Source organism: Hymenobacter sp. M1-2, from assembly GCF_057808495.1.
In genome coordinates this window covers 55338-111846 of the sequence record NZ_JBTYZO010000009.1, presented here as the reverse complement: position 1 = coordinate 111846, position 56509 = coordinate 55338, and the positions used below count along the sequence as shown (strand labels likewise).

52 protein-coding genes (2 of these 52 only partly in view) are annotated in these 56509 nt (G+C 59.9%); 14 read left to right on the top strand and 38 right to left on the bottom strand.

The annotated features are described in order from the left end of the window. The 3 genes from ACYSMN_RS10735 to ACYSMN_RS10725 all read left to right on the top strand — a co-directional run. Window positions 1-1168 carry the 3' portion of a RagB/SusD family nutrient uptake outer membrane protein gene (locus ACYSMN_RS10735; protein WP_488923875.1) on the top strand. The gene continues 323 nt to the left of window position 1, outside the view, so 1168 of the gene's 1491 nt are visible here — the last part of the coding sequence; its start codon lies beyond the left edge, outside the window; its stop codon occupies window positions 1166-1168. A 148-nt stretch (window positions 1169-1316) separates the two neighbouring features. Continuing rightward, window positions 1317-2570 (top strand): PKD domain-containing protein, encoded by a 1254-nt coding sequence (locus ACYSMN_RS10730; protein WP_488923874.1) that lies wholly within the window; start codon window positions 1317-1319, stop codon window positions 2568-2570. A 33-nt stretch (window positions 2571-2603) separates the two neighbouring features. Continuing rightward, complete coding sequence (locus tag ACYSMN_RS10725; RefSeq protein WP_488923873.1) at window positions 2604-3485, top strand: glycoside hydrolase family 16 protein; 882 nt, start codon at window positions 2604-2606, stop codon at window positions 3483-3485. Window positions 3486-3719: 234 nt separating this feature from the next. On the opposite strand, the gene ACYSMN_RS10720 is transcribed toward ACYSMN_RS10725, so the two are convergent. The 21 genes from ACYSMN_RS10720 to ACYSMN_RS10620 all read right to left on the bottom strand — a co-directional run bounded on the left by ACYSMN_RS10720 (window position 3720) and on the right by ACYSMN_RS10620 (window position 29258). Continuing rightward, window positions 3720-4343 carry an FMN-dependent NADH-azoreductase gene (locus tag ACYSMN_RS10720; RefSeq protein WP_488923872.1) on the bottom strand — a complete coding sequence of 208 codons (624 nt, stop codon included), beginning with the start codon at window positions 4341-4343 and terminating at the stop codon, window positions 3720-3722. Window positions 4344-4377: 34 nt separating this feature from the next. Next, complete coding sequence (locus tag ACYSMN_RS10715; protein ID WP_488923950.1) at window positions 4378-4677, bottom strand: zinc-binding dehydrogenase; 300 nt, start codon at window positions 4675-4677, stop codon at window positions 4378-4380. Between the two features lie 58 nt (window positions 4678-4735). After that, complete coding sequence (locus tag ACYSMN_RS10710) at window positions 4736-5602, bottom strand: MBL fold metallo-hydrolase (protein ID WP_488923871.1); 867 nt, start codon at window positions 5600-5602, stop codon at window positions 4736-4738. Between the two features lie 40 nt (window positions 5603-5642). Further along, entirely contained in the window at window positions 5643-6389 is a 747-nt protein-coding gene (locus ACYSMN_RS10705) for a 3-oxoacyl-ACP reductase family protein (RefSeq protein ID WP_488923870.1), read from the bottom strand. A gap of 105 nt (window positions 6390-6494) precedes the next feature. After that, window positions 6495-6935: a MarR family winged helix-turn-helix transcriptional regulator gene (locus tag ACYSMN_RS10700; RefSeq protein WP_488923869.1), complete on the bottom strand. Its 441-nt coding sequence runs from the start codon at window positions 6933-6935 to the stop codon at window positions 6495-6497. Window positions 6936-7391: 456 nt separating this feature from the next. Beyond that, complete coding sequence (locus tag ACYSMN_RS10695; RefSeq protein WP_488923868.1) at window positions 7392-9761, bottom strand: glycoside hydrolase family 3 N-terminal domain-containing protein; 2370 nt, start codon at window positions 9759-9761, stop codon at window positions 7392-7394. A 243-nt stretch (window positions 9762-10004) separates the two neighbouring features. After that, window positions 10005-11486 (bottom strand): glycoside hydrolase family 30 protein, encoded by a 1482-nt coding sequence (locus ACYSMN_RS10690; protein ID WP_488923867.1) that lies wholly within the window; start codon window positions 11484-11486, stop codon window positions 10005-10007. Window positions 11487-11518: 32 nt separating this feature from the next. Next, complete coding sequence (locus ACYSMN_RS10685; RefSeq protein WP_488923866.1) at window positions 11519-12982, bottom strand: glycoside hydrolase family 30 protein; 1464 nt, start codon at window positions 12980-12982, stop codon at window positions 11519-11521. 45 nt (window positions 12983-13027) lie between these two features. Beyond that, window positions 13028-14341 carry a sugar MFS transporter gene (locus tag ACYSMN_RS10680; RefSeq protein WP_488923865.1) on the bottom strand — a complete coding sequence of 438 codons (1314 nt, stop codon included), beginning with the start codon at window positions 14339-14341 and terminating at the stop codon, window positions 13028-13030. A gap of 582 nt (window positions 14342-14923) precedes the next feature. After that, the gene (locus ACYSMN_RS10675) at window positions 14924-16795 is read right to left on the bottom strand and encodes a glycosyl hydrolase family 18 protein (RefSeq protein ID WP_488923864.1); all 1872 of its coding nucleotides are present in this window, start codon (window positions 16793-16795) and stop codon (window positions 14924-14926) included. 103 nt (window positions 16796-16898) lie between these two features. Further along, on the bottom strand, window positions 16899-18335 hold the full coding sequence (locus ACYSMN_RS10670) for a carbohydrate-binding protein (RefSeq protein WP_488923863.1): 1437 nt from the start codon (window positions 18333-18335) through the stop codon (window positions 16899-16901). Window positions 18336-18490: 155 nt separating this feature from the next. Continuing rightward, a complete protein-coding gene (locus ACYSMN_RS10665; protein ID WP_488923862.1) occupies window positions 18491-20725 on the bottom strand; it encodes a beta-1,3-glucanase family protein in 2235 nt (744 codons plus the stop codon). Window positions 20726-21175: 450 nt separating this feature from the next. Then, window positions 21176-21352: a hypothetical protein gene (locus ACYSMN_RS10660; RefSeq protein WP_488923861.1), complete on the bottom strand. Its 177-nt coding sequence runs from the start codon at window positions 21350-21352 to the stop codon at window positions 21176-21178. 304 nt (window positions 21353-21656) lie between these two features. After that, on the bottom strand, window positions 21657-22766 hold the full coding sequence (locus ACYSMN_RS10655) for a Fic family protein (RefSeq protein WP_488923860.1): 1110 nt from the start codon (window positions 22764-22766) through the stop codon (window positions 21657-21659). 284 nt (window positions 22767-23050) lie between these two features. Further along, complete coding sequence (locus tag ACYSMN_RS10650; RefSeq protein WP_488923859.1) at window positions 23051-23992, bottom strand: helix-turn-helix domain-containing protein; 942 nt, start codon at window positions 23990-23992, stop codon at window positions 23051-23053. Window positions 23993-24056: 64 nt separating this feature from the next. Further along, window positions 24057-25049, bottom strand: a complete 993-nt coding sequence (locus tag ACYSMN_RS10645) for an aldo/keto reductase (protein ID WP_488923858.1) — start codon at window positions 25047-25049, stop codon at window positions 24057-24059. Between the two features lie 123 nt (window positions 25050-25172). Beyond that, window positions 25173-26222, bottom strand: a complete 1050-nt coding sequence (locus ACYSMN_RS10640; RefSeq protein ID WP_488923857.1) for an aldo/keto reductase — start codon at window positions 26220-26222, stop codon at window positions 25173-25175. Between the two features lie 162 nt (window positions 26223-26384). After that, window positions 26385-27260, bottom strand: coding sequence for an NAD(P)H-binding protein (locus ACYSMN_RS10635; protein ID WP_488923856.1), 876 nt, complete (start codon window positions 27258-27260; stop codon window positions 26385-26387). 74 nt (window positions 27261-27334) lie between these two features. Continuing rightward, the gene (locus tag ACYSMN_RS10630) at window positions 27335-27757 is read right to left on the bottom strand and encodes a luciferase domain-containing protein (RefSeq protein ID WP_488923855.1); all 423 of its coding nucleotides are present in this window, start codon (window positions 27755-27757) and stop codon (window positions 27335-27337) included. Window positions 27758-27766: 9 nt separating this feature from the next. Beyond that, window positions 27767-28681, bottom strand: coding sequence for a helix-turn-helix domain-containing protein (locus ACYSMN_RS10625; protein ID WP_488923854.1), 915 nt, complete (start codon window positions 28679-28681; stop codon window positions 27767-27769). 205 nt (window positions 28682-28886) lie between these two features. Then, window positions 28887-29258, bottom strand: coding sequence for a nuclear transport factor 2 family protein (locus ACYSMN_RS10620; RefSeq protein ID WP_488923853.1), 372 nt, complete (start codon window positions 29256-29258; stop codon window positions 28887-28889). Between the two features lie 461 nt (window positions 29259-29719). Here ACYSMN_RS10620 and map point away from each other — a divergent pair, with 461 nt between their 5' ends. After that, window positions 29720-30484, top strand: a complete 765-nt coding sequence (gene map / locus ACYSMN_RS10615) for a type I methionyl aminopeptidase (RefSeq protein WP_488923852.1) — start codon at window positions 29720-29722, stop codon at window positions 30482-30484. 438 nt (window positions 30485-30922) lie between these two features. Here map and ACYSMN_RS10610 read toward each other — a convergent pair whose 3' ends face one another. After that, window positions 30923-31930 (bottom strand): hypothetical protein, encoded by a 1008-nt coding sequence (locus tag ACYSMN_RS10610; RefSeq protein ID WP_488923851.1) that lies wholly within the window; start codon window positions 31928-31930, stop codon window positions 30923-30925. A gap of 147 nt (window positions 31931-32077) precedes the next feature. On the opposite strand from ACYSMN_RS10610, the gene ACYSMN_RS10605 reads away from it, so the two are divergent. Continuing rightward, on the top strand, window positions 32078-32701 hold the full coding sequence (locus ACYSMN_RS10605; protein WP_488923850.1) for a TetR/AcrR family transcriptional regulator: 624 nt from the start codon (window positions 32078-32080) through the stop codon (window positions 32699-32701). A 30-nt stretch (window positions 32702-32731) separates the two neighbouring features. Continuing rightward, entirely contained in the window at window positions 32732-32938 is a 207-nt protein-coding gene (locus tag ACYSMN_RS10600) for a hypothetical protein (protein ID WP_488923849.1), read from the top strand. A 45-nt stretch (window positions 32939-32983) separates the two neighbouring features. Here ACYSMN_RS10600 and ACYSMN_RS10595 read toward each other — a convergent pair whose 3' ends face one another. From ACYSMN_RS10595 to ACYSMN_RS10580, 4 genes are all read right to left on the bottom strand, one after another. After that, the gene (locus ACYSMN_RS10595) at window positions 32984-33817 is read right to left on the bottom strand and encodes an aldo/keto reductase (RefSeq protein WP_488923848.1); all 834 of its coding nucleotides are present in this window, start codon (window positions 33815-33817) and stop codon (window positions 32984-32986) included. 73 nt (window positions 33818-33890) lie between these two features. Next, window positions 33891-34802 (bottom strand): helix-turn-helix transcriptional regulator, encoded by a 912-nt coding sequence (locus ACYSMN_RS10590; protein ID WP_488923847.1) that lies wholly within the window; start codon window positions 34800-34802, stop codon window positions 33891-33893. A gap of 155 nt (window positions 34803-34957) precedes the next feature. Continuing rightward, a complete protein-coding gene (locus ACYSMN_RS10585) occupies window positions 34958-35080 on the bottom strand; it encodes a hypothetical protein (protein WP_488923846.1) in 123 nt (40 codons plus the stop codon). Between the two features lie 58 nt (window positions 35081-35138). Beyond that, window positions 35139-36332, bottom strand: coding sequence for a hypothetical protein (locus tag ACYSMN_RS10580; RefSeq protein WP_488923845.1), 1194 nt, complete (start codon window positions 36330-36332; stop codon window positions 35139-35141). A gap of 91 nt (window positions 36333-36423) precedes the next feature. On the opposite strand from ACYSMN_RS10580, the gene ACYSMN_RS10575 reads away from it, so the two are divergent. Further along, entirely contained in the window at window positions 36424-39159 is a 2736-nt protein-coding gene (locus tag ACYSMN_RS10575; RefSeq protein WP_488923844.1) for a TonB-dependent receptor, read from the top strand. A 48-nt stretch (window positions 39160-39207) separates the two neighbouring features. Here ACYSMN_RS10575 and ACYSMN_RS10570 read toward each other — a convergent pair whose 3' ends face one another. Then, window positions 39208-40116, bottom strand: coding sequence for an arginase family protein (locus tag ACYSMN_RS10570; RefSeq protein WP_488923843.1), 909 nt, complete (start codon window positions 40114-40116; stop codon window positions 39208-39210). 435 nt (window positions 40117-40551) lie between these two features. On the opposite strand from ACYSMN_RS10570, the gene ACYSMN_RS10565 reads away from it, so the two are divergent. Together ACYSMN_RS10565 and ACYSMN_RS10560 are read left to right on the top strand one after the other, a co-directional pair. Continuing rightward, complete coding sequence (locus tag ACYSMN_RS10565; protein ID WP_488923842.1) at window positions 40552-41508, top strand: DUF5996 family protein; 957 nt, start codon at window positions 40552-40554, stop codon at window positions 41506-41508. 161 nt (window positions 41509-41669) lie between these two features. Continuing rightward, a complete protein-coding gene (locus ACYSMN_RS10560) occupies window positions 41670-41840 on the top strand; it encodes a hypothetical protein (RefSeq protein WP_488923841.1) in 171 nt (56 codons plus the stop codon). Window positions 41841-42276: 436 nt separating this feature from the next. Here the strand turns inward: ACYSMN_RS10560 and ACYSMN_RS10555 are convergent, their stop codons facing one another. The 5 genes from ACYSMN_RS10555 to ACYSMN_RS10535 all read right to left on the bottom strand — a co-directional run bounded on the left by ACYSMN_RS10555 (window position 42277) and on the right by ACYSMN_RS10535 (window position 48106). Next, window positions 42277-43221, bottom strand: a complete 945-nt coding sequence (locus tag ACYSMN_RS10555; RefSeq protein ID WP_488923840.1) for an ABC transporter permease — start codon at window positions 43219-43221, stop codon at window positions 42277-42279. Window positions 43222-43304: 83 nt separating this feature from the next. Further along, window positions 43305-44306, bottom strand: coding sequence for an ABC transporter permease (locus ACYSMN_RS10550; protein WP_488923839.1), 1002 nt, complete (start codon window positions 44304-44306; stop codon window positions 43305-43307). Next, the gene (locus ACYSMN_RS10545) at window positions 44296-45828 is read right to left on the bottom strand and encodes a sugar ABC transporter ATP-binding protein (protein WP_488923838.1); all 1533 of its coding nucleotides are present in this window, start codon (window positions 45826-45828) and stop codon (window positions 44296-44298) included. The genes ACYSMN_RS10550 and ACYSMN_RS10545 overlap by 11 nt, the downstream gene beginning before the upstream one ends. Window positions 45829-45886: 58 nt before the next feature. Continuing rightward, on the bottom strand, window positions 45887-46882 hold the full coding sequence (locus tag ACYSMN_RS10540) for an ABC transporter substrate-binding protein (protein ID WP_488923837.1): 996 nt from the start codon (window positions 46880-46882) through the stop codon (window positions 45887-45889). A 243-nt stretch (window positions 46883-47125) separates the two neighbouring features. Beyond that, window positions 47126-48106, bottom strand: a complete 981-nt coding sequence (locus tag ACYSMN_RS10535) for a tyrosine-type recombinase/integrase (RefSeq protein ID WP_488923836.1) — start codon at window positions 48104-48106, stop codon at window positions 47126-47128. Between the two features lie 497 nt (window positions 48107-48603). Between ACYSMN_RS10535 and ACYSMN_RS10530 the strand changes: the two genes are divergently transcribed. Continuing rightward, window positions 48604-48777 (top strand): hypothetical protein, encoded by a 174-nt coding sequence (locus ACYSMN_RS10530; RefSeq protein ID WP_488923835.1) that lies wholly within the window; start codon window positions 48604-48606, stop codon window positions 48775-48777. Between the two features lie 86 nt (window positions 48778-48863). Here the strand turns inward: ACYSMN_RS10530 and budC are convergent, their stop codons facing one another. The 3 genes from budC to ACYSMN_RS10515 all read right to left on the bottom strand — a co-directional run bounded on the left by budC (window position 48864) and on the right by ACYSMN_RS10515 (window position 51199). Then, window positions 48864-49664: a meso-2,3-butanediol dehydrogenase gene (budC, locus tag ACYSMN_RS10525; protein ID WP_488923834.1), complete on the bottom strand. Its 801-nt coding sequence runs from the start codon at window positions 49662-49664 to the stop codon at window positions 48864-48866. 281 nt (window positions 49665-49945) lie between these two features. Beyond that, on the bottom strand, window positions 49946-50416 hold the full coding sequence (locus ACYSMN_RS10520) for a nuclear transport factor 2 family protein (protein WP_488923833.1): 471 nt from the start codon (window positions 50414-50416) through the stop codon (window positions 49946-49948). Between the two features lie 114 nt (window positions 50417-50530). Continuing rightward, a complete protein-coding gene (locus ACYSMN_RS10515; RefSeq protein WP_488923832.1) occupies window positions 50531-51199 on the bottom strand; it encodes an NAD(P)H-dependent oxidoreductase in 669 nt (222 codons plus the stop codon). Between the two features lie 93 nt (window positions 51200-51292). Between ACYSMN_RS10515 and ACYSMN_RS10510 the strand changes: the two genes are divergently transcribed. Beyond that, a complete protein-coding gene (locus ACYSMN_RS10510) occupies window positions 51293-51661 on the top strand; it encodes a winged helix-turn-helix transcriptional regulator (RefSeq protein WP_488923831.1) in 369 nt (122 codons plus the stop codon). A gap of 86 nt (window positions 51662-51747) precedes the next feature. Continuing rightward, on the top strand, window positions 51748-52113 hold the full coding sequence (locus tag ACYSMN_RS10505) for a Crp/Fnr family transcriptional regulator (RefSeq protein ID WP_488923830.1): 366 nt from the start codon (window positions 51748-51750) through the stop codon (window positions 52111-52113). A gap of 254 nt (window positions 52114-52367) precedes the next feature. On the opposite strand, the gene ACYSMN_RS10500 is transcribed toward ACYSMN_RS10505, so the two are convergent. From ACYSMN_RS10500 to ACYSMN_RS10490, 3 genes are all read right to left on the bottom strand, one after another. Further along, the gene (locus ACYSMN_RS10500) at window positions 52368-53618 is read right to left on the bottom strand and encodes an RNA polymerase sigma factor (protein ID WP_488923829.1); all 1251 of its coding nucleotides are present in this window, start codon (window positions 53616-53618) and stop codon (window positions 52368-52370) included. A gap of 79 nt (window positions 53619-53697) precedes the next feature. Further along, complete coding sequence (locus tag ACYSMN_RS10495; protein ID WP_488923828.1) at window positions 53698-54039, bottom strand: YciI family protein; 342 nt, start codon at window positions 54037-54039, stop codon at window positions 53698-53700. A 418-nt stretch (window positions 54040-54457) separates the two neighbouring features. Further along, window positions 54458-55036: a Crp/Fnr family transcriptional regulator gene (locus ACYSMN_RS10490; protein ID WP_488923827.1), complete on the bottom strand. Its 579-nt coding sequence runs from the start codon at window positions 55034-55036 to the stop codon at window positions 54458-54460. A 465-nt stretch (window positions 55037-55501) separates the two neighbouring features. Between ACYSMN_RS10490 and ACYSMN_RS10485 the strand changes: the two genes are divergently transcribed. Continuing rightward, window positions 55502-56257: an SDR family NAD(P)-dependent oxidoreductase gene (locus ACYSMN_RS10485; protein ID WP_488923826.1), complete on the top strand. Its 756-nt coding sequence runs from the start codon at window positions 55502-55504 to the stop codon at window positions 56255-56257. A gap of 23 nt (window positions 56258-56280) precedes the next feature. Then, on the top strand, window positions 56281-56509 hold the start of the coding sequence (locus ACYSMN_RS10480; protein ID WP_488923825.1) for an SDR family NAD(P)-dependent oxidoreductase. Its footprint extends 770 nt past the window's final position; only the first 229 of its 999 coding nucleotides appear in the window; its start codon is at window positions 56281-56283; its stop codon lies beyond the right edge, outside the window.

The following is a 56509-nucleotide window of genomic DNA, read 5'->3' as shown; positions in this document are numbered from 1 at the left end:
GCGCCTGTGGGGCGGCAGCTATATTGGCATCGGCCGCGCCAACGTCGTGCTCCAGAAAGTGCCGGCCATGAGCATCGACCCGGCCATTCAACAGCGCAGCATCGGGGAGGCCGAGTTTCTGCGGGCCAAGTACTACTTCGATTTAGTACGAGCCTTCGGCGACGTGCCGCTGATAACTACGCCGCCCGCCACGCTGGAGCAGGTGAACATTCCGCGCACGCCAGCCGCGCAGGTTTACGAGCAAATCGTGGCTGACCTGACCGATGCCATCACCAAGCTGCCGCCCTCGTACAGCGGCGACGACATTGGGCGGGCTACCAAGTGGTCGGCGACGGGGCTACTGGCCAAGGTGTATCTCACGCAGGACAACATGGCCGGCGCAGCCCAACGCGCCCGCGAGGTGATTTCGCAGAGCGGCAAGTCCCTGTGGGCTGATTACGCCGATAACTTTAAAGTATCCACCGAAAACGGCAAGGAGTCGCTGTTCGAGGTGCAGTACATCTCGGGCCGCAACCAGTACATCTTCGACGGGCTTGGTTTCGTCGGCAACGAATTCTTCGGGCCGCGAGGCCAGGGCGTCGTGCCGCAGGGTGGCTACGGGTTCAACATCCCCGAGGCCGACTTCGTGGCCGGTTACGAAGCCGGCGACAAGCGCCGCGACGTGACCATCTGGAAGCCCGGCGACGCATATCCCGACGGTCGTACGCAGCCGGCGTCGTTGCCCGGCTCACCCAACGGCTACGGCGTAAAGAAGTGGTTTGTGGGCAAGGTGAACACCAACATCTGGGACTCGGAGCTGAACATTCCGGTGCTGCGCCTGGCCGAGATGTACCTGATCCTGGCGGAAGCCGTGGGTCCGACCACCGAAGGCCTGGAAGCCATCAACAAGGTGCGCCGCCGCGCGTTCGGCCTGCCCATCGACGCGCCCAGCGCCCGCGACATTGCGCCCGGCATCAGCGCGGCGGCCTTCAAGACGGCCGTCATCCGGGAGCGGAAGTACGAGCTGGCCTTCGAGATGGACCGGTGGTTTGACATGAAGCGCACGGGCGAGCTGCTGACCTCGCCGCAACTCATCGCCAAGGGCGTGAAGCCCTTCAACGTGCTGCTGCCCATTCCGCAAACGGAGCGCGACGTGAACTCCAATCTGACGCAAAATCCCGGCTACTAACCAGAAGTGAGAGGAGCGGCACGAAAAGGCAAGCCGCGGCGGGCTTGGGACTGTGGGAAAATGCTCTTATCGTCCGCCGCAAAGTTTTGACTGCGCGTGTCGCTCCTCTCGTTTCTCGCTCCCGACTTTTCCTCCTCCCTGCATTCTCATGAAAAACCTCATACGCTTCGCTTGCCTGGGTCTGCTGACCACCGCGCTGCTGCCGTCGTGCGACATCGAAGACGACGACAACAAGCTGGAAGGGCCCGTGCCGCAAGCCAATTTCACCTTCCAAGCCAATACCACGCAGTTTCCGACAGTGGTGCGCTTCACGAGCACCAGCCAGAATGGCTTCCTGAACCAGTGGATTTTTGGCGACAACTCCCTGGGCTCCGGCGATACCACGCGGCACACCTACACGCGGCCCGGCGCTTACCAAGTGGAGCTGATTACGGCTGGCCGCGGTGGTACTGGCATTTCGGCCAAGCAAACGGTGAATGTGCCCGATGCCTGCTCCAACGCGGCTTTCGGCAAGCTGGTAGACTGTGCCGGCAGCGGCACGCGAGTGTGGTCGTTGGCCAACGCGCCGGGCTCCATCGTGCGCGAAACGGCCACCGGTACGCAGCTCTCGTCCTCGACCACGCTGCAGCCCTGCCAGCTCGACGACCAGTTTTCGTTCAGCAACGGCTTTACGCTCAACTATGAAAGCGCGGGCCAGACGTTCCAAAACGGCACCTGCGGCGCCCCGCGCAACCATTCCGGCAACTTTGTATTTCGGCCCAACAGCGGCGGCAATCCGCAGATTGTGCTCAAGGGCAAGGGCGCCTTCATCGGCGTGCCCGATTCGGTGGTGAACAAAACCTACGACATTCTGGAAGCCACCGACACCCGCCTGCGCCTGCGCGGCACCAACCCCGACGGCACGCGCACCATCGTCACGCTGGCGCCCTTCGATGCTACGGCGCCGATCAAGCTGCTACTGACGGGCGGCTCGTCGCGCACCTGGGTGCTGGATAATGCCGCCGACGCGCCGATTACGGTGGGCACCGAGGCCAACCCCAAGGAGTACTTTGCGGGTGCGGCCCCTAACTCCCTGCCGGGCTGCCAGGCCGATGACGAATACACGTTTACGACGGCCAACGTTTTCACCTACGATGCCAAAGCCGAAACGCTGGTAGCGCCCGCTCAAACCTGCCAGGCTCCCCGTTCGGGCACTTCGCCCTTTGTGTTCGGGCCGGCGGCCGGCGCGGGGTTGGCGCAGTTTACCCTCACACAGGCCAGCGCCTTCATCGGTGCCACCGATGCCTCGCCCACCGAGCGGGTGTACCGCATCCTGTCCATTGACAACCGGAAGATGACCATCCGGGCGGGCAGCGGCCAGAATAACGGGACGGTATTTGACATCAAGCTGGTGGTGAAGTAGATCACCTCATTCATTTAGCTTACTTGCCTGTTGATGAAAAGCAAACTTGCAGCCGGCGTGCGCAACAACTGGTTCGGGGTCGGCTTGCTGCTGACCCTGGGCCTGGCCTCGTCGTGCACCGAAGAGAAAAAGAAGGACATTCCCGCCCCGACGCCCCCACCACCCACGGCACCGGTGGTGAACGAAGAAGCGCGCGACTTCAGCCAGTACACCACCGAGGTGTGGGCCGACGAATTCAACAGCGGCACCCTAGACCAAACCAAGTGGACGTACGAGCAGGGCGGCGGCGGCTGGGGCAACAACGAGCTGCAGGCTTACACCAACTCCACCGACAACGCCTTCCTGAGCGGCGGCAACCTCGTGATTCAGGCCCGGCGCCAGCAGTCCGGCAACAACGCCTACACCTCGGCGCGCCTCATCACCAAGGGCAAGCAGAGCTTCCGCTACGGCCGCATCGATGTGCGCGCCAAAGTACCCAAGGGCAAGGGCGTGTGGCCCGCCATCTGGATGCTGGGCGCCGACATCGACCAGCGCAACTGGCCCATCTGCGGCGAAATCGACATCATGGAGCTACGCGGCAGCCGCCCCAAGGAGTTGATATCGACCATGCACTTCGGCAACAGCACCGCCGATCATCGGTACAAAGGCACTACGGAAGTGCTTAGCGAGGACCTGTCGAACGACTTCCACGTCTTCACCATCATTCGTAGCAAGGACCTGCTGCGCTTCTACCTCGATGGCCGGCAATACTACGCCTTAACCGGCAGCGACGCCAATCCGTTTCCGTTCAACAACCCATTTTTCATCATCCTGAACGTGGCCGTGGGCGGTGATTTCGACGGCGACCCGGACGCCTCCACCGTGTTTCCGCAGCAGATGCAAGTGGATTACGTGCGGCACTACGAGTACCGGTAAATGAGCTTGCTGCCCGCGCACGAGGGGATGGGAACCTAAATAAATGCGAAGGCAGATTTTCCGCGCTGCCGTTCGGTTGTTGCGGAACACACAAGGGCTGGTTTGCCGGTTGGGGGCGGGCCGGCTCTTCGTGGCTTTGGGCGAAGCGGTTTCCGCATCGCATCCATACAGGGTCACGTAGGGTCACGCTCGGTTTGTCGAGTTGGTCATCAATGCGTCTGGGGCCATGAGAAATCAGGCAAACACAGGTAACTCGAGTTGATCGATTTGTGCCTCGGCTTTCTGCGTGTTTTCCGCCGCGTTGAACAGGAGCCCGGAAGCCTCAATGAACTGCACGTGTTCAATGCCTAGCGTCCGCCATATAAACGTGGCGTACGGCGTGGCGAAATCCCTATCGCTGCCCAGGCCGGTGCCCGCACTCGTGTAGACGATGTAAATGCTGCGGGCGCGGAGCTTGCCGTGTGTAACGCCGTCGATATACTCAAACGTCACGCCGGGGCGATTAATCTGGTCGATGTACGCTTTGAACGTGGAGGGCACGGTCCAATTGTACACGGGCAAGCCAAGCACCACGAGGTCGGCCGCCAGCAGTTCGGCCACCATTTCGTCGGAGAGCTGCGTGGCGGCTTGCATGGCCGGAGTTGGGTTTTGCGCGGAGTACAAAATGCCGTTAACGTGCGCCTCGTTCGGCACCGGCACGCTTACTGCCAAATCGCGGGTCGTCACATGGGCATCGGGATATTCTTCCAGCAGCCGCGCCATCAGGTGGTCGGTTAGGTGCCGGGACACGCTATCAGCATAGCGCGGGCTGCTGTCGAGGCGCAGAATTTCGAGGGGTTGAGTGCGGGAGTCGTTCATGAAAAAAGGGTTGAAGGGGGTGATTGCTTGTTGATTAAGAAAGGAGCACGAGTTTGCCCGTGCTTTGGCGGCTATCGAGCCAATGGTGAGCTTCCGCGGCTTGCGCCAGCGGCAGAGCCTGGTCGAGGTGCATCCGGAGCTGGCCGCTGGCCACGCCGCCGAACAAGGCCCCGTAGGCTTCTTGCATGAACGACGGCTGCCCCGAGTATCCGCCCACGTAGAAACCGCGCACCGATTGATTGGGAAGAGTCAGCTGCCAGGTGTCGAGTCCGGTGGGCTGGCCGCTGGCGTTGCCGTAGTTAACAATCCGGCCGAACGGTTCATGGACTAGCAGAGGAAAGACTAACGCACAATCCGGCGTGGACGAGAAGAAAAACCAAGGGTTGAACCCCTCAAGCCGCCGACTGCTCGGCGATGAGACCGTCGAGGTTGCGGTCCAGCAAAAAGCCGAGCGGATAGCCGGGATAACGCGTGGTGAGGCGGTGTTTAAGCTGTTCCCGGTGCTCAGCCGTGGTAGCCTGACCCCGCGCGATGGCATCTTTGACCAGCTTGCGGCAAAACAGCAGGTAGGCCAGGTACTCGCCGAAAATGCCCGTGCCGCCCGCCCCGCCGTGCCCGCCAAAAACGGTGTCGGCGTCGGCGTAAGTGGTCATGCAGAACTCTATTTGCTGGACCCACGCCTGGGAATGCCCTTCGCCAAGCCAAGGATGCACGCGGTTATACACGACATCGGCCGCAAACAAGGCGTGGTAAGTGGGCAGGTGCAGCACCGTCATGTCGGTGGTTTCGCCCAGGCCTAGCTCCTGCACCTGGAACGTTACGCCGTCTACGGTCAGAGCCTGGCCCGACGCCACGCGGTGGGTCGGCGTGACCATATAGTCAGCGTAATCGTCGCCAAACATCGGCTTCCACAACGCCCGCCGTTCGGCGTCCAGTTGCTGCATGGCCTCGATGGCAGCCTGCGTGGCATAGATGGGAACGGTGGGGTTGGCACCCGTCAGGACCTCCAGCCCGCTGTAGTGGTCGGGATGCGAGTGGGTAATGAAAATACCCAAGACGGGCTTGCCGATGGCCTCAGCCAGTGCCTTGAACTGCCGGGCTTCGGAACGAAGGAACTGCGCATCAATCAGAAAGACGCCGTTGGGCGTTTCAACGGCATAGGAATTAACGGCCAGCCCCTGCTCGGTGGCATGGTGGGCGTGGACGACCAGTGACGGCGCGCCGTCAGGGGCGGTAAGTACAGTTGTCGTGGAGGGCATGGTGGGTTGGAAAACAAGTTGCGTCGGGAATGAGCAAGGGTTAACCACGCAGGCCCCCATCGGCGTACAGGGTTTGGCCATTGATCCAGTAGCCAGCCGGCGAGGCCAGCAGCGCCACGACCCCGGCAATGTCGGGGGCGGTGCCCAGCCGCCCCAGTGCCGTGGCGTGCGTGATTTGCTCCCGAAAGGCGGCCGGCATTCCCGCAATCATATCGGTCTCGGTCAGGCTCGGTGCCACGGCATTGACGCGGATGCGGCGCCCACCCAGTTCGGCCGCGAAGCTTTTTGTCAACGAGTCCACGGCCGCTTTGGTCGCGCCGTACACGGCCGTATAAGGCGCGGCCCGGTTGCCGACCACAGACGAGAGGTTGATGATGTGTCCGCCCTGTTCGCCAAAGTGCCGGCTAGCTTCTTGCGAGGCGTAAATCAGCCCCCGGACGTTGGTGTTGAACAGGGCATCGTAGTGCTCATCCGTGATGTGTTCGAGCGGAATGCCCACGGCCGCAATGCCCGCGTTATTGACCAGCACATCGAGCCGGCCGAATTCGGCCACGGCCTGCTCGAACAAGGCCGCCACATCAGCTTTTCGGCTCACGTCGCCTTGGATGGCCAACGCCCGGCCGCCTTGCTGGGTGAGGACGCGGACAAGTTCCTGCGCCTGGTCAGTGCTTTTGGTGTAGTTGACGACGACGGCGAAGCCGTCTTGGGCGAGTCGCTCGGCGATGGCCCGGCCAATGCCGCGCGAGGCGCCGGTAATAAGGGCTACTTTTTCTGGGGTTGCGTGCATGGTAAATGGTGAAAAAAGTGGGCGTGGAGAAATGATGGATGTAAAAAGGGGAAGGCGGTGTGTAAGGTGTAATTACACCTATTGTGAGAAAAAAAACTGACCAGCTTATCCCAAAAGCGGGGTTTGGACGACATTGTGGAGCAACTGGCGCAATGTTGCGGCCTGAACGGCCCCCACTTCTTGCTCAAACCGCACCTGGGCCGCTGCCCACGCCGGAGTGGCCAAGGCAAACACCTCCTCTCCGCGGCTGGTAAGGGAGAGACACTGGCTGCGGCGGTCGGAATCGCTTGGCTTTTGGGTCAGTAAGCCTGCTACCTGGAGCGGTTTGAGGTTACGCGTGAGCGTTGTGCGGTCCATGACCAAATTCTGCGCTACCTCGGTGATAGGGGCAGCACCCAGCGTGGCAAGCCGTGCTAAAATGGTGTATTGATTCAGGGTCAAGCCAAAAGGAGCAAGTTGCTGATCATAAAACTGGCTCACATGCCGCGCCGCTTGCCGTAGCGAGAGGCAGTTACATGAGACCAGACCGACGGCTTTAGCATTCATAATCCAAAGGTAAGGAAAGTAAGTGTATATACACGCAAAATGGTAATTAAAATATCGGCACCTGACTCGTCACTTCTATGTCATGCACTTTTCAGCAAGTAGCAACTGTTTTTCGGTCCCTGCCGTCTTCATTCGACCGACCTATAGGGTGCATTGAGGTAGAGAAAGTACCGTGGCGAGGGATGGTCTATTTCATCCGCTTACATTCGGTCACCTACGCTAATCAGTGAATGGAAGCCAGTATTCTGGTGCTACCCCTGCAACACGGACCACCCGTACATGCGATTTTTGGACTAAACGTTTAAAACAGGCCAGAGATGCTTCGACAAGCGGACGGCTGATAGAGCATTACGGCCTTTTGTAGCCCTACAACGAAGTGGGAGAGGCGTTTGGCTTCGCCCTCCTTCAGTTCGATAAGCGGACGTTAGACGGAGCAACCCGCCTTTTAGCTCAACGCTACTCCGTTACCGTAATTCGCTTCGTTTGGTCGCCGATGCGCAGGTCGAACTCGCCGGCTTCCAGGATTTTTTCGCCTTGCGGGCCGGAGTAGCTCAGGTCGGCGGCGGGCAGAGTGAAGCTGACGGTGCGCGTTTCGCTGGGCTTCAGACTGATCTTCTCGAAGCGACGCAGGCGCAGCATATCAGGCGCGATGACGCTGGCGTGCAGGTCGGAGGAGTAGAGGTGCACGGTTTCCTGGCCGGCGCGCTGGCCGGCGTTGGTAACCTGCACGGTTACGGCTACTTGGCCGTTTTTGGGCAGGCTTTCCTTGTCCACAGCTAGGTTGCCGTAGCGGAAGGTGGTGTAGCTCAGCCCGTCACCGAACTTGTACTGCGGATTGTAATCGGCTTCGTAGTTGTAGGCGCCTGCTGCTTTGGTTTGCTCTTCGGCGTACTTGTGAATGTAGGAAATCAGCGCGTTGGGGTAGCGCGGGTAGGTGTAGGGCAGCTTGCCCGAGGGGTTCACGTCGCCGAAGAGGATGTCGGCCAGCGCGTCGCCGCCGAAGTTGCCGGGCAGGTAGGTTTGCACCACGGCTTTCACGCCCGGCTCAATGCGGCTGATGACGCGTGGGCGGCCTTCGTTGAGCACCAGCACTACGGGCTTGCCGGTGGCGGCAAGGCGCTGGGCCAGTTGGGTTTGCAAGTCGGAGAGGTAGAGGTCGTTCAGGTCGCCGGGCTTTTCGGCGTAGGAGTTTTCGCCGAGGCACAGCAGCACCACGTCCGCGTTCTGCGCAGCGGCCACGGCTTCGTCGAGCTTGTCGGCGTACTCCTCGTAGTATTTGCCGCCGGCCTTATAGCTCACGCCGGGCACGTACTGCACGTTCCCGGCCCCGATTTCCTTCTGCACGGCTTCCAGAATGGTGTTGTAGCGGGCCGCGAAGTCTTCCACTTTTTCGCCCTGCCAGGAGTAAGTCCAGGCGCCGTTGAGCGTGCGCATGGAATTGGCGTTGGGGCCGGTCACGAGCACCTTCGCCGTTTTCTTCAGCGGCAGAATGTTATCCTCGTTTTTGAGCAGGGTAATGGCTTCGGCGGCCGTTTGGTAGGCGGCTTGCTCGTGCTCCTTGCTGCCGAACTTGGGGTAGTTTTTGGGGTCGGTGTTGGGCTTTTCGAACAGGTTCAGGGCGTACTTCACCCGCAGCACCCGGCGCACGGCGTCGTCCACGCGGGCCTGGCTGACCTGTCCTTCCTTCACCAGCGCCACCAGGTTGTCGCAGAACTGCTCGAACTCGTACGGCACCATGGCCATGTCGATGCCGGCGTTGATGGCAATGCGGACGGCGTCTTTGGGCGTTTTGGCCAGGTGGTCGCGCTTGTAAAGGTTATCGATGTCGGCCCAGTCGGTTACGGCCAAGCCGCGGAAGCCGAGTTGTTCCTTGAGCAGCTTGGTCAGCAGGTCGTGGTTGGCGTGCATGGGTACCCCGTTGATGAGGCCCGAGTTGATCATGATGCTGTGCGCCCCGGCGTCGATGGCGGCCTTGAAAGGCGGCAGGTGGTACTCGTGCAAGGACTCGGTGGGGATGTAGGCATTGGTGCGGTCCTTGCCCGACTGCGGCACCTGGTAGCCCATAAAGTGCTTGATGCTGGCGGCCACGCGCGTCGGGTCGGCCACGTTGTTGGACTCGCCCTCCATGCCCTTCACCATCTGCACCGCCATTTCGGAAATCAGGTAAGGGTCTTCGCCCAGCGTTTCCCACTGGCGCGGCGAGCGGGCATCGGAACCCAAGTCCAGCACCGGCGAAAACGCCCACGGAATGTTGCTGGCGCGCGTTTCGTAAGCCGTGATTTCGGCACCGCGGCGGACCAGGGCGCGGTTGCGGCTGGCGGCTTGCGCTATTTCCTGCGGAAACATGGTGGCGCCGGCCGTATACGTCTCCCCGTGCACCGCGTCGATGCCGTAGATGATGGGAATCTTCAGGCGCGTTTGCTGCGTAGCTACGTCCTGCATCTGCCGGATCAGCGGGTACCACTCGGCGGGTGTGCGGGCGCGGGTGTTGGCGGCGTTCAGCACCGAGCCCACTTTGTAGTCCACCAAAGCCTTTTTGAGGTCGGCCGGGTCCAGCGCCACCGGCTCGTCGGAACTGAACCGGTCCTTGCCCTTGGTCACCACGTCGATGTTGATCTGCGCCATCTGACCCACCTTTTCCTCCAAGGTCATCTGCGCCAGTAAGGCTTCCACCTGCTGATCGATGGCCGCCGCGGAAGGCGCCGCGCTACGCCCGGCCGCGCGGCCGGGTTTGGTTTTGACCTTGGTCTTCGTTTTCTGAGCCTGAGCAGTGGTGAGGGCGCCAGCTAGGAGCAAGGCGAGCAAAGTGGCTTTGCGGGTATGCATGAAAGGAGGTGGAGGGAGGAATAAGGAGAATGGAAATCAATGTCGTTCTGGCGGGGCCTCACCCCCGGCCCCCTCTCCTAAGGGAGAGGGGGAGCCTGAAATCATCGTTCTGCGCAAGCTTTTGGGCTTGGTCTCCGTTGCACGATGCAATACACGGTAGAAGGCCAAGCCAAAGCTTAACCTTCGCAGGCTGAGCGTTTGGCTCCCCCTCTCCATGGGAGAGGGGGTCGGGGGGTGAGGCCCCTAATTCACCATCAGCGTCATGATGGAATGTGGGCGGCTGGTAACGGCCGCGGCTTGGCCTTTCAGCCAGAGCTGAAACGGCTGCTCCTTCTCGGTGCTGTTCATCACCACCACGGCCACCGAGCCGTCGGGATTCTGGAAAGCGGTGGTCTGCAGGGCGTCGCGGCTGGCGGTGGCGGCAATGCGCTTGGCGCCGGGCCGGATGAACTTTGAGAAGTGGCCGATGTAGTAGTAGCTGTTGGTGTAGAGCAGCTTACCGGCTTTGGTGTCGCCGATGATGGGCGCGTAGCAGAAGTTGCCGACGTGATTGGGGCCGCCGGTTTCGTCGAGCAGCACGTTCCAATCGGTCCAGGCCACGGTGCCAGCGTTGAAGTCGTTGATCATCGAGTGGCCGTACTTCTCGCCCAGCTTCCAATCGTTGACCTGATCGAGCTTGAAGTTCTCGACGCAGCCTTCGGTGAAGATGAGGTTCTTGTCGGGGTAGGTTTCGTGCACGCGGCGCAGGTTGTCGAACTGCATGGCGCTGCCGGTCCACGTCTCGTACCAGTGGAAGCCCAAGCCCCAATAGTACTTGCTGGCCTCCGGATCATCGAACAAGGTGCTGGCGCGCTGGTAAAGTAAGTCGCGGTTGTGGTCCCAGCCGATGAGCTTTTTGTCGCTGAGGCCATTCTTCTTCAGCGTCGGGCCGAGGTGCGTTTTCACGAAGTCACGCTCTTCCTCGGCCGTGAAAATGCATGACTCCCACTTCTGCTTGGCCATGGGCTCGTTTTGCACCGTCAGGCCCCAAATCGGGATGCCCTGCTGCTCGTAAGCCCGGATAAACTTCACGTAGTAGTCGGCCCAGGGCTGGCGAAACTCGGGCAGCAGCTTGCCGCCTTGCAGCATGCTCTGGTTGTCCTTCATCCAGGCCGGCGGGCTCCAGGGGCTCACGTACATGGTGAGCTTGCCCCCGGCCGCGGCCATGGCCTGCTTGATGAACGGAATCCGGTACTGCTCGTCGTGCTTGACGCTGAAGGTCTTTAGGGCCTTGTCGTTGTCAGCCACGTAAGTGTAGCTGCCGCTCGAAAAATCGGAGCTGTTGATGCAGGTGCGGCCCAGCGTGTAGCCGATGCCCTGCGTCGGGCTGAAATACGCTTGCAAGAATTCCTGCTGCTGCGGCTTGGGCAGCTTGGCGAAGGTTTCGGCCGCGGCATCCGTCATGGCGCCGCCGATGCCCAACATGGTCTGGAACGTGTGCGTCGGGTCGACAAACACTGTCGGTTGCGTTTCCAGGGGCTGCGGCAGGGCCTGAAACGTGAGCTTGTCGGTGGCCGCGAGGCGCAGCTCGGAGTTGGCGGCGGTGGTGTACACCTGCACGGTGCGGCCGGCGGCGGAATACGTTTTGGGCACCGCCGGGCGGGCGGGCTTGGCGGCGGACTGCGCCGCGGCGTTGCCAACGTTCAGCGCCGATAAGGAAAAGAGGAGGAGAAGCTTGTTGCGCATGTCAAATAGGAAAAGCAGAGTAGGCCGAGGACCTACCACACGTAAGTGCCCGCCGCCCCGGCCTCTAGCCGGGTGGTCACGGCCTTGCCGCGGTACTGAATATCAAAGGTTTGTTCGGTGTTACCGGTGTTGAGCACGATGAGCACTTTGCGGCCCGTCGGCGTGCGAAAGGCCACGTTCCGCAGCCCGCCCACCTCAGTGGAGGCGATGCGCACCGAGCCGGGCCGCACAAACTTGCTGGCGTGCGCCACGGTGTAGTAGGCGGTGTTGCGCGTCACGACGTCGCCGCTGAGGGTGAGGGCGCCCAGGCAGGTGCTGCAGCCGCCGGGCGTGTGCGGGTTGTAGCTCGGGTCGGCGGCCAGGTTCCACTCCAGCACGTTGCGGCTCCAGTTGCGCGGTGCCCCGATGATGAGGTTATCCATGTGCCACTTAAAATCCCCAGCGAAATTGCCGGGTCCGCCCACCCACTGCTCTGTGAAGTACACGTTCTTGCTGGGCTGGGCGTTGCGCACCGTGCTCATGGCCGAGATGTTGCCGGCGTACAGGTGAAACGCCGAGCCGTCGACGTACTGGCTCACTTGCGGGTCTTGCAGGATGCTGATCGGGTAGTCAGGGCGGTCGAGGTTGTGGTCGTAGAGGATGATTTTGGTGGTTAGCCCCGCCGCCCGGAAAGCCGGGCCCACGTTGTCGCGGATGAAGGTGGCCTGCTCGGCGGCCGTCATCAGCATGCTCGGGTTGTTGCCGCCGTGCAGCGGCTCGTTTTGCAGCGTCACGGCGTCGATACGAATGCCCTCGGCCTGCATACCTTGCAGATACTTGACAAAATACTGCGCGTACGTCGGGTAGTATTCGGCCCGCAGCGAGCCGCCGACGTAACCGTTGTTGGTCTTCATCCAGGCCGGCGCTGTCCAGGGCGAGCCGAGGATTTTCAGATCGGGGTTGATGGCCAGGATTTCCTTGAGCACCGGAATCAGATGCGTCCGGTCGGGGGCGAGGCTGAATTGGGCCAGCGTGGGGTCGGGCTGACCACCGGGCGGGTCGTCGTAGGTGAACACGCGTGCATCCAGGTCCGAAGCCCCGATGCTCACGCGCAGATAGCTGACGCCAATGCCGTTGTCGTCGGTGCCGAACAACTCCCGCAGTAGGGCGGCCCGCACCGGAGCACTCATTTGGTGCAGCAGCATGGCGCTGCCCCCAGTCAGCGTATAGCCAAAGCCGTCGATGGTCTGGTAGGTCTGCGTGGTGTCGATGACGATGGCGGCATTCTGCCCGCTCGGAGCACCGAAATTCAGTACCGCCGTACTCTTGCTCAGCAGCGCCGATCTGCTGGCCGTGGTGTACCAAAACGCTACCTGCGAAGGTCCCGCGGGCGTCGTAGGCGGCGGAGTATTGGGTGGTGCGGGCGCGTCGGCGGAATCGTTACTGCCGCAACCTGCCGCGCCCCACAGCAGCAGGCCGCACGCAATACTTAGCGGGAAGTGGCGACGGATATTCATGGGCGAGCGGCAGTGGGTGAAGTAGAAAAAAAGCCAGCGGCTAGATTAGGCCTGCGAAGCGCTAGGCTGGTTTTCCGGCGCCGGCCGGTGGCCTCGCAGGCCGTACCAGCAGATGTAGGCGTAGCAGAGCACCGGCAGCACAAAGGCCCAACGCAACGCATGTACGCCGCCCCCGCCCGCGGTGCTATCGGCCACCAGGCCGAAGAACAGCGGCACAATGGCCCCGCCCACAATGGCCGCCGACAGCAGCCCCGACGCATCCTCGGTGTGACGGCCCAGGCCGGCTACGGCCAGCGTGAAGATGACCGGGAACATCACCGAGTTCATCAGCCCCACGGCCAGCAGGCTCCACATGGCTATCGAACCGGTGGTATTCACTGAAATCAGCACCAGCACCACGGCGCCCACGGCGTTGAAGGCCAGCACCCGCGCCGGACTCACCTGCCGCAGCACCCCAATGCCCAAGAAACGTCCCACCATGGCCGCACCCCAGTAAAAGGCCACTTGGTAGCCGGCCGCGCGCGGACTCAGGCCCATTATCTCCGCCTGGCCCAGGTAGCTCACGATGTGCGAGCCAATGGCCACCTCGGCGCCCACGTAGGTAAAGATGCCCACCAGCCCCAGCAGCAAATGGCGGTAGTGCCAGGCGCGGCGCGTGTCGCCGTCTTCGGCCGGCGCGTGGCCGATGCGGGGGAGCTTGAGCAAGGCCAGCAGCCCACTGATGAGCACCAGCACCCCGCCGATGCCCAGGTACAGCTGCTGTACCGGCGACACGTCCAGCGCTGCCGCTTCGGCGGCGCTCAGGCTTTTCAGGTCCGGCAGGTGCGACAGGATCAGGGCCGTGCCCAGCAGCGGCGCCACGAAGGTGGCCAGCGAGTTGAAGGCCTGCGTCAGCGTGAGGCGTGACGAGGCCGTTTCGGGCGGGCCCAGAATGGACACGTACGGGTTGCCGGCCACTTGTAGCGTCACGATGCCACTGGCCAGCACAAACAAGGCTCCGAGAAACACGGCGAACGTGCGACTTTCGGCGGCGGGATAAAACAGAAAGCAGCCCAGCGCCGCCACCAAGAAGCCCACCAGCATGCCACGCTTGTAGCCCAGGTGCTTCACCACCAAGCCTGCTGGCACGCCCATCAGGAAGTAGGCCCCGAAAAAGCAGAAGTTTACCAGATTGGCCTCGGTGTAGCTGAGCGTGAAGATGCTTTTCAGATACGGTATCAGGATGTCGTTGAGGCAGGTGATGAACCCCATCATGAAGAATAATACCGTAAGCGAAGCCAGCGCCGAAGTGTAGCGCGGCGCGGTGGTACCGGTAGCCGCGGCGGGCGGTGGGAGTGTTGGGGAGATTGGGGCGGCCATACAGCGCAGAGTGGGTGGGAAAGGTGAGGGGCTAGGCCGGGCCAGCGACCGGCGGTACCGCAGTGAGCTGACGTATAGCAGCGGGTGCGGTAAGCGCGAGGAAGATACGGACGCAACTTGGGCTGGCCTGCACTGGAGTAACGTTTACCGTAGCCTTCCAAGCTGAAGCGCTTAGCCAGCGTCGCGCCGCCAGTAGCAGCACTATAATGGAAAGAGTACCAAGCCAAATATATCGGAGCTAATCTGGAGAAAACAAGCCAAAAAATGGCTTTTTACTGCCGTAAAGGCGCTTTTATGCGGTTACTGCACACGTAGAACAACGCCTCAGTTGGTCGAAAAGCGGCGTGTTGAAGCGGAGATTAAAGGATGGAAACGCTTAAAAAACAATCCGAAAATTTCAAATCAGTTGGCTTTTCAAGCACAAGCACGCAGATGGTGACCAGCGAAGTGGCAAGAAAATTCGTTTTGCGCAACTACCCCAGCTCGACCCACTACAAACACACCCGCGCCCGAGCCTAAAACGAAGAAGGCTGCCCCAATGGGAACAGCCTTCCGAATTCGTAGCCAAAATGTGAAAGCCGGCTACTTCACAAATCTGCGCGTGATGGTTAGACCATCTTTACCGATTACCACCAACGTGTACACGCCGGCGGGCAATCCAGCCACGTCCACTTGACCTTGCGCGAGCGAGCCGCTAGCCATCGGCTTACCCCACTTGTTCAAAATGCGGTACTGGCCATCGGCTAGCGTCGCGTCCGCTTTCAGGTGGAGCTTGTCGACGACCGGGTTGGGGTACAATTCCACCGCCTGAGTGGCACTGGCATTGGCTGCCGAGGCCGTGCGGGCACTGGCACCGGAGCGGATGCGAATCCAGTTGAGGTTCCAGCCGCCGGCCTGGGCGTACACCCCAAAGTTGTAGGTGCCGGCCGTTACATTGACTGTCTGCGAAATCGTTGTCCAGTTCTGCCAGCCACCCGTAGCCGGCACCGTCAGGTTGCCCAGCGGAATGGAGCCGCCGTTCAGGTCCGACGACAAGGTGCTGCCGCTCAAGCTGGCCACGCGGTACTCAATGGTGTAAGTGCCCGAGGTGGGGAAGTTGATGTTGCTGTACACCAGCCAGTCACCGGCATCAACCCAGCCCACATTCTGCCCGCCGCCAGCGTCGGTGGTCGGCTCCACCTGCACGCCGCTCATGTTGCTGTAGGCTTCGGCTTCGAGTTGCCGGCTGGAACCGGCGCTGGCCGTTTGCACCCGCAACGACGTGGCTTTATCATTCCAGTTGCTGGCACCCAACGGGTTGTTCACGAGGCAGCCGTTGTCGGCGCGTAAGGTGAGGCTGGCCCCCGAGAAATTGTCGTTTTCGTAGAGCACCACCTCGTAGCCGCTGTTTACCTTGAGCGACGAAATGTCGTTGTCGAGCACGCCGCGAGCTTGCAGTTGGCTGAGCGTGTAATTACCGGCCGGCAAAGCCACCGCTGTGCCCGTGTAGTTGCAGTCTTTGTACGCCGTGGCCACGCCGTTATTGGGCGGCGGGTTAGTGCCGCCGCGCTGCAGTACCACTTGGTGAATGGCCGAGAGCAAGGAATTGGCACCAATAGCATCCTGGCTCAGCTCCCAAATCATGATGCCACTGCCTTGGTCGAAGGCCAGGTTGGTTTTGCGCTGAATGGTCGGAATGCCATTGTAGTACACGCCGTTGAAGACGTCGGCATTAGGGCTGGCGCCGCGGGCCAGCAGTTGCGCGTACGATTCCCAACTGGGCCGGCCGTAGAAAGGCACGCCCAGCACGGTTTTGTTGGTGGGTAGGCCGCGGCCCTTCCAGTAGCTGATCGACTGCGTGGCGTAGTCGAAGGTGGAGTGGTCGAAATTGTTGGCGTCGTAGGCCATCAGGTTCAGGAAGTCCACGTCACCGAACACACTGCTGGCCACGCCGCCCCCGCCGGTGCCCACCACGGCGGCGGTGCACAGCTTGCCGCGGTTGTGCATTTCAATGGCCAACTGCCGCATCAGGGCCGCGTGGTTGGTGGCCGAGGCGCCCGGGTCGGGGTGCTCCCAGTCGATGTCGACGCCGTCCAGGTTGTACTGGTTGGCGAAGTTGACCAAGTTGGTCACGAAGGTGCTCCGCAGGCCTGGGTTGGCGCCGATAGTTTCAAAGGCGCTGTCGTCGCCGTTGTTCCAGCCGCCCACCGAGATGAGCACTTTCACCCCGTTGGCATGCGCCGTGGCCACCAGGTTTTGCAGCTTCGTGGGGTTCTCGACGGGTTGCAGACCACCCGAAGCCGTCGGCAGCACGAAGGCGTAGTTGATGTGAGTGAGCTTATTGTACTGCACGTCGCTCACATTACCCGACCAGGAGGTGACGTAGCCCACCACCCGAAACTGGGCGAAGGCCGGCGCCGTGGCCAGCAGCAACATAGCTACCAGGGCTTTCATTAGTAGAGAGAATGTTTTCATAGGAAGAAGGTTGTGAAAAGGGTTGTTAGATGGCGTATGTAAACGGCCAGGCCAAAAAGAGAAAAGGAAGCCAGCTTATCGCCGGCTTCCTTCGTCTATCGGGTTACTGCTTGCTAAACCGGTGCGCCACCCGTTGCCGGTCGGCGGTGACGACCACCAGCGTGTACAGGCCGGGGCGCAGGGCAGACACATCCACCGAGCCTTTTTCCAGCGTGCCGCGGCCCGTCACGCGCCCCAGCTCGTCCAGAATGTGGTATTGGCTGCCGACCAGGGCTGCTGTTGAGTTGAGATGCAGCCGATCAGCGGCCGGGTTAGGATATACCTCGGTCGTTTGAACCGCCGCGGACGCCGCCGTGGCCGTAACCGTGGCCGGGCGGGCGCTGCCGCTCTTGGTGATACGGATCCAGTTGAAATTCCAGCCGCCGGTCTGAGCATACACGCCGAAGTTGTAGGTACCGGCATTCACGTTCACCGTTTGCGATACGGTCCGCCAATTCTGCCAGCCACCAGTAGCGGGGATGGCTACGCTGCCCAATCGGACAGAACCGCCGTTCAAATCCGCCGACAAGGTGCTGCCGCTCGGGCTGGCCACGCGGTACTCAATCGTGTAAGTGCCCGAGGTGGGGAAGTTGATGTTGTTGTAAGCCATCCAGTCGCCGGCGTCGATCCAGCCTACGTTTTGGCCGCCGCCCGTATCGGAGCAGGCTTCCACCTGCACGCCGTTCATGGCGCTGTAGCTCTCGGCCTGAAGGAAGGTAGCGGGTGCGGGCGCCGGGGTATTCGTCAGCTGGTACACCCGCACGTAGTCGACGGCCATGGTAGCGGGCAGCTTGCTTTCGTCTACGGTCTGGCCGGGTAAGTTGCCGGCCACGGCCATGTTGAGCAGCAGGAAGAAGGGCCGCTGAAACTCCTCGGTGCCGCCGGCGCCGTTGGCGATGTTTATCTCGTGGTACTGCACCCCGTCCACGAACCACTTGATGAATGAGGGCGTCCACTCGACGCTGTAGACGTGGAAATCGGCGGGCGTGGTGGTGGTATTGCCTCCGTACTGGGCGTAGCTGCCGTTGCTGTCCCAGTGCACCGTGCCGAGTACCTTGTTCTCGGTGTTGATGTGCTCCATGATGTCAATTTCCCCGCAACGCGGCCAGCTTACCTGGTTGATATTGGCACCCAACATCCAGAAAGCCGGCCACAAGCCTTGGCCGAGCGGCATCTTAATGCGGGCTTCGATCTTGCCGTAGGTGAATTCCTTCAGGCCCTGCGTTTTGAGGCGGGCTGACGTGTACGGTTGGCCGCCCACGTTTTCCTTTCTGGCCGTGATGCGCAGTTCGCCATTTACCACGGTGGCGTTGGCGGCTTGGTAGTACTGCTTTTCGTTGTTGCCCCAGCCGCCACCGCCGGTTTCGAATTGCCAGCTGGAACTGATGCCGCCGTTGAATTCATCGGCCCAGACTTGCTGGTAGGTTTGGGCTTGGATCGGGGCGGGACTAAGCAGCAGCAACGCGGCGGCGCCCAGCAGGAAAGTGAATGTACGCTTCATGTTTTCGGGGGTGGGAAATGGTGTAGGAAGAGCTGCGGTAGACTCAGAAGCACTCCCGCGGCGTGCGTTACGGCCACGGTTGTACTTCTGAGTCACCACAAATTCGTCAGATCAAAATGGGCAGCTTACGCGCTGCACCTGGGGAGCCGCGACTACTACAGCTTGGTGAAGCGCCGGCTGAGCTTGCGCTGGTCCTTGGTCGTCACCACCACCTGATAGAGGCCCGCTGGCAGCGTGGCCACGTCCAGGGTGCCACTCAGTGTACCTCGGCTCACCCTACGGCCTTCCATATTCACGATATGGTAGGTCCCGCCGAGCAGTTCAGCGGCGCCAGCTACCTGGAGCTTATCACTGGCTGGGTTGGGGTAGAGACTCAGCAACTCGCCGTCTGCGGCCAGGGTCGAGGCCGTAACAATAGCACTTCTGGCAGCCGTGCTGGTTCTGCTGATGCGCACCCAGTTGATGTTCCAGCCGCCGCTCTGGGCGTATATGCCGAAGTTGTAGGTGCCGGCATTCACGTTCACCGTGCGCGAGACAGTCGTCCAGGTCTGCCAGCTGCCGGTGCCGGGGATGCTGGTGTTGCCCAGCAGGACAGCCCCGCCGTTCAGGTCCGACGATACCGTGCCGCCGGCCGCGCCACTGGCCACGCGGTATTCGATGGTGTAGGTGCCCGAGGTGGGGAAGTTGATGCCGTTCCACACCAGATAATCCCCCTGATCAACAAAGCCCATGTCCTGACCACCCCCGGCGTCGGAGCAGGCTTCCACCACCATGCCGTTGTTAACGTTGGCGCTTTCGGCCTGCAGCAACACGCTGAAAGTCGATGTGGCCGTTTGCACCCGTAGCGAGGAAGTTTTATCGTTCCAGTTGCCGGTGCCGAGCGGGTTGTTTACCAAGCAGCTGTTGTCGGCGCGCAGGGTCAGGGAGGCGCCGCTGAAGTTGTCATTTTCGTAGAGCACCACTTGGTAGCCGCTGTTCACCCGAAGCGAGGAAACGTCCTCGTTCAAGATGCCGCGGCTTTGCAGTGCGGCTAAGTTATAATCACCAGCGGGCAGGCTAACGGCCGTGCCGGTGTAGTTGCAGTCGCGGTACATGGTGGCCACGCCGTTGTTGGGTTGCGTCGTGCCAGCGTAGCCCCCGAAGGTGGCCACTACTTTGGTGGGCTGGGGCGTTTGCAGCGTCGCTGACTGGTCGGCCACATCGTCGTAGGCGAAACCGTAGCTCAGCTGATCCACGCTGATGCCGGGCAAATGCCAGAAGCGGGCGTAGTAGTTGGCTGGGGCGGTTTGGTAGTACTTGGAAGCGTCGTACCAGTTCTGCTGGCCGGGGTTCGGCGTGGTGGTATTCACTACATGCCGGTTGATGGCGGCCGTCAGCTGGGCCTGCACCACCAGGTCGCAGTCGCCGTCGCTTACGCGGTTGTCGAGCACACCTTTGCCCTCGAATGCTTCCTGCGTCGTAGGCTTGCGCGCCACAATGCCCGTGCGGCCGGCGTAAGCTCCCGACTGACCCACCACTCGCAGCTGTCCGTTGGTGATGCGTCCTTTGAAAACACCAGCGTTGCCGGCGAAGAAGATCAAATCCTCGTTCGCGTACTTGTTCCAGATGGCGTCGATGTACGAGCCGAAATAGTTGGCGTAGGGGCCGGGCGTAGTGCCGTTGGTGCCATCGAAGAAGGCCGGCGTTTTCGAGGGAAAGGCGATTTCACCGGTGGCGTTGTTCACCGTGCCCTGGAACTCGGTCGGCACGTTGGCTTTGTAGGCCGATACGATTTCGGCCGCCGTTTTTAGTTCACCCGTTCGCTTTTGGTAGCCGTTGCCGAACAGCTCCAGGCCCATCGGGTAGCGGAACGCATCCACGCGGGTGGTGTTGCCGAAGAAACCGAACTGGTTGTTGGTCAACTCGATGAACTCGTAGCGAATGTCCCGGTTCGGGTCGTTCGGGTTCTGCGCATTTGGTGCTGCGTAGCCCGAAGGCGCCCCCGTCGCCCCGAAGAAATAGAGGTAGAGCTGCTGCCCCTGCGCAATGAATACCCGGCACCCCGCGATGTAGGGCAGCGAAAAGGTCTTGTTCGGAATCTCGCTCAAGCGCGTGAAGCAGTTGGCGTAACGCGAGTTACTGCCCGGGCCCGTGTTGCCGTTGTATGTCGGCCCGAGCACCGTATTGTAAGAAGCGTCCATGGGCAGCACCGCCGAGTTGCGCGCGTTGATCCACACGTGGCGCCCGGAAGGGTCGAGTCCCACTATCGCCACGTACAAATCGGCGTCGGGAAAGGGCGAGTTGTTGGCAATCGTAAACGGCAAACTGGTGTTGCCTTGAGCCAAACTCCGGTGCGCGAGCAGCGCGCCGAAAAGGGCCGCTAGCAGAAAGAGGAAAGTAATTTTTTTCATGGGTAATGGATTGGTTGTGGTGGGAAATGGATTGGCACAAACTGCCTCGATAGTCGCATCGGGGTCAGGAAAGGAAGCAGGGTAGGAGGGGTAGCGCTGGCAAACCGGCAAGACGTGGCACCTGCCGGCGCGTGCAGTTTCAGGGAGCGGCGGCAAGAGCTGTTGTCCGACCAATTTGGCGGTCATGCATAGGCAATCTAACAGCCTTTGGGCAAGAAAGAAAAGCCCTCAGCGGTTCAGAAAAGGCCTTTGCAGCGGCCGCAATACACTTAAATCACACGTCATATCCTGCGTGCGTCGGGCATGGCAAGCCCTGCTGTACGCGTCCCACCAGTTACCGTCTATCTCGTCCGACAGTGTACCCTCACCACTTAAAAAACAATGATCTACTAATAATATAATTTGGCTACCCTCTTACCTAGGCTTGTCTCAGCTTGCGTCGACAGCAGCTCAAGTGGAACAGGTGATGGGCCCGGTGCCGCCTGTAAGCGAATCGAGAACGGTGCCGTGGCCCTTGTAGCCAATGACCTTGCCTGCGCTCAACAACGCTTGACTGGCTCCGTACTGCGCAGCCTCGACCCGCACACCGACGGGGAGCGGGCCAACCTCGCCGAGCAGGGAAATCATCCTGGCCGAGTTTGTGGGAGTGAGTTATGTATCCAATATTCCTTTGGCTAGGTTTCGCTATCTGACTGGCCGCAGACTCACCACCTTCAAGTGAGGCTTTAAAAAGCTTGTGCGTGAGCCAGCGCTGCTGGCTCACGCACAAGGGATTGGCGCTAGGCGTATGCTTCAGGCCAGTCTATCGGGAGTAATTGGGAAGGTGCGGACGCGCTTGCCAGTGACGTTCTTCGAGGGCGCGGCTGGAAAACGGCTTGTTCGACCGTTGCTTCGGAAGGTTACCAAGTGGGAGTTCTGGTCCGGAGCGGACTTACGCATTGGGGGCCAGGCGGTAGCTAGTGCTGCGCCCGCCGGCACTGTCTCTCACCAGGATGCTTTTGCCTATCAAGTCCGCTATGTCGCGGCCAGCCGTGTCCTGGGAGCACTTGGACATGCGCGCCCATTTAGAGGTGGTGAGTTTGCCTTCGAACCCATCGAGCAGCCGCACCACCAACCGCCGCTGGCGTTCAGTCAGCGGTGTCTGACGGTGACGCTCCCAAAAGTCGGCCTTGGCCAAGACCTGGGCTAAGGTCTGCTCGGCGCTCGTCAGCGAGCGGCCCAGGCACTCCAGAAACCAGGTTACCCACGCCGTCACGTCCAGCGAACCGCGCTGGCAAGTTTCCAATAGGTCGTAATATGCTCGGCGCTCGGCCTGGATCTGTGCCGACATGCTGTAGCACCGCTGCCCGGTCCCGTCGGCTCGGGCCAGTTGCAGATCGGCGATGGCGCGGGCAATGCGGCCGTTGCCGTCATCGAAGGGGTGAATAGTCACGAACCAGAAATGGGCCACGGCGGCTTTCAGCACCGGATCCAGGTCCTGCGAGGCGTTGAACCATGCCAGGAACTGCTGCATCTGCGCATCCAATACTTCAGCCGGCGGAGCTTCGTAGTGCACTCGCTCGCGCCCCATCGGCCCCGAGACAACCTGCATGGGGCCAGTACGCCAGCTGCCCACACGCACGGTGTATAAACCACTATATCCAGTGGAGAATAAAGCGTGATGCCAAGCGAAAAGACGGTCGGCGGTCAACGGGTCTGACGCCTGCTGCGTGGCATCGAGCATCATGGCGACTATCCCTGCCACCCGCTGGTCGGTGGGCGGCAATCCGCCTTGCTCCAGGCCCAGGCGGTGGGCCAGCGATGAGCGAACCGACGCCGGCGGCAGCATCTCGCCCTCTATTTCACTGGACTTGAGTACATCCAAGGTTAGCGTCTGGAGGGTGGCTTCCGCGCGCAGATCCAGGCCTAGCCCGTCAAGTCGGCCCAGCAAGCGTCCCTGTTGATGGCGCACCGCGCCTAATAAACGTTGCAAAGCAGAAAGCTGCCAGGTGAAATGCGGCCAGTCGGGCAGTTGATGGATGTAGGTGCTTATTCTCCGCATAATGTGCGGCAAATGTACCGGTTATTCTCCGCACACAATCGAAGACCCGCGCTCAAGCAACGCTGAAACTGACCTGCATCTCCTTTGAGTCGAACAACTAATTCTTTTGGTAGTCCACCCAAACCAATTGCTATAACGCTGTCCTCTTTGCCGGTTGTTGAAAAGCATGCCTAGGCAAAAAGTACTTTGGCGTGATGGCGCAGGCCCATGGAAGGGAACTTGGAGCTACCTCGGGTAGGGATTCTTCTCCTAAACGGGCAGACTTCGTGTGTGCGCCTCAGCGTTTACTGGGCCGAGAAGCGGAAGGCCGCCGGGCTGAGCCCCGTTTTGCGTTTGAACAGCCGGCTGAAGTAGTGCGGGTACTCGAAGCCGAGCCGAAACGCCGTTTCGTTGACGGTAAGTGAGGTAGTGAGCAAGAGTTGCTTGGCCTGCTCAATTAACTGGCTGTGGAGGTGCTGCTGAGTGGTTTGGCCGGTGAGGGAGCGCAGCATATCGCCTAAGTAAGCGGGCGAGACGTTCAGCGCATCGGCAAAGTGCTGCACCGTGGGCAGGGGCTGCTGGCCGGGCTGGGCGAAGTAGCCGGCCAACAAGGCCTCGAAGCGGCTAAGCAGGTCGTGGGCAGGGGCGCGCCGGGTCAGGAACTGGCGGTGGTAGAAACGATTGGCGTAGTTGAGCAGCACTTCCAGCTGCGACACCAACACTTCCTGGCTGAAGCTGTCGATGGGGCGCTCGTACTCGTCTCGGATGATGGCCAGCACGTTGCCGAGCACGCTTTGCTCCTGGGCCGACAGGTGCAGCGCTTCGTGCACGTCGTAGGCAAAGAATCCGTAGCTGGCAATCTTCTGGCCCAGCGGGTGCTGGCGCAGCAGATCGGGGTGAAAGAGAAGAGTCCAGCCACTGAGCGCCTGGAGCGCGTCCAAGTCCTGCTCGCGCTCCAGCCAACACCCCTGGCCCGGCGCTAAGAAGCTCAGCACGCCCTCGTTGAAATCGTAGGTTTGGTGCCCGTAGCGCAAAGCAATGCCTTGCAGGTTACGCTTGAGTGAAATGCTGTAGAGCTGACGCGTAACCGGCGTCGTGGCGGCCGCCACGTCGGCTGTCGACCGCTCGCGCAGCTGGTCCAGGTCGATGATGGCGAGCAGCGGGTGGGCCGGAGCCGGCAGGCCGTAAAACCGCGTGTACTCGGTGACGGTGGCCAGCACCCGGAAGTCTTTGGCGGACGTTTTCATAAGCGGCGACGCTAGAAGTGGTGAAATAACCGCGTTTTGGAGAGTGCTCCCCACGGTCCTATGATTACATGCCTTCGGGATAGGCCGCCCCGGCGGTACTTCCAACCGGCAAGATGGCATCGAGTTCAGCCAGTTCAGCCGGGCTGAGGTGGAAGTCGGCCGCGGCCACGTTGGCTTCGAGGTATTTCACGCGCTTGGTGCCCGGGATGGCTACCACGTCCTGGGCCAACACCCAGGCCAAGGCCAGTTGAGCGGGCGTCACACCTTTGGCCTGCGCCAAGGTTTCCAGCTTGCGCACCAGCTCCAGGTTTTTGTAGAAATTCTCGCCCTGGTAGCGCGGCCAGAAACGGCGGAAATCATCGGCCGGAAAGTCGTCGAGGGTTTTAATCTCGCCCGACAGAAAGCCCCGGCCCAGCGGCGAATAGCCCACGAAGCCGATGCCCAAGGCGCGGGTGGCTTCCAGCACGCCGCTTTCCTCCACGCCGCGGTCGAAGAGCGAGTACTCGGTTTGCAGGGCCGAAATCGGGTGCACGGCGTGAGCCCGACGCAGGATGTCGGCCGGTACTTCGCTCAGGCCCAGGAACCGCACTTTGCCTTCTTCCACCAGTCGGCTCATGGCGCCCACGGTGTCTTCGATGGGGGTGTTGGGGTCGAGGCGGTGCAGGTAGTAGAGGTCGACGTAGTCGGTGCTCAGGTTGCGCAAAGACCGTTCGATGCTTTTGCGCACGTATTCTGGCCGGCCGTTGAGCGCGTTGGTCATGTGGCCCGCGTCGTCAATTTCGAAGCCGAACTTGGTGGCGATAGTGAACTGCGCACGCTGGCTGGCAATGGCCTTGCCCACCAGCCGCTCGTTGTCCTGCGGGCCGTAGATGTCGGCCGTGTCGAGTAAAGTCACGCCCAATTCCTGGGCACGGTGGATGGTGGCCAGGCTTTCGGTCTCGTCGGCGGGGCCGTAGATGGAGCCGCCGGGAAACCCAGTCATGCCCATGCAGCCCAGGCCCTCGACGGAAACTTCCAGGCCCTGGCTACCCAGGGCTACTTTTTTGATGGTGCTCATGTGCTTGGTTTAGTGGCTAGTGAAACGCGTTACTTACCAGGCAAAGGTCAGGACGCTCAACCGCCGCGGGGCCACACAAACTGCCGTTTCTGCAACACAAAACGCAGTCCCCACCTTGCGCTCTTACCGCCAGCCCCGCACCGCGTTGGGCCCAAAGGTGGCTTGCTTGAGCAGCGGCCCCATGCGGTCGTAGTAGGGGTCCACGATGCTGGCCTCATCCAAAGCACGCAGCTGCGCCGGGCTGAGCTGCACCTCCAACGAGGCCAGGTTGTCGTGCAACTGCTCCACTTTACTGGCCCCGATAAGCGAAGAAGTCACGCCCGGCTGGGCCTGCACCCAGGCCAGGGCTACCTGCGCGAGCGGGCGGCCCAGCTCGGCGGCTACCGGCCGCAGGGCGTCGAGTATCTGCCAGTTCTTATCGGTGAATTTCATCTCGCCGAATGGGTTCGGGCCGCTAAGCCGGCCGTCGCCGCTGCCTTTCGTGCCGGCCGCCTCGCGTTGGTATTTGCCCGCCAGAAAGCCCGCCGCCAGCGGGCTCCAGGGCACCAGGCCCTGGCCCGTTTCCAGGGCAGCGGGCACGTGCTCGGTCTCGATGCGGCGGGCCACCAGCGAGTACTCAAGCTGCATGGCGATGGGGCCTGGCACGCCGTGGGCCTGGGCCAGCGTGGCGGTCCTAGTGGCAAACCAAGCCGGCATGTCGGAAAAACCGAAGTAGCGGATTTTGCCTGCTCGCACTAGGTCGCCCAAGGTTTGCAGAATCTCCTCGGCCGGGGTCACGCCGTCCCACACGTGCAGCCAGTACAGGTCCACGTAATCGGTTTGAAGGCGGCGGAGCGAGCCTTCCAGGGCTTGGTAAACGTGCTTGCGCCCGTTGCCGCTGGCGTGTGGGTTGCCCTTTTGGGCCCCGAAGCCAAACTTGGTGGCCAGCACCAGCTGGTCGCGCAGCTTGCGCCCGGCCACGTAGCCGCCCAGCAGCTCCTCGCTACGCCCGCCCGCGTACACATCGGCGGTGTCGATAAAATTGCCGCCGGCTTCGACGTAGGCATTGAAAATGGTTTGGGACACGTTGTCGGGCGAGCCCCAACGCGGGGTGCCGAAGGTCATGGTGCCCAGCGCCAGCGGGCTGACGACCAGGCCGGAGCGGCCCAGGGTACGGAAATCTGTCAGGCTCATCTTACTGCGGTTTGAGGAAGTAAAGGGTGGCTCCGAGAAGCTACCCGGTGGTTACCTAACAAAGGTCCGGGCGCGAGGAGCAACGCAAACCATACAAATCGCAGATTCTTGCACACAAATCCCAGGGCTGGTAGTCCGAGCCTGAAGGCTGCTACTGGGGGCCTACTGCTGTTCTGCGGCGGGCTGCAGAAAGCCGGCTAGCACCTCGCGCATAGTCTGCGGCGGCCGGCTCAACAGGGTTTCCAGCGTGGGGTCCACGGCCGCGAAGTCGCCGCGCCGGGAGGCCTTGAACGAGCCCAGCAGCAGCTCAGCCACCGGTGCGGGCACGCCCTGCGCCACTTTGGCCTGTAGCCACGCCTCGTCCGTAATCGTCTCGTGCCGGACTTCGCGGCCGGTGATTTCGGAAGCCAGGGCGGCCAAGTCGGCCATGGTGACGGCCGCGGCGGCGGTGAACGGCGGGGTGAGACCCTCGAAGCGGCCGGATTGGGTTAAGATGCGCGCGTCGGCTTCGGCCAGGTCGGCGCGGGTGGTCCAGCTCACGGGGCCGTCTTCGGGAGTTTGCAGCAGGCCTGCCTTCAGCCCGTGGCCCACCATCTGCAGGGCGCTTTCGGCGTAGAAGCCGTGGCGCAAGGCGGTGTAGGACACGCCCGAGGCGGCCAGCATCGCCTCGCTAGCGGCGTGGTTACTGGCCGGCTCGAAGAAAGAGTCAGGCCGGGCGCCCATGTGGCTGGTGTACAGAATGCGACGAGCCCCGGCAGCGCGGGCGGCCTCGATGGCAGCCTGGTGCAGACGCCAGGCCTCTTCCCCGAGCTTGTTGGCCGAGATAATCAGGACTTGCTCGGCCCCAGCGAAGGCCGTGCCCAAACTTTCCGGCTGGGCGAAGTCGCCCGCCCGTACTTGCACGCCTTGCTCGACCAAAGCGGTGGCCTGGCTGGGCTCGCGCACGCTGGCGATGAGTTGATTGGCTGGTACGCTGCGTAAGAGGTTTTCAATGATGGCGGCTCCTAATTGGCCGTTAGCTCCGGTGATGACAAGCATGGTGGATTGGTGAGTTGGTGGAGTAGCAAGGTGGTGCGGAGAGCAGCAAACACAGTGGGCCCGCTCCTCAATGGCTATTGGCCGCGGCCGGCGCGCAGGCGCTCAGTCAGCTCAGCCAGCGGGGTACCTTGCAGACGGTCGTAGTTGAGGCGGAATAGCCAGGTAGCGTGTGCGGCATCGGCGGCGGTGCGAATCGGAAACGTGACCCAGTCGCCGGGGCCCTGGCCGTAGGGGAACGGGTGGGCTAGGCCCTGTGCCAGCAGTGGCAGGCCGAGGGCAGGCGTGGTGGCCAGGTGCACTTCCCCGTTGAGGTGGATGTGGCCCAGCTCGACTTCTCCGACGTAAAAATCGGCCCCGTCCACGCGGGTGCGGTTAAACAAATCCCAGTGGGTGGCGGCCACGATGCCGGGCCAGGACTGAACGGCTTCGGCGGTTTGCTGACCCGGGCCAGCCAGTACGGGTGGGGCTTGGATGGGGCCTTTTTCTTCAAGTTTCATAGCCAAGAGTCAATTAAAAGAGTTGCGGAAGGCGCCGGGCGAGAGGGCCGTTTTGGTTTTGAACAGCTTGCTGAACGACTGCGAATGCTCGAAACCCAGTGCGTAGGCGATTTCGCTCACCGACAGCGCCGTGGTGGAAAGCTGCTGCTTGGCGTGTTCGATGAGCTTGTTCTGGATGTGCTGCTGGGTGCTCTGGCCGGTGAGGGTTTTGAGCAGCACGCTCAGGTAATTGGGCGACACATTCAGCTGGTCGGCGATATACTGCACAGTGGGCGGGCCGTGCTGGGCCAGGGCCTCGCTGGCGAAGCAGGCCGTAAGCAGCTCTTCCAGGCGGTCGAGCAACTGATGGTTGGCGATGTGGCGGGTGAGGAACTGCCGGTGGTAAAAACGCTCGGAATAGGTGAGCAGCAGCTCCAGCTGGGCCAGGATGACGCGCTGGCTGAAGGCGTCCAGGTTGGCGCGGTACTCCTGGGCGATGCGTTGCATCAGGTCGGTTATCATACCCTCCTCTTTGTCGGAGAGGTGCAGGGCTTCGTGCACGGCGTAGCTGAAAAACGGGTACTGCCGGATAGTTTTGGCCAGCGGCGTGCGCCACAGAAAATCGGGGTGCACGAGCAGCAGCCAGCCCGCATGGCGCAGCGTTTCATTGGCTTCGATGGCCAACAGCTGGCCGGGGGCCATGAACACCATCATGCCCTCGTCGAAGTCATATACCTGCTGGCCATACTTTAGCTTACCGTTGAAATTCTTTTTCAGGGCAATGGAGTAGAACTGGTTCAGCATTGGGGCCGGGGGCGCATCCGCCGCGTAGCCGATGGCCTCGAACGGCACGAGGCTCAGCAAGGGGTGCTCCGGTTTGGGCAGGCCCATGAGCTGGTGAAAGGCCGAGATGGTCTCGACCCGTTGCGGCGGTTCGTGTTTCATGGCGCGGTGGCGGTAATTATCCGAAGGACAAAACTTCGGCAGTAGTGGCTGGTATTCCGCTCAACTTCCTGCCACCCAAAGGTCCGAACGCCACCGCGGGCCGGCGTAGCTGAATCGTGGTTTGTTGTAGCCGTTTCGTGACTTGGGCGTCCTTCGGCCGGGCCGAGGCACGGTTTACGGTGGAATAGTCCCGAAAGAGCAGTCTTTATGATGGCTCGGAGCCGGACGCTACCGGCTCGATGTCCATTTGCTTGAGCAAGTCATCCTGCACGGTGTAGAGGTGCTTGACCAAGCCGTCGAACAGCAACTGCCCCTGCGCATCTTTCACCACTTGATGGACCAGTACTTCCAAGCGCCCATCGGCCCGTTCGCTAATGCCCGTGGGCTCAACGTGCGGGTCCAGTTCCTGCCACTGCCGCTGCCAGTAGGCGCGCACTTCGGCGTGGCCCGTGGCGTAGTCGCCCTCCCAGGCCTTCGACCAACGCACCTGCGGGTGCAGCGTGGCCAGGACCGTGGGAATATCGCGCGCATTGAAGGCGGCGTAGGCTTGTTGGATGAGTTGTTGGGGCGTGTTCATAAAAGGCAGAAAAATAAGTCAATGTAAGCCAATCACTACACGCTGCCGCAAGAACTATTTCACTTGGCGGTCAGCAGTTAACTCAGGCTGGCTACTAGGTTGCGAAGGCGTGGCGGCTGGTGAGCCAACATCAAACGAGTGAGCAGGTTTGGGCAACATGCCGCTTGGCAACATGATGGGTGAGCCTATTTCTTTCATTCAATTGCCGGCTGTGCTGTAAAGTTTAGAGGAATTGAGCATCGGCTCCAGATGAATAATCTCGCGCCCGAGCTTTTATTCCGGAAGCCTTCTTCCATTGTGCGTAACTCATTACCACTCGCTGGCCATTCCAGCTTGGGTATAAGCTGCAAGAAACGAGGCCGGCAAGAAGCAAAACCAAATGCTGAGGTAGATTGTCACTGCTTTCCGCGTAGTAATCAAATAAGGCCGAACTGTATCGGCGAGCCAACCTCTTCCATCCCATGTCCATCACCTCCCAAGCCGACCTAACCGGCCTTCAGCGCATCAGCCACGCCGTGGGCACCACCCTGAAGCAAATGCGCGAGCACGCCCAGTCGGGCATGACGACCCAGGAGCTGGACGAATACGGCGGCAGCATCCTGGCGGCCCTGGGAGCCAAATCGGCCCCGCGGCTGACCTACGGGTTTCCGGGCTGGACGTGCATCAGCGTGAACCACGAAGTAGCGCACGGCATCCCCTCCTCGCAGAAAGTACTGCGGGAAGGCGACTTGGTCAACATCGACGTATCGGCGGAGCTAGGCGGCTACTGGGCCGACAACGGTGGCTCCTTTGTGCTCGGGGCCGACATTCACCAGCATCAGCCGCTGGTCGATGCCTCCCGGCACATCTTGCGCACGGCTCTCAGCCGCATCCGGGGCGGGGTGCGCATTGCCGATATTGGTGGGTTGATTGAAGCCGAAGCGCGAAAGGCGGGTTTTCGGGTTATCAAGAACCTGGTAGGGCACGGCATCGGCCGCAGCTTGCACGAGGAGCCCAGGGAAATACCCTGCTACTACGACCGTTACAACCAGAAACGCTTCCAGAAAAACTCCGTGGTGGCCGTGGAGACGTTTATTTCCACCCGCGCCAGTATCGCCCATCCGCTCGGCGACGGCTGGACGTTGACCACCAAAGACGGCAGCTTCGTGGCCCAGCACGAGCACACCATTATAATAACCGACGGCCAACCCCTTATTCTCACCGAGGCCAACCGTATTTGGGAGTAAACGAGAGCTATCCAGAGGCAGTTGGAAAGCAATGCCCTGCGCAGCTTGCCCTACCCAGGTATTATTCACCACTAAAAAAATCCGATGGGCAGGGGCTCCTGTACCCATGGAGGCTGGCTTAAACTACCTACGAGCCGGTGGCCCGGACTTTTCTGCGCTTGGCAGCGGCTGTTTGGAACTGTGCCGACATGCCCGGCATCCTAGCCAAGCCACGCTATACGCCGAAGGTGGTTCAACGCTCCCGCTGCTAGGCATCAATAGCCTCTCAACCACCTGCTGCCCGCGGACTGTGGGTATTGGGGGCTGCTGACGGTGCGGCGAGGTTGCCGGCTCGAATGGCCGATTCAAGGGCCAACGCGGATTCAAAGGGCCTGGCAGTTTTGCAGTAGGTAACCTAGTTTGCCTAGCTAGTGGCGGGGCCGACGGGCTCGCTGCGCCTCAAAGTACCTCCAGCCGCAGTACTTGGCAGCCCGTCTGCTGAAGGCGGGCGAAGTAGGCATTTGACTCCAGCAGTTGATAGGGGAAGTACAGGCCGGCCGGGGTCGGCGGCTTGCCATCTAGCCCAGTCAGTCGTTCCAAAACCATCGCGACTCCCAGCCCGGTTAACGGCGCCGCGCCTTCCCGATGCACCACCGCATGACGGGTGCGAAGAGGTTGGCCCGCGTGGTCTTCTCCCGCGAGTTCAATAATGATTTCGGTCGACATGGGCTCGCCGCGACGGCGGGTCGAGCTCACCCCCGTCGCGAGATTGAACTGCACGTTGGGTGCGCCAGTGGCCACGGCCAGACCGACGACGTCGATGGAGGAAAATCCGGAGGCTTCCACCGGGGTGCCGTCGACGGCTCGGAACTTGACTTTCGCCTCGTCGGGAGCGCGCCAGAGGTAAGTGCTGTCGCGGCGCGTGAGCGCGGCGGGCATCATCTTGTGCAAGTGCTCGAAGTCAGCGGCCACCGCCGGACCGCCCGTATCTTGCTCATCGACCAGCGCGCCGATAGTGATGGCGTGGACCCAGCTAAATTCCTTGGCGAATTCGAGCGTGGGCACCGTCGTGGCGCCCACGAGCCATTCGTAGCCAAGCACGACGGGGGCGGCAGTTGGCTGGTGCATGTAGGTTGCGATTTCGGGGGCAATTTCGAAGACGCCCGATGAGATGCTCAGATGCGGCACCTTGCGCGCCTGCGCAAACCGGAGCCCAGCGAGCGTATGGTCCATGTAGAAGATGGCAACCGCGCTGACTGGGCGCGGGCCTAGGCCTAGGTCATCGGCAGCCAGGTCGAGCACTACACCCTCAGCATGACCGATTTCGACCGCGGCTTCGTTGACCTTGGCCAGGTCGCGGCCGCCAATGAGGAGCGGGGCGTTGGGGTGAGCGGCGCGCAGAAACCGGGCCGTCTGGCGGCCGATTGCGCCGGAACCGCCAATGAGGAGGATGGGATGTGGAGACATGGATGACTTCCTTAAGTTGATTTAAAACCTACCAATGGTAACTTAACTTTAATTACCATTGGTAGGTTTCAGAAAAGCCAAAACAAATTACTGTTGGTAACTTAGAGTGTTTACTCAAAGGCCGTTTTAACAATAAGGGGCGATCAAATGAAGAACACTGAAAAAGCAATCGTGCGAGCTTCAGCTTCCCGTCGGTTGTCCAAGGCGGCGCGGCGGCAGCAACTGCTTGATACGGCGCTGTTAATCATCCGGGAAGCAGGGGCGGACCGGTTGACGCTAAAGCACTTGGCTACCCGAGCTGGCGTTTCCAAACCCATCCCCTACGAACACTTCGGCACCCGGGCCGGGCTGTTGGTTGAACTCTACCGGTTGCTCGACCGGCAGCAGGTAAAGGCGCTACAGGAGGCCCTGGAACGCGTTCAACAGGACTTGAGTAGCACGGCCAGCGTCCTGGCGTCCACCTATATTCACTGTTCCGTGGATACGGGAGGCGAATGGCACGCTGTGGGCGCTGCCCTCGTGGGCAGCGAGGAAATGAGCGCCGTGCACCAGGAGTTACTTGCTGGGTACGCCCAGTTGTTCGCCGCGGTGCTCGCACCCCACAGCCCCCTGCCACCCGCTGACTTGCATCGGTGCTGTGTCGGGCTAGTCGGGGCGGGCGAAGCCCTCTCCGTAATGATGCTCGCCGGGCAGTGCAGCGAACAGGAGGCGGCGCACACCTTTTCTGCCCTAATCCGCGGGGGACTGAGTGGGCCTTCGCCCGGCAAATAATGCCACATCCGCAGTAACCCGCCCTCCAATATGATTCCTGGGCCATTCAGCATCAAGGGGGCCAAGTTGTTTGCTGAGTTGGACTCCAGCTACGCCTACAAATATGATTTGCTGCGCAGCTACGTGTTTGAGTTGGCGCACACGGCCCTGAAGCTGGAGCCCGCCACTGTGCTCTACCGGAAAGGCACCGCCACCCGCATTGCCACGCTGTTCACGGAGTTGCTGGAGCGCTCATAAGCCGCAGAAATAAAACCAGGGATACCGACCGGGGAAAGGAAGCTCCTACCGGCCCGGCGCCAACCAAGCGGCTAGGTTTTCGCGCAAGTGCTCGGGCGACGACGTGCCGGGGATGGGAATGATGTGCGGCCCGAAGTCGAGCAGCCAGCGCAGGGCGTACTGGTTGGGCGTCAGCCCGGCGGCCTGTGCCGCCTGCACCAGCGCCTCGGGGCGTTGCCCGGCTGCTACGGGGGTGTGGGCCACGAAGGCAATGCCCAGGTCGGCCGTGGCCTGTACCAGTTCCTCGTGGCGGCGGTCGGTGTAGCTGAACGCGTTCTGCACCGCCGCCACGGTGACCACGGCCCGAGCCTCATGCAGCTGCGCCAACGAGACGTTGGAAATGCCCACATGCCGGATTTTGCCCTCTCGCTGCAAGTCAGCCAACGCGCCTACTGACTCGGCGAAGGGCACTTCCGGGTCGGGGCGGTGCAGGAAATACAGGTCGTGGGTGTCGCGCCGCAGGCGGCGCAGGCTGTCTTCGGCCGCTTGCCGGAGGTAGTCGGGCCGGCCGTTGGCGTACACCTTGCCCGGCGCGTACTTTACGGCGCCGCCCTTAGTGGCTACCACCACACCGGGGGCATACGGAAACAGGGCGTCGGCCACCAGCGTCTCGGAATTGCCGGGCCCGTAGGAGTCGGCGGTATCGATAAACGTGACGCCGCCGGCCACGGCTTCGCGTAGAATATGGCGGGCGGCGGCCGGGTCATCCGGGTTGCCCCAGACACCGGCGCCGGTGGTGGCGCGCATCGTGCCGAAGCCTAAGCGGCCAACCGTCAGGTCGCCGCCAATGGTAAACGTGGGGTGTGGGTGCATGGTCTTGTCGTTGAGAGTGAAGAACAAGACAAAGGTCCGCTGCCGGGCTGGCAGGCGTCCGGTAGGAAGTGCAGAACCACGGGTACTTTTTGGCGGGCGGCTAGGCGGCGCGGAAATCGGAAGGCGAGCGGCCGACGGCGGCTTTGAAGAACTTGGCGAAGTACGAAGGGTCGGTAAAGCCTAGCCGATAGCCAATTTCGCTGACCGAGAGGGCCGTGGAATTGAGCAGGGCCTTAGCTTCCAGCGCCAGGCGCTCCTGCAGCAGTTGCTTGGGCGTTTTGCCCAGGTCCCTCTTCACCGTGTCGCTGAGGTGGTGGGGGTGCAAGTGCAGCCGCTCGGCAAAATCGGCCACGGTCCAGGCCCGCTCGTCCTGCCCGGTCACCAGCCGGAAAAAGTGCTCTTCCAGCAAATGCTCGAACGCTTTAACAACGGGAACCGGACGCTCGGGCGCGGCGGGGCCGCTGGCATGCCGTTCGTCATAGGCCTCCTGAATTTTGAGCAACAGCACGGCCAGGTAGTGCCCCAGGATGGCCTGCCGGTGCCGGGGCGGACCGTCCTGCTCGGCCAGTAGCGTTTCCAGCAAGGCCAGCATAGGCGCCGCCTGGTCGGGGGCCAGGGGCAGACGTACGTCGGCGTCCAGGGCAAAGTACGGCCGCACGCACTGGGCCGCTTCCGGGCCCAAGCCGCGCAAAAACTCCTCGGTAAACAGGAGCACGAAGCCTTTCCAGGCACTCAGCTTGCGGTAGTAGCGCAGGTGCTGCGGCCCTTGAAAGTACAGGTCGCCAGCTTGCATGTGGTACTCCGATAAGCCGATGGTGTACACCGCCTCGCCTTCGCTCAGGTAGCAGATGGAGTAGGTGTCGCTGCGAAAGACGGACGTTTCCTGCAGGTGCGTCTGCGGAACCTGCTCGTGGCGGTGCAAGTGGATGTGTGGGTGCCGGGCTTCCACGGTACGCAATGCCCGCAGCAGGGTAGGAATGTCTCGAAAGTAATCGACTTCGGTAGCAGCCATGCGCAAGGCAGGTAAGGGCATTGAACCCGCTGCTAAAGAAGTTGCGGCGGTTAGATTAAGTGGATAAGAAAGTCCTACTTGCTTATTGAAGGTTTATAACCACTCAAGAGTCACTTGTTTTTGTCCCTTTTCAAAACAATGATAACCACCTTATTTTAAGGAAGTAGGGTGCGCACGAAGCCCACGAAACACGTAAGCCAAAACGCGCTGAAATGCAGAAGGCGGTACAGCCGCAGAAAGTCGGGCGTCATCATTAGGCCTAGTAAGGAAAGGGGCATCTGCAGCCTCGGAGGGGCCATAACAGATTTTCCCAGTACCACCTTGGGCGTAGGTGCCCTATTCTTCTCCGTCTGGTAGCTTCACGAGACTGAAGGAGTCCAGATAGACAGGAAGAATATGAGCAGTTGGCGCGAAGCCCTGCGTAGCAAACAAGCCCACGTAGCGCGGCTCAATGGAAAACGTGCCGCTCGAAGCTTCTTTAAACGCAAAGCTTTCCATGGCACCGGTGGCGTAAAGAAACCGGAAGCGCCGGCCTTTTTTCTCAATCTTCAATGCCGACTTGTGTAGATTGGCAGCAACCAGCGGCTCACCGGGCTGCTGCAGGGTGAAGAGCGGCAGGTGGACGAATTCCTCGGGCTTGCTGCGGTTGGCAGCTTCAGCCGAGCTCAGCCCTTGAATTAGAATTTCGGGCGGGCGGGCGTAGCCGCCGAAGTAGTCATTGTAGGACAAGGACAGGCGCAGCAGCTTGCCCGTAAAGTCTGCGTTTTCTGCCAGCAGCAGACCGGCCTGCTGCCAGTTGTGGGCGGGAAAGAACCGGTCGAAGTGGATTTCGGTCGAAAAGTTTTCCGCCGGTACCCGCCGCATCAGCAAGTTGGGGAGGCCGGCAGGGCGCGTGGCCGCCGGCCAACTGTCGCCGGGCAAGGTGTAAAGCGTCAGGTAGCCAGGCCGGCCCGCGTGCTGGGGCCACCAGGTGCGGTCAGCGTGCTGCACCGTCCACCCCCGGCTGCGCAGGGAGTCCGCAGTCGTGTTGGCAAAGGCGTCGTGAAAGTCGGGGGCAGCGAAAATTCCCAGCAGCCCGCGCCCCTGCCAGAAACCCAGCGCGACGAGCACCGCCCCGGCAACGAGCAGCCCGAGCGATTTCCATCGCCTGGACGAGCCGCGCTCCTCTGTATGAGGAAGAAGCGAAGCGGCTAAGCGGCTACGGTACTGAAGCCAGTAGGGGTAGTGGCTCTCGTGCGTTTTGCGTTTTCCCTCGTCGGTGTGCGGGGCCCGCAGGACAAAGCGCGCCAAAGTGTCAAGCGTGGCTACGGCCGGATTTTCCTTTCTGCCTTCGGTCCGGCCGAGCACGTAGAGCGAGTAGTTTTTCAGGCTCTTGGCACCCACTACTAGACCGGTCTGCTCTAGGATAGCCGCCGCCAATGCTCGGCTGTCGGCCTCGGTCAGAGGGACCCGCAATGCCTCGCCCAGGCCCACCTGGCAGGCTTCCTTGAAGAGAGCAGTAAAGGTGGCATCGTGGCGGTCCTGATCCATGTAAAGCCAATTCTACGACATTTCCGCGGCAGTTCCGAAGGTTTCCGGCGCGGTTCCGCAGTTCCCGCGAAGCCGCCGGCACCTTTGCCACATGTCAAAATTAACCGCTTCCGCACCCTGCCTTGGCCCCTTCAGTGGCCTGCCGTCCGCTTTGCGCGCTCCCGGCCCCAATCCGTCATTGCGTTATGGCCTAGGCTCCCCGCCCGGCCTAGCGGCGGGTAACGGTGCCGCCTGCCAGCAATTCTTTTTAGCGGGTCAACTCCTGCACCCTTGCTTGGTCAGAAACCTTCGCTGCGGCCTACTGCTCGTGTTACTGCTGGCGGCCGCTCTTGGACCGAACCGGGTGCGTGCCCAGACGTCCCCGGAACTTCCCGCAGGGCTCACATCCCCGGGCGGGACCGGCTCGCTCACGGGCACGGTGCTCGACTCGCTTGACGCCCGGCCCGTACCGTTCGCAACCGTGCTGCTGCTGCCCGCCGCGGCCGGCGCCGACCAGGTCCTCTCGGCGGTGGCGGCCGACGAGAACGGCCGCTTCACCCTTGCACAAGTGACACCCGGCCCCTACCGGCTGCGGGTGAGTTATGTGGGCTATGGCACCCGTACCCGCGCCGTAACGGCGGCCGGCGCAACTGCTGTCGGCAGCATCCGCCTGCCCGTCGTGGCCACCAACTTAGGCGAGGCCGTGGTAGTAGGTCGGAAACCGGTGGTGGAAGTGCTTCCCGACCGCCTTGTCTATAACGCCGACCAGGACGTAACCAACGCCGGCGGCACCGCGGCCGACGTGCTGCGCAAAGCGCCGCTGTTGGCCGTCGACGGCAACGACCGGGTAACCTTGCGCGGGTCGAGCAGCTTTCGGGTACTGATTGACAACAAGCCTTCGCCCACGCTGGCCAGCAACCTGGCCGACGCCCTGAAGGCCATCCCGGCCGATCAAATTCAGCGCGTGGAGGTGATTACGACGCCCCCGGCCAAGTACGACGGGGAAGGCACGGCCGGGCTGATCAACATCGTGCTCAAGAACGGCACGGACCGCGGCGTGAACGGACGCACGGAGATAAGCAGCAGTAACCGCAACACCACCGGCAACGCCTCGCTCAACTTCAAAAAGGATAAAATCAGCTTCAGTTCGGCCGGCGGGGCAGGGCGCTGGTACGGGCCGGCGGCGTTCCGGCGCGAGCGCACCGACTTTTTCGTCCCGCGCCCCGACAGCACGCCCTCCCAACTCTCCCAGCGCGGCCAAGGACGCTACGGCGGTGGTTGGGGCTACGGCCGTTTGAGCGTGGATTACGACCCGGTGGAACAGCATTCCTTTTCGTTGACTGGCTCGTTGGTCGGCTACCGAGGCTATAACCAACAGGACTTGTTCAATTACTACGACGCCGGCGACTCGGCCCGGAACCAACAGTTTGTGCGCGACACTAGGACGGTGTTCAGCAACTTGAGCGGGGAACTTACCGGCACCTACACCCGCACCTTTGCCCGGACGCCGCGTCGCGAGTGGAGCATCCTGGGCCAAGCCGCCCGCCCCGTCGGCACATTCGGCTACGACTTCAACCAATACCAGGGCCCCACACCGCTGCCCGCGGCGCCGGCGCTGCAGGAGCGTAGCCGCGGCCGTACGCCCGGCCGCGAATACACCCTGCAAACCGACTTCACCCAGCCCTTCGGCGACCAGCAAACCCTGGAAGCCGGCCTGAAGAGCATCTGGCGCCAAACTGGCTCCGTGGCCGAGGTGGCTGATGCGGCGGGGGCCGGGGCGGAATTGTCTTTGCTCCCCGACCGCGCCACCGACTTCGGGTACGCCCAGAACGTGCGGGCAGCCTACCTCACTTACTCGTTCCACCCCTTCAAAAGCGCGAAGCTGAGCATGAGTTTGGGCGCCCGGGGCGAGTACACGACCCTGCAAGCCGAGGTGCGCCCCACCGGCACAGCCTTCCGCCAGGACTACGCCACCCTGCTGCCCAACGGCAACGCCCAGCTTGTGCTGAGCGAGGCCACTACCCTGCGCCTGAACTACTCGCGGCGCATCACCCGGCCGTTTATCGACTACCTCAACCCGTTCCTGGACCGCTCCGACCCGCGCAACCTGAGCGTGGGCAACCCGGCGCTCAACCCGGAGTTGACCGACTCCTATGAACTAATTTACAGCGCCTTAGTCAACGGTATCGCCTTCAGCCTCACCGGCTCGGTCCGGCGCACCGGCAATGCCATCGAGCGTGTGCTGCTGCCCGCCAGCAGCATGGCGAGCGAGCTGCCCGGTGGGGGCGTGGGCACGGACGAAGCCGTGACCGTGGGTACTTACCGTAACGTGGCCGCCAACACCATCGCCCAGTTCACTTTCTACGGCTCGGTTAAGCCTACCAGCAACTGGGAGTTGAGCGGGGGTCCAACCGGGGAATACGTCGTGCGCAACTCGCCCGCCTTGGGAGTTCGGCAGCGCGGCTTCTCGGCCAACGTGAGCCTGAATACGTCTTACAAGCTGCCCAAAGACTTTACCGCCCAGGCTTTCGTACAGGGTTCGCTACCCACTATTGCCTTGCAGGGCCGGGGGCCGGCTAACCTTTCTTACAACGTGGGCCTGAAAAAAACTTTCTGGGATAACAAAGCGGACGTGGCGGTCAACCTTGTTTCACCCTTCAACGGCTCCTGGGTTAACCGCAGCACCTTGGCTACCATGGCCTTCTTGGAGCGACAAGAAACCATCACCTATCCGCGCGCATACCGCGTCTCGCTAAGCTACCGCTTTGGTCGTGACCAGCAGGGACGACCACGCAAGGCGGTTAAAAACGACGACGTGAAAGGAGGAAGCCCCCGGCCGGGCGGATAACTTCCCAGAACTTCAACTCAATGGCAGGCCTGCTTGAAAGTTACGGGCTCACCCGCGCGCCTGCACCAGAGCTTCCACCACTGGACGCATCCCCTCAATAAAGCCTCGCGTCACGGCGCCCGTCGGGTCCAGGCTGGGGTCGAGGATGGTGATGTCCATTCCCACGGCTTGCGGGGATTGGAGCAACGGGGTCAACAAGGCCGTTAGCTCCGCATAGGTTAGGCCACCGGGCTGGGGCGAATCCACAGCCGGCATCACCTCCTGGTCGAGTACGTCCACGTCGAGGTGCACCCAGAAGCCGTCGAGGCGGTGCGCGGCTACATGCGCAAGAAAAGCGGCCGCGCACGTCGCCAGGCCTTGTTGTCGCACGGCGGCTAAGTCCAGGTAATGAATAGACGACTCGCGAATGGCAGCTACGTAGCTGGGGTCCTGGTAACGGTTGCCTACGCTCCAAGCGTGCTCAGGGGCTACGCAGGGGCCTTCCTGGCCGGCCAGGCTAGTGAGCTTGTCAGGACCGCGGCCCGTGACCAAGGCTAGGTCCATGCCCGCCGCTCCGCCCGTCTGGGATAGGCCCGGCCAGGCATAATCAGTATGGCCGTCGAGGAAAAAAAGGCCGTAGCGCCCCTGCGACTTTAACCCGAGCATGTTGCCCAGCAAAATGCTGCAGTCTCCGCCCAGCACTAGCGCAAATACCCCCTGCCGTACCACCTCGGCCACACAAGCAGCCAACTGCTGCGAATAGGTTGCAATGGCATCGGCGTTTCGTACGCCTGACGCCGGGTCCAGGCGTCCACCGGCGTAGGGTGGAGTGGGTACGGTACGCACACGGGCCGGAGCCACCATATCGTAGAAGCCCCACTGCTTTAGCCATGCAGGCAGCAAGTTGACGGCAGGCTCCACGCCGGCTCTAGGGGCCCGTAGGCCTAAGTTGCTAGGCGCTTCCAGCAGGTCAATCATGAGGTTAAAGTAGCGTTAGTACTTAACGAGAACCAATTACGCAGGAATTCTCCTACAAGCTACCGCGGTGATTACATCCGCACAAACTTTCGACCATAATCATCGAGCAGTCCTACGTAGAATTGTGCCGCACTTACTTGTAACCCTGATGGCTCCTACTTGCACCGCACAGTGAGCTTTGAGCGGCCTATTGGGTGCCCCACCGAGGACCGTTCCTGCACTTTATTCAGCTTTGTCCCAACTTAGCCCTACGATTGCCTCTTACTTAGGTATCACCTGCGAATCCCTGAACCGGGTACGGTGGGAACTAGCCAACCCAACTTTCGGCCTCGTCCTTGGCAGCACGCAGTTCTCTACGGCATTCTTTTTACCATGCATCATCGCGTTGGCCTAGACCGGCGAGTACTTCTAAACACACCACCCTTGTACCCGACTATGGAATCCAAACCCCTGAAGAACAGCTCCTTGTCCTCTGATATCTTGCCTTGGCCATCCCTGCCCGCCGACTCTTGGACCGATACGAGGGAAACGTTGCACCGGTGGACGCAAATGGTGGGCAAAACCCGGCTGGCCCTCAGCCCCATGGTCAATCATTGGTGGCAGGTCCCACTCTACATCACGCCGCGCGGCCTTTCCACGGGGCCCATGCCTTACGCGAGCGGCAGTTGCGAGGTCGTATTTGATTTTCGCGGCCACTGCTTGCGGGTGCACACCAGCGACGGGCAAACCCGCGAGATGGCGCTGCAGCCCCGTTCCGTCGCCGATTTTTACCGGCACTACCTGCGCTTATTACGGGAGGCCGGTATCGACGTTAAAATCTGGCCCGTGCCCGTGGAGGTAACCGACACAACTCCTTTCCCGGACGATGAGCACCACCGGGCCTATGACCCGGCAGCCGTCGAAACGTTTTGGGCCATCATGTTACGCGCCGACCGGGTGCTGAACGAGTTTCGCAGCCGCTTCACCGGCAAGGTCAGCCCGGTTCATTTTTTCTGGGGCTCCTTTGACTTGTGCGTGACCCGTTTTTCGGGTCGGCCGGCCCCAGAGCATCCGGGCGGGGTGCCTGGCTTGGCCGACTGGGTGACGCGCGAAGCCTATTCCGACGAAGTGAGCAGCGCCGGCTGGTGGCCCGGCGGCCACGGGGCAGAGGCCGCGTTTTACTCGTATGCTTACCCGTCACCAGCTGGTTTTGCCGAGGCCCGTGTGCAGCCCGAAGCGGCTTTTTTCAGCGCCGAGATGGGCGAGTTTCTTTTGCCCTACGAACAGATGCAAACCGCCGAAACCCCGGATAAGGAACTACTCGGCTTTTTGCATTCTACTTACGCGGCGGCGGCCAGCTTGGCCCAGTGGGACCGCCCGCGTTTGGAGCGGGACTACATAGCGCAGGAATAACCGATTCCATCCTCTGGGGCAATGATAGAAGCCCTAAGCTCACCTTCCCCGGCTCACCCAGCATTCATGCCAACAATGCCCGCAAACAACCCATTGCCGGGCAGAGGCTGATACTGCTTTTACATTCGAGTCAAAGAACCACCTAATCGCGGCTCAACTCCATGCAAAAGCTGCACGAGCGGCTGCGCGGCCTGCTGCAGGTAACGATTGCCAAGCTCCACGGGCTGGCCCGCGGCGGCAGGGCCGAGCTGGCTTCAGCCCTGGACGTGCCCTTCGGGGCGAAGGGCAGCATGGGACTGGCCCAAATGGAGGTGTCGATTCCGCTACGGTAAAGGCGCAGGCGTGATCGTCTCGGTTTCCGCCGTGTAGACTTCGCCGTTGGTCTGGCGGTAGTAAATCGTAAACTGCTACAGCCTCTTTACTGCCGGCGCCTCAGGTAATGTAAAGACCTCAAAGCGAAAGGGATCTTGCGGGCTCTGGCGCGACGGAAAGATTTTACTTCTGCCATTCTCATCCGCCAAAGACATACATATTAACTGGATTTGCGCTACGCACTGGCGCAAATCCAATGAATACGCTTGCATCTGCACGCTTACGTATTACACCTACCGGCAGCTACACCGTTCGGGAATTTACTTTAACGCTTGTTTCGTGAGATTTTCAATCGATACTTGAGAGTAACGTCCTTCGTTCATAATTTAAATTTTAATTGCAAGTGCACCCAGATAATATAGATTGGTTGAATCGGTGTTCATCTGCGGTTAATTTTCACTTTAATTTTGTGAGACGGTTTTGAACAACCACGGCGACGAGCAGAATCGCGCCGCGCAAAACGGGCTGCCACCACGGACTGATTTGCCCTTCGAGATTAAATATATTAAAAATTAAGCCGAGCAATAAAACGCCGACAAGCGTTGACAGCACATTGCCCTGCCCGCCCGTCAGCAAAGTGCCGCCGACAACAACGGCCGCGATTGCGCCAAGTTCTATTCCAACTCCTTCGACCGGATTTCCGGCTCCCAAACGGGCAGATAAAATTACGCCCGCCAGTCCTGCCAAAGCGCCGCTGATTGCGTAAACGCCGATGGTCGTGCGCGAAATATTTAATCCCAAAAGACGCGCTGCTTCGTCATTGTCGCCGAGCGCGTAAACGTGCCGCCCGAAGCGCGTGTAATTGAGCACCACCCAGCCGACGGCGAAAGCAATTAGCAAAATCAAAACCGGAACCGGCAGAAAATCGCCGATAACGCCGCGCCCCAAATAAATAAAATCCGCAAATGATTGCCCAATTCGCACGCTTTTTTCGTCAGTAATGGCTAAAACGAGTCCGCGCGCGGCGATCATCATTGCGAGCGTCACAATAAAGGGTTGAATCTTGGCTTTGGCGATGAGTATGCCATTGACCAGTCCGAGTAGAGCTGCCACCGCGACTGCGCCCAATACCGCAACGAACACGCCGTTTGGCACAAGATAAGCGGCGACGACGCCAGCAAGCGCGAGCAGCGAACCGACCGACAAATCAATGCCGCCGGTTAAAATCACAAACGTCATGCCGACCGCGATCAATCCGACCATCGAATTTTGCCGCAAAACGTTAAGCAAATTTTCGGGCGTTAAAAATGCTTCGTAGCGAATTGTGGCAATAGCGCACACCGCAACCAGCATCACGAGCGCGCCCTGGCTTTGCATCACCGAACCGATTTTTGCCGCCATTGTACGCGGTCTGACTTCGGTCGTGTCCCGGATCGTAGCTTCTGCTTGGCTCATAAGAGGTATATTTTTTTTCGGATAATTTTTTAATTTGTTTTTGGGCGTTGCAAATAAACTGCGAGCAGAATAATTGCGGCTTTAATAACGAGCGACCATGAATATTTCATGTCGTTCATATTAAAACTGGTCGTAATTACGATCATAATCAGCGCCCCGATCACCGTCCCGATGATGCTGGCTCGTCCGCCGGTCAAAGGCGTTCCACCGACAACCGTTGCGGCAATTGCGTCGAGTTCAATCGCATCGCCGATTTTTGAAGCGTCGGAAGCGCCCAGCCGCGCCGTATAAATCAAACCGGCAATGCCAGCGAGCAGACCGCTGACTGCATAAACCGACAACTTTGTCGAAACCGTTGGCACCCCGGCAAGATGCGCAGCCGTTTCATTGCCGCCGACCGCCGCAATGTACCGCCCGAAAATCGTCGAACGAAACACAAAAATCGCCAGTCCGACGATTGCCGCGAGCAGCAGAATTTGCACCGGGATTCCGGCGATTACACCTTTGCCCAAATACTCAAATGCCGGGTTGCTAAACGGAATTAACTGCCCACCGTTGCTGATAACTTGCGCGATTCCGCGTCCCGCAATTAGTACTGCCAGCGTAATGATAATTGGCTGAATTCTAAAACTGCTGATCAATACGCCATTTAACGCGCCTACTGCGGTGGCCACCATCAAACCAATCAGAACCGCCGGAACCGCGCCATAATCGAGCGAAACTGCCGTGACGGCCGAGGCAATCGCCATAACCGAACCGACCGACAAATCAATGCCGCCCGTTGCAATCACAAACGTCATCCCGATTGCCACTAGCAGCGTCGGCGTTACCTGAACGAGAATATTGCTAAAACTAGTAAACGAAGCAAAACCCCGCGTGAACGCTAGGTTTACTATCAGCAAAATTGTTAGTGCAATCGCTGCTCCGTAAGTCGGCGCGTAATCGCTCAAAGTGCGCTTCTGCCGCGCGCGTGTGTCTTGTCTAATTGTATTTGCTTCAGCCATCTGATTGATTATGATTTCAAGGTTCAAGACGCTGATTTACCTCCGCCATGGCGTTGATAATCGAGTCTTGCGAGATTTGGTTACCGCGCAGTTCGGCGCTTAGTTTGCCGTCGCGCATGACGACCACGCGGTCGCTGCCTTCGACGAGTTCTTCGAGCTCGGACGAAATCATCAAAACGCCCAACCCTTCTTTTGCCAATTCATTGACGAGCGCCTGAATCTCGCCTTTGGCGCCGATGTCAATGCCGCGCGTTGGTTCGTCAAGCAACAAAAACTTTGGAGTGCAGCACAGCCAGCGCGCGAGCAACACTTTTTGCTGGTTGCCGCCGGATAATTCGCGGATTTTTTGCTCGGCCGAAGCGGCTTTGATCCCTAAGCGCCGCATAAATCGTTCGACTATTTCGTTTTGCTTTTTGCGCGAGACCACTCCGGCGCGGGTAAGGGCCGGTAATGCGGCGAGCGTTAGGTTTTCGCGCACCGACCAATCGGGAATAATTCCTTCGGCTTTACGGTCTTCCGACAAAAACGCGATTCCGGCGCGGATGGCATCGTTTGGTTCGCGCGCGTTGACTTCTTTGCCGTCCAAGACGACGCGCCCGATTTCTGTCTGGTCGGCGCCGAAAATCGCCCGCGCAACTTCGGTCCGCCCGGAACCAAGCAGACCCGCCATCCCCAGAATTTCGCCGCGCCGAACAGCGAGCGACACGTTTTGCATTCGCCGCCCGCGCGTTAGATTTTCGGTTGTCAGGAGGGGCGGGGCGTTGTCGTTAACAGTTTGGTGTTCGGCAAAGGCGGTCGCGCCTTTTTTCTCCAAATCCTCCCGCTGCTTGCCGAGCATTAAACAAACCAAATCAATTTGCTCCAGCCCTTTCAGATGGCGCGTCGCCACGAATTTGCCGTCGCGCAAAACCGTCACGCGGTCGCAAACAGCGTACAGCTCGTCGAAACGGTGCGATATATAAATAATCGCCGTGCCTTCCGCTTTCAAACGCCGAATCACTTCGTACAAGATTCCGACTTCTTTTTCGGTCAAACTGCTGGTTGGCTCATCAAGAACCAACACTTTGGCACCGAGGCTGACGCCGCGCGCAATCGCCACCATTTGCCGCATCGCAATGTTAAGGCTGCCTAAAGTCGCTTTCGGATCAATGGTTAAACCGAGTCTTTTAAGAAGTTCGCCGGTTTCACGATTCATTCGCGCCCAATCAATAAAACCAAATTTGCACGGTTCACGATTTAAAAAAATGTTTTCGGCGACCGTGCGAAACATCAATAAATTTACTTCTTGATATACCGCGACAACGCCGGCGCGTTGCGCGTCTTCGGGCGTGCGAAAATGGGTCGGCTTGCCTTCTAATAATATTTCGCCGCCGTCACGTGCGTAAGCGCCGGTCATAATCTTAATGAGCGTGGATTTACCCGCGCCGTTTTCACCGACGAGCGAATGAACTTCGCCGCGTTCCAACGTTAAACTCACGTCGTCGAGCGCGACCACGCCGGAAAAAACTTTGCGGATGTTCTGCATTCGCAGCAACGGTTCGTTGGTCATGATTAGTGATTAATAATTAGTGAAAAATAATTTATCATTAATTGATTCGCATTGCTTTTTAATAAGCTTTGGAAACAAACTGCGCTGCGTTTGACGAATCGAAGAATTTATCGGGCACAATAATCTTTTGCGGAATTTGTTCACCGCGCAAATATTTTTCGTAAGTATCAAACGCAATCGGGCCAAAACGCGGATTGCACTCGACTGTGACGTTCAGGTCACCAGAAACAATCGCTTCGAGCGCGCTCTTTTGTCCGTCAACCGAAACGACTTTGACATCTTTGCCCGGCTTCATTCCGGCGGCTTTTAACGCCTGAATTGCACCGAGCGCCATTTCATCGTTGTGCGTGTACACAACCGTAATATTTTTGCCGTGCGCTTGAATCAGGTTTTCCATGACTTTCTGCCCATTGGCGCGCGCAAAATCGGCCGGTTGCGAAGCGAGAATTTTCATGTTCAGGCTGCTTTTGATGGCCGCAAGAAAGCCCTTATTGCGCTCAAGCGCGACGCTTGAACCGGCCGTGCCTTCGAGAATAATAATGCCGGCTTTGCCGTTGGTGTTTTTGACCGTCCATTCGCCTGCGCGTTGACCTTCTTCGACAAAGTTTGAACCGATAAACGTCACATAATCGTGTCCGGGCGTTCCGGCGGCTGCGCGGTCAATCAAAAAAACCGGAATCTTGGCTTGTTTTGCTACTTCGAGCGCGCCCGTCAACCCTTCGAATTCTCGCGGAGCCAGAAAAATGGCGTCAACTTTGCGCGCCACCATGTCCTCGACATCCGAATACTGTTTCGAAGTTTGGGATTGTGCATCAGTGGACACTAGCTCGTAACCGCGCTTGGCGGCTTCGTCGCTCATTGATTTGGTTTCGGCAATCCGCCACGGTCCGTTATTTTCCATTTGCGAAAAGCCGACAACTTTTTTCCTACCGCTTTCAACGCTCGAGCTTGTTCCGGAACGTTTACGTTCGCAGCCAACTAAAATCAGCGCGATTGATAACAGGATAATCGCACCCACGAAACTTTTGCTAGTCAACAATTTCATCGTTTTCATTCCGGAAGTTAATTTTTTTGTTTTACCCGTTGGTGGTTTGATTCATAGTGAACCACCAACGCGCCCCGGCGATTGAGTCCAATGGCCGAGGGGCAGGTGTCCCAACCAGGCTCCCTCGAGCAAACGCCATGGAGGCATTAAAATCAGAGGATAGAAGGCTTACAGCTATTAAGGGAACGATAAAGAAAATCAATTCATACTCGGAGCACATTGAAATTGCTTCTCTTCTGTAAGTTAATAATATCAAAGTCCTAAATGCTGGGCTGCGTTATAACGCTTTATGTCGTCTAATCGCGCGTAACGCTCAATCATTAAATCAGTCTTCTGCTTGGTCTGATTCTTAATGGCCTTATTGGATTGCCCCGCCTCAACAGCAACGGTTACAAATGACGCCCGCAAAGAGTGAGCAGTATAGCCAGCTCCAAGATGAAGTTGTACAAGGTCGTTCACACTCTGGTCCGATAGCCGAGCCTTGCCAGGCTGGGCCGCACGTTCTTTATTGCCCCGGCTCATCCTTGTGAAGAGTGCTCCCGAAGTCCGCCCTATACATTCGAGCCATTCTTGGATTGCTCGTACCGGACAGTAGTCTGCACTGGGAGCGTAAAACACCGCTTTATCCTCACTCTCCCCATACTGGTTGGTCTTGCTGCGTTTCAAATGAATCACCAGTGCCTGCCGAGTCAGTTCAATATCTTCTACATTGAGCGCCACTAATTCAGACCGACGAAAAGCACCCGCAAAGCCTAGTAACAGCAAAGCCCGGTCCCGAAGTCCCGTAGGAGTGGTTAGGTCCATAGCGCGAACCGCCTGCTTCAACTCCGCCACCGTAAAAGCCGCCGCCTGCCGCTGACGCTTGCCAATTACGCGGGTAATACCATCGAGCACCACGTGCAATGCCTCATGGCTAGTAGGCGAAGGCTTTCCCGCCAACTGGTGAAGCTTTGCAATAGCCGCGACGTGCCGACGGATTGTAGCCAGCTTCATACCCCGGTCAGCCATCTGCGAAACGTAGCCGGCTACCGTGGTCACATCGGCCGGCAGATACAGCAACTCGTGATGTTCGCAGTAATCCTGAAAGCTGCGCAGGTCGGCCGCGTACCCGCGCTTGGTATTCTCGGCGCCGTGCAAACCGGCCTCTACATAGCGGCTAACCGAAGCCGGCATCTCGACCATCGAGTGCGAGCGAGTCGGAACCAGAACTGGGAGCTGCGATGCGTTTTCCATGTAGCCTATATAATAAGGAGTAAAACCTCGACTTTTGGTCGATTTCCAAAGATACAAGCTCAGTACCGACAATTAACTATTATCGGTACTAAGTTTGTATCTCCACCAAGAAGGTTCTAAAAGTTCTCCAACGTGTAAAATCCCAAAGATGATGACAGCGCCAAAGTGAAGTTTTACAAACAAATTGTTTTGTCTTCTACAATGGCGACTCTTGACTCTGCTTGGCTGGGAACGTCGGTACTGTTTTCCCGTCCATGGAAGCCTGCCCAGCCGGCTGGGTAACCCTGGCCTTGCCCGGCTGTCAAACGCCGCACCCGCAGCACCAACTTTGCAATGACTGTCTACCCATCTGCCTACACGACCGTGTACCTAAAAGACCAGGAAATAGCGCTGGGCAAAGCCTACCAACAGGAATTCTACGATAGCACCCGACAATTCAATCGATAGAGCGCCCGCAGCTTAGCTGGGTTAACAAGCCTTACCTTAGGATTAAAGGCATGCGAGCGGTCGACGGGCTCGCCCTAGATGCCGGGGCCAGTCAGGCGCACGGTGCCGTAGCCCAGACGTTGACGGTGAGCGGCTGGGCCGACTTGGGGGCAATGGTGCGGGTAGTAGACCTAAACGAAAACTTGGGTGGAAACAGGACGCTCGCCATGACAGCTGATGATTGACACGGTGAACAGCCCCTAATCCCTTATAAATAGAAGAAGAGAGCCCGGTGTAAAGCTAGCGAGTGGTAGAGGTGCTGAAACCGCCACTATTTGCGCGGCGCCTCATTCTTACTAAAGTAAGTAAGAAAGTTAGGTTGGCCGTTCGAGGCCGAGAGGCCACCATCAATCGTAAGGATAGCCCCGTTGACGAAGCCGGCGTCTTCACTGGCAAGAAAGACGACAACGCCCGCAATTTCGGCGGGGGTAGCAGCTCGCCCTATCGGTAGGCGGTCGGCAAAAGCCACCTTCAGAGCCTCCACTTTCTCGAATTCAGCGGTAGCCTCGGTCGAGGTAAAGCTTGGCGCCACGGCATTGATGCGCACGCCGCGCGCACCGTACTCGAGCGCCAAGGCCTTGGTAAAATTGGTGACGGCGCCCTTAGCCGCGTTGTAAGCACTCAGCCCCCAATCGCCGCCCAGCCCCGATACGGAAGACATATTAATGATGGAGCCCTTCGTCTTCAAGAGATGAGGCAGGGCTTCGCGCGAACCGAAAAAAACGCTGTCTAAGTCGGTTCCCATGGTCTTTCGCCAAAGTTCGGTGGTGGTTTGCTCGAAAGGAACCATGCTGGCGAAGCCTGCATTATTGACCAGCACATCTAGTTTCCCGAACCTAGTGACCGTGTCTGCGACCAGGCGCTGCACGTAAGCCTCATCTGACACATCGCCTGCGTGAATCAATGCCTTTGCAGGGTCGCCCTCCCCTAGGGTTTCGTGGAGCTTGTGTTCGCGCCGCCCGTTGAGCACAACGGACGCACCTTCTTGGAGAAAGCGGCGCGCTATTCCAGCCCCAATGCCGGAACCAGCGCCCGTAACAATTACAACTTTACCTTCGAATCGATTCATCATTGCTTTGAGTTTTAAGACAGTTTAGGTAGCGCATTGCTACTTTTCTCATTATTTCAACGTCGAAAAAAGGCCTCGGGCCTGAGCGGGTGTTGGCTGAACCTAAGCACCCGCTCAGGCCCAGCACCCGCCTTAAAAATCAGCTTTTTGCTGGTTCAGCTACTGCTTCCGCTGCCTCAAGCGGTTTTGCCGGGTAGACACGCGCTATGACAAGCTTGGTGCCCATTGCTTGGCCTTTTCACCTTGCGGCCATTGTGCTCTGGCTGCGTGACTGTTCACATACCCTAGTTCATCTCAGTCACTTGGTTGTCCTTCGCGGCGTTGGGCCAGGGCGTGGTGTCCAGCTTCAGGCGCGTGAGCTCGAAACCGGCTATGCGCCAGTGCCCGTCTTGCTTCTCGTAGCGCTCATGGTAATAGCCGAAACCATGCACCTGAGCTACAGGGGAATCAGTAGGGTTGGTGAAGGTCAAAATGTCTTCCATGGCCCAGATGCCGGTAGCGGTAGTGGGCGTGAGCAGCTCAATTTCGTGGTGCTTCACCTGATGCACGGACCGGCTTGGGTTCAGGTAAGGGGCTATCTGGCTCATGATGACTTCGCGGCCATCAAATTGCCCCTGTAGCTGACCTTCAGTGCCGTAGAACTTAAGAACCACGTCTTCGGTGAGCAACTGGCTGAAAGCCTCCCACTGCCGGGTATCAAGGTAGCGGCAGTAGCGCGCTTTCAGGGTTCGGATTTGTTCAATGTCAGCCTGCACGGGGTTGATTGGGTTGGGATTAAGATAAAAAAGAGAAAAGGGCAGCTAAGCGATAGATTGAGCGGGCTTCATCACTACCCGGCACCACACCGAGCCAACCGACCTCAAGAGCCACTAATAGGCGCCTACTTCGAACGGTGTCTCTTGTTGCAACGATTGAAGACGGGTAGCCCAGGCCAGCAACTCCGCCTGCCGGTCCGCGTCTGACAGCCGGGCCGGGCCATATACTACGTGGGGAGCGAGCACGGTCCAGCCGGTGAACTCCAGCATGCCCCGGTGCAGGGGGCGTAGCACCCCGGCTAAGTCACCATTGTATCCACCAGGCTGATAATCGCTGGCTCCGCTACCGGTAGTAAGCGAGAGCAAAGCCCGCTTACCCTGGAAGACTCCAGTGTCATACAATTGGCCCGCTCCGTAGGCTCGGCCGATGGCAAACACCCGGTCGACCCAGCCTTTGAGCACGGCCGGCACGCTAAACCACCAGAGCGGGAATTGCCAGATCATCACGTCGCACCAGATCAGCTTTTGCAGCTCAGCCTCAATATCCGGCGCAAAGCTTTGGTGCTCGGTGGCGTGTAGTTCTTCCACCTGCTGCTTATAGTAGGTCGGGTCGCATACGGTGGTGAAGTTGCGGCGGTCCGAAACGGGATCAAACGCGGCCGAGTAGAGATCGGACACCCGCACGGCGTGACCTGCGGTCTCGAGCGTAACCACGGCCGTGCGTAGCAGCGCGCCGTTGAAGCTTTGGGATTCGGGGTGGGCAAAAACAATCAATATGTTCATGACATGGTTTCTTTGAGGCAGCAAACCTACCTGCAACTCCCAACCATCTGCAACTCCGCAGCTCCTTGTGAGCTACTCACAAAAAAGAAAGTAATGTCTACTCGTAAACCCACGTCTACTAACAGCCGCAACCGCGCGGCCCTTGACGAATTCTGCGGCCTCACCTACGCCCTGAACATGCTCGGCGGGCGGTGGAAGATGCTCATTCTCTATAACGTTAACAAGAAGCTGCGCCGCTACAGTGAGCTCAAGCAGGCGCTGCCCAACATCACTGACCGCATGCTGGCCTTGCAGCTGCGGGAGCTAGAGCATGACGGGCTGCTGACGCGTACCCTATATGCGGAAGTGCCCACCCGTGTTGAATACGAGCTAACGACTAGCGGACACAACCTAACCGCCACCTGGTTGGGGCTAGAGGCGTGGGGCAACGCGCACCGGCATACAGTTGAACAATCCCAGTAGCCGCTAGCAGGCTTATGCTAACGCTGAAGAACTGGGCCACCGCTTTTCATTGCCGTAGTTAATTATCAATTCTACTTTCCATCCTCATGCAGCAGCTTCGGCAGCATATTGAACACCTTGTGTCCCTTACGGATGAGGAGTTTGCGGCGGTGGCTGCCCGGTTCAGTTGTCAGCAGTTCAAGAAGCACGCATTGGTGGTGCAGGTCGGCCAGCCGGTCAAATACAACTATTTCGTGGTAAAGGGGCTGCTGAAACTAGTGTATACGGACGAGGCAGGCAGGTCCCACTTTCTCTCCTTTGCTCTGGAAGACTGGTGGGAAACCGACTTTGCCGCCTACTACACCGCAACCCCTGCCACTTTATCGCTGCAGTGCCTAGAAGATACGGGCGAAGTCACAAAAATCACCCACACGACGGCGCCGGGCCCTCTAAGCGATGAGTTCAAGCAATAATTTGGTATGGATAGCTATTTGCCCTACGCGGCGGTTGCTCGCTGATAAAGGCTCTTCTTCCAAGAAGGCAGAATTACATGCTAGTGGCCTTGGTTAAAAGTTTGGTCCAAAAGTTAAGCGGTGACCTTAGCAGTTGCCGTCTTTCGGTGGGCGTGGATGACCACTTTACGGTGGCGTAAGTACTTATAAAGGATGACCTTGGAAATGTTCAGGCGCTGGGCAATCTCGTTAACGTCGAGTTGCTGCTCGCATCATCAAGGGAAACCCACCCCCTCCAGCTTGCGCCGCAGCAGCTTCTGACGAGCCGCGCCCGTGGTGCGTTGCAAGGCTTCCGTCAGGTGGTGACGTGCCGCTGCCGGGTCGCCGTTCAACTGGTGCAAGTCACCCAGCACGGCGTGGTACAGATAGCTACCGGTCAGCGCCTGGGCTTGAGCCGTCGCTTGCAAGCCCAGCGCGGGGCCATCGGCGCGGGCGACGGCCACGGCCCGGTGCAGGGCCACTACGGGGGAAGGGCGCAACGCCAGCAGTTGGTCGTAGAGCTGGCGAATGGCCAGCCAGTCGGTAGCGGCGTAGGTCGGGGCTCGGCAGTGCTCCAGCGCGATGCCCGCCTGCAGGTGGTAGGCACTAGCCTCGGGTGCGTCGGCGGCGCGGGCGAGGTGGCGCAACCCGCGGGCGATGAGCGGCTGGCTCCACCGGCGGCGGTCCTGCTGTTCGAGCAGTACCAGGTGGCCTTGCGCGTCGGTGCGGGCGGGCAGCCGGGCCGCTTGGAGGCAGAACAGGGCCAGCAGGGCGTGGGTGTCGGGGCCGTCGGTGCGCGGCTGCCGGGTGAGCAGCAGGGCCAGGCGCAACGCTTCGGCGCACAGCTCTTGCCGGATAGGCGCGGCGGGCTGTTCGGAGTCGTAGCCTTCGCTGAAGAGCAGGTAGAGGGCGTGCAACACGGCCGCCAGGCGGCGGGTCAGCTCGGCGCCGGTGGGCACTTCCAACGATACGCCGGCTGTGCGCAGGGTTTCTTTGGCCCGAAACAGACGCTTGGTGATAGTGTCGGGCGAGGTGAGAAAGGCGGCAGCAATTTCCGCCACGCTCAACCCGCCCAGGGTTTTCAGGCACAAGGCTACCTGCGCCGCCGGGCTCAGCGCCGGATGGCAGCACACAAACAGCGTCCGCAGTTGGCTGTCGGTTAGCTCCTCCGCCAGGTAGTGCGGCGCGGCTTCCGCCACGCGCTGCTCGGCCGCGCGTAGCTCTTGCCCGATGCGGCCCCACCGCTGCTCGCGGCGTAGCCAGTCCAGGGTTTTGCGCTGAGCCACGCGGTACAGCCAGCCGGCGGGGTTGTCGGGCACGCCGTGCAGGCGCCAAGCGGTCAGCGCTTCCATCAAGGTGTCCTGCACGAGGTCTTCGGCCGCGGCGAAGTGGGCCACGCCCAGCCAGCGCAGCAGCAGGGCTTGCAACCGCCCTGCCTCGTGGCGGAACAGGTGCTCGACTAAATGCTCGGCGGAAGCAAACGACATGGGCAGGCGACAAACGACGTACCACGTCCCGGCCGGCTAGGGAGCCGACCGGGACGGGCAGCACGGGCGAAAAAGGGAGTTAGTCGAACTTCACCAGCGGGCGGACTTCTACGGCGCCGTTGTTGTCCAAGCCCGGGCAGCCCTGCGCCAGCCGGATGGCTTCGTCCAGGTCGTGCGCTTGCAGCAGCAGAAAGCCGCCAACCACTTCCTTGCCTTCGGTGAAGGGGCCGTCGGTAACCAGCTCGCCCTGGCGGCGCAACACCTTGCCCTGGGGCCGCAGGGCCTCGGCGCTCACCAGCCGGCCCTGCGCCGCGATGCCGCCAATCCAGGTGTTCCATTTCGCCAGCTCGGCCTGCATGGCCTCGGGCGAACTGTCCCAGTACGCTTCCTCGGTAACGGCCGCGTTGTGGTAGAGAAGCATGAATTTGTCCATCGGAGTAAGATATGAGGGTTGAAAGAAGGGAAATTTAGGCTAAGACGAACTCGCCTTCCCCAATCGGACACGGGCGCCGAAAAAAATAATGAGTAGGTCGTCGGCCCGCTCAGGATACCACCTTGGCTTCCTTGCTGGGACGAAAGCCAACTTCTACCGCGCAGTTCATCGCGCAAGTCTATCAGCACTAGCGGTAAGCCTAGCCATACCAAGGCCTTTGCTGCCTAGTAGCCGTCAAGGCAGTTCGCAATTGAAGGGATTTAGTGACAAATATCCTCGCCTAGCCCTGCAGGACCGCGCGAACTTTGCCTTATCAAACGGACCGCCTACTGAACTGGCCGGTTCACCAAATTTATTTTGGTGCCGCGGCTTACCCCATTATCCGCTACCCCTGCGAATCAGCTTTTTAGTAAAACCCGGTATGCTTACGGATGCGGCTGAGGGTCTCGCGTGACACGCCCAGGTAGGAGGCAATCATATGCAGGGGTATGCGCTGATAAAAATCGGGGAATGCCTTCACAAACTCCTCGTAGCGCTCTTCGGCACTGTGACTGATGGCTGCGTAAACCCGGTTGACCTGGGCATCCAGGTTGCGCCCTCCCAGCTGGGCTTCCAACTCGCTAAAGGCGGGGATTTCTCTTTTCAGGCGCTCGAAGCTATCCTTCGTCCACAGCAGCACCTGCGTGTCTTCCAGCGCGTCGATTGCGCTTCGGGCCGGTTGTCCGGTACGAAAGCTTTCGGCGTCCGTAGTCCACCAGTTTTCAATTGCAAAGCGCAGGATGTGCTCCTCCGCATTCTCGTCGGTGCGGTAGAGGCGCAAACAACCGCTGACGACAAAGGCCATGTAGCGGCAGACATCGCCTTGCCGGAGCAAATATTCGCGTCGCTTGAGCTTTTGAACCAAGGCCGCGGCTTCGATTTGCTCCAACTCGGCATTAGTGAAAGCAGCTTTAGAAGTCAGGTAGTTTCGGAACGTTTCGACCATAGCGACGCGAGTAGTGGAATGGGCCGCACTGGCCAGATGGCCGCGTTGCCCAAGACAAAGAAACCAGGAAAAGCTCTCATGTTTTTTAGGTAACACGAACAGCCAGATGGGAGTTGGGCAGCCCGTTGTTTTGGCATCATGAGTCCCCGTTAAAAGTCCTGCGCCTCGACTACGCGCCTCTACCCAGAAAACAGAACCGGCTTATCTGCCCACCCTGGTGACTCGCTTCGCCGCGACCATTACATCCCTCTGGCCTTTATAAAAAGCCCACGAAAAGGCTTCCTGCATGCAAGCCTTTTTCAGCTTTAAAGGCTGTTGCGACAATTGCTGACAGTCTTCCTGAGGCGACTAATTCGGTGACAAATGTCCTCGTTTCGCCCCCACCTCTCCCTCCAATTTTGCTCTGTCAAATCGCCCTGCTCACTGAGTGGGTAGAGACATTAACATTTTTAAACAACCAGAAAAATGAGCAAGCTCAAGAACAAAGTCGCCGTCGTTACGGGGGCCTCGAAAGGAATAGGTGCCGCTATTGCCACTTACTTTGGCGCCGAAGGAGCGAAAGTGGTGGTCAACTATGCCTCCAGTAAAGACGGCGCCGACCGCGTGGTGCAGGCCATCAGAAAAGCAGGCGGTACGGCCATCGCGGTGCAGGGCGACGTGTCCAGCCAAGCCGATGTGAATCGGCTGTTTGAAGAAACCCGCCAGGAATTTGGCGCCGTGGACGTCCTGGTCAACAATGCGGGCATCTACGAGTACTCTCCGATCGAAGAAACCACAGTCGACTCTTTCCAGCGGCAGTTCAATATCAACGTGCTGGGCTCGATGCTCACCATCCAGGCCGCGGTAAAACAGTTCGGGGCCACCGGGGGCACCATCCTCAACATCAGCTCCGAGGCCGGCCGTTCGCCGATGGCCACCGGATCGGTGTACTCGGCCACCAAAGCCGCGCTGGATGCCATTACTACCGCCCTCTCGAAGGAGTTCAGCGGCCGCAACATCCGCATCAATTCCATTTTGCCCGGTTCGGTAGAAACCGAAGGCACGCACAGCAACGGCTTTGCGGGCAGCGATTTCGAGAAATTGCTCATCTCCAAGACCCCCCTGGGACGCGTAGGGCAGCCCGGGGACATCGCCAAAGTTGCCGTCTTTTTGGCCTCGGAGGATGCGGCCTGGGTTACGGGCGAAAAGATATCGGTCTCGGGCGGCATTTTCGGCTTGTAAGCAGTAAACAACTTTTGAATACTATGAAACCAAGCAATGCAAATGGCGCGCTGCAAGCGCCGCTAGGATCAGGATTTTCGGCCACTTCCACGGCCAGTGACGTTATCAAGGGAGTAAGCTTGGCCGGCAAGGTGGCCATCGTGACGGGCGGCTACACGGGTATTGGCCTCGAAACCACCAAAACGCTGGCCGCCGCGGGCGCCACCGTTATCGTGCCGGCTCGCAGCCTAGAAAAGGCCCAGGAAAACCTAG

Excerpts from the sequence above, each read along its gene's own strand:
- ACYSMN_RS10730 (WP_488923874.1), top strand. The coding sequence starts at position 1,317 with ATGAAAAACCTCATACGCTTCGCTTGCCTGGGTCTGCTGACCACCGCG.
- ACYSMN_RS10725 (WP_488923873.1), top strand. The coding sequence starts at position 2,604 with ATGAAAAGCAAACTTGCAGCCGGCGTGCGCAACAACTGGTTCGGGGTC.
- ACYSMN_RS10720 (WP_488923872.1), bottom strand. The coding sequence starts at position 4,343 with ATGAACGACTCCCGCACTCAACCCCTCGAAATTCTGCGCCTCGACAGC.
- ACYSMN_RS10710 (WP_488923871.1), bottom strand. The coding sequence starts at position 5,602 with ATGCCCTCCACGACAACTGTACTTACCGCCCCTGACGGCGCGCCGTCA.
- ACYSMN_RS10705 (WP_488923870.1), bottom strand. The coding sequence starts at position 6,389 with ATGCACGCAACCCCAGAAAAAGTAGCCCTTATTACCGGCGCCTCGCGC.
- ACYSMN_RS10700 (WP_488923869.1), bottom strand. The coding sequence starts at position 6,935 with ATGAATGCTAAAGCCGTCGGTCTGGTCTCATGTAACTGCCTCTCGCTA.
- ACYSMN_RS10695 (WP_488923868.1), bottom strand. The coding sequence starts at position 9,761 with ATGCATACCCGCAAAGCCACTTTGCTCGCCTTGCTCCTAGCTGGCGCC.
- ACYSMN_RS10690 (WP_488923867.1), bottom strand. The coding sequence starts at position 11,486 with ATGCGCAACAAGCTTCTCCTCCTCTTTTCCTTATCGGCGCTGAACGTT.
- ACYSMN_RS10685 (WP_488923866.1), bottom strand. The coding sequence starts at position 12,982 with ATGAATATCCGTCGCCACTTCCCGCTAAGTATTGCGTGCGGCCTGCTG.
- ACYSMN_RS10680 (WP_488923865.1), bottom strand. The coding sequence starts at position 14,341 with ATGGCCGCCCCAATCTCCCCAACACTCCCACCGCCCGCCGCGGCTACC.
- ACYSMN_RS10675 (WP_488923864.1), bottom strand. The coding sequence starts at position 16,795 with ATGAAAACATTCTCTCTACTAATGAAAGCCCTGGTAGCTATGTTGCTG.
- ACYSMN_RS10670 (WP_488923863.1), bottom strand. The coding sequence starts at position 18,335 with ATGAAGCGTACATTCACTTTCCTGCTGGGCGCCGCCGCGTTGCTGCTG.
- ACYSMN_RS10665 (WP_488923862.1), bottom strand. The coding sequence starts at position 20,725 with ATGAAAAAAATTACTTTCCTCTTTCTGCTAGCGGCCCTTTTCGGCGCG.
- ACYSMN_RS10660 (WP_488923861.1), bottom strand. The coding sequence starts at position 21,352 with ATGATTTCCCTGCTCGGCGAGGTTGGCCCGCTCCCCGTCGGTGTGCGG.
- ACYSMN_RS10655 (WP_488923860.1), bottom strand. The coding sequence starts at position 22,766 with ATGCGGAGAATAAGCACCTACATCCATCAACTGCCCGACTGGCCGCAT.
- ACYSMN_RS10650 (WP_488923859.1), bottom strand. The coding sequence starts at position 23,992 with ATGAAAACGTCCGCCAAAGACTTCCGGGTGCTGGCCACCGTCACCGAG.
- ACYSMN_RS10645 (WP_488923858.1), bottom strand. The coding sequence starts at position 25,049 with ATGAGCACCATCAAAAAAGTAGCCCTGGGTAGCCAGGGCCTGGAAGTT.
- ACYSMN_RS10640 (WP_488923857.1), bottom strand. The coding sequence starts at position 26,222 with ATGAGCCTGACAGATTTCCGTACCCTGGGCCGCTCCGGCCTGGTCGTC.
- ACYSMN_RS10635 (WP_488923856.1), bottom strand. The coding sequence starts at position 27,260 with ATGCTTGTCATCACCGGAGCTAACGGCCAATTAGGAGCCGCCATCATT.
- ACYSMN_RS10630 (WP_488923855.1), bottom strand. The coding sequence starts at position 27,757 with ATGAAACTTGAAGAAAAAGGCCCCATCCAAGCCCCACCCGTACTGGCT.
- ACYSMN_RS10625 (WP_488923854.1), bottom strand. The coding sequence starts at position 28,681 with ATGAAACACGAACCGCCGCAACGGGTCGAGACCATCTCGGCCTTTCAC.
- ACYSMN_RS10620 (WP_488923853.1), bottom strand. The coding sequence starts at position 29,258 with ATGAACACGCCCCAACAACTCATCCAACAAGCCTACGCCGCCTTCAAT.
- map (WP_488923852.1), top strand. The coding sequence starts at position 29,720 with ATGTCCATCACCTCCCAAGCCGACCTAACCGGCCTTCAGCGCATCAGC.
- ACYSMN_RS10610 (WP_488923851.1), bottom strand. The coding sequence starts at position 31,930 with ATGTCTCCACATCCCATCCTCCTCATTGGCGGTTCCGGCGCAATCGGC.
- ACYSMN_RS10605 (WP_488923850.1), top strand. The coding sequence starts at position 32,078 with ATGAAGAACACTGAAAAAGCAATCGTGCGAGCTTCAGCTTCCCGTCGG.
- ACYSMN_RS10600 (WP_488923849.1), top strand. The coding sequence starts at position 32,732 with ATGATTCCTGGGCCATTCAGCATCAAGGGGGCCAAGTTGTTTGCTGAG.
- ACYSMN_RS10590 (WP_488923847.1), bottom strand. The coding sequence starts at position 34,802 with ATGGCTGCTACCGAAGTCGATTACTTTCGAGACATTCCTACCCTGCTG.
- ACYSMN_RS10585 (WP_488923846.1), bottom strand. The coding sequence starts at position 35,080 with ATGCCCCTTTCCTTACTAGGCCTAATGATGACGCCCGACTTTCTGCGG.
- ACYSMN_RS10580 (WP_488923845.1), bottom strand. The coding sequence starts at position 36,332 with ATGGATCAGGACCGCCACGATGCCACCTTTACTGCTCTCTTCAAGGAA.
- ACYSMN_RS10575 (WP_488923844.1), top strand. The coding sequence starts at position 36,424 with ATGTCAAAATTAACCGCTTCCGCACCCTGCCTTGGCCCCTTCAGTGGC.
- ACYSMN_RS10570 (WP_488923843.1), bottom strand. The coding sequence starts at position 40,116 with ATGATTGACCTGCTGGAAGCGCCTAGCAACTTAGGCCTACGGGCCCCT.
- ACYSMN_RS10565 (WP_488923842.1), top strand. The coding sequence starts at position 40,552 with ATGGAATCCAAACCCCTGAAGAACAGCTCCTTGTCCTCTGATATCTTG.
- ACYSMN_RS10560 (WP_488923841.1), top strand. The coding sequence starts at position 41,670 with ATGCAAAAGCTGCACGAGCGGCTGCGCGGCCTGCTGCAGGTAACGATT.
- ACYSMN_RS10555 (WP_488923840.1), bottom strand. The coding sequence starts at position 43,221 with ATGGCGGCAAAAATCGGTTCGGTGATGCAAAGCCAGGGCGCGCTCGTG.
- ACYSMN_RS10545 (WP_488923838.1), bottom strand. The coding sequence starts at position 45,828 with ATGACCAACGAACCGTTGCTGCGAATGCAGAACATCCGCAAAGTTTTT.
- ACYSMN_RS10540 (WP_488923837.1), bottom strand. The coding sequence starts at position 46,882 with ATGAAAACGATGAAATTGTTGACTAGCAAAAGTTTCGTGGGTGCGATT.
- ACYSMN_RS10535 (WP_488923836.1), bottom strand. The coding sequence starts at position 48,106 with ATGGAAAACGCATCGCAGCTCCCAGTTCTGGTTCCGACTCGCTCGCAC.
- ACYSMN_RS10530 (WP_488923835.1), top strand. The coding sequence starts at position 48,604 with ATGCGAGCGGTCGACGGGCTCGCCCTAGATGCCGGGGCCAGTCAGGCG.
- budC (WP_488923834.1), bottom strand. The coding sequence starts at position 49,664 with ATGATGAATCGATTCGAAGGTAAAGTTGTAATTGTTACGGGCGCTGGT.
- ACYSMN_RS10515 (WP_488923832.1), bottom strand. The coding sequence starts at position 51,199 with ATGAACATATTGATTGTTTTTGCCCACCCCGAATCCCAAAGCTTCAAC.
- ACYSMN_RS10510 (WP_488923831.1), top strand. The coding sequence starts at position 51,293 with ATGTCTACTCGTAAACCCACGTCTACTAACAGCCGCAACCGCGCGGCC.
- ACYSMN_RS10505 (WP_488923830.1), top strand. The coding sequence starts at position 51,748 with ATGCAGCAGCTTCGGCAGCATATTGAACACCTTGTGTCCCTTACGGAT.
- ACYSMN_RS10500 (WP_488923829.1), bottom strand. The coding sequence starts at position 53,618 with ATGTCGTTTGCTTCCGCCGAGCATTTAGTCGAGCACCTGTTCCGCCAC.
- ACYSMN_RS10495 (WP_488923828.1), bottom strand. The coding sequence starts at position 54,039 with ATGCTTCTCTACCACAACGCGGCCGTTACCGAGGAAGCGTACTGGGAC.
- ACYSMN_RS10490 (WP_488923827.1), bottom strand. The coding sequence starts at position 55,036 with ATGGTCGAAACGTTCCGAAACTACCTGACTTCTAAAGCTGCTTTCACT.
- ACYSMN_RS10485 (WP_488923826.1), top strand. The coding sequence starts at position 55,502 with ATGAGCAAGCTCAAGAACAAAGTCGCCGTCGTTACGGGGGCCTCGAAA.